The 57,671-nt window shown below is 44.9% G+C and carries 57 protein-coding genes and 1 tRNA gene (1 of these 58 cut by a window edge); 42 read left to right on the top strand and 16 right to left on the bottom strand.

What is annotated here, in order from left to right; genetic code table 11:
• The 8 genes from ICN18_RS06445 to ICN18_RS06410 all read left to right on the top strand — a co-directional run.
• On the top strand, window positions 1–2,273 hold the 3' portion of the coding sequence (locus tag ICN18_RS06445; protein WP_216189688.1) for a cyanophycin metabolism-associated ABC transporter. The gene continues 94 nt to the left of window position 1, outside the view; 2,273 of the gene's 2,367 nt are visible here — the last part of the coding sequence; the start codon falls outside the window, past its left edge; it ends in the stop codon at window positions 2,271–2,273.
• Complete coding sequence (locus ICN18_RS06440; protein WP_216189687.1) at window positions 2,270–2,749, top strand: cyanophycin metabolism-associated DUF1854 family protein; 480 nt, start codon at window positions 2,270–2,272, stop codon at window positions 2,747–2,749. Before ICN18_RS06445 ends, ICN18_RS06440 begins: the two co-directional genes overlap by 4 nt.
• Before the next feature lie 580 nt (window positions 2,750–3,329).
• A complete protein-coding gene (gene oxlT, locus ICN18_RS06435) occupies window positions 3,330–4,592 on the top strand; it encodes an oxalate/formate MFS antiporter (RefSeq protein ID WP_216189686.1) in 1,263 nt (420 codons plus the stop codon).
• Window positions 4,593–4,705: 113 nt separating this feature from the next.
• Window positions 4,706–5,077, top strand: coding sequence for a DUF2946 domain-containing protein (locus ICN18_RS06430; RefSeq protein WP_216189685.1), 372 nt, complete (start codon window positions 4,706–4,708; stop codon window positions 5,075–5,077).
• 81 nt (window positions 5,078–5,158) lie between these two features.
• Window positions 5,159–7,351: a TonB-dependent receptor gene (locus ICN18_RS06425; RefSeq protein WP_216189684.1), complete on the top strand. Its 2,193-nt coding sequence runs from the start codon at window positions 5,159–5,161 to the stop codon at window positions 7,349–7,351.
• Window positions 7,352–7,353: 2 nt separating this feature from the next.
• Complete coding sequence (locus tag ICN18_RS06420; RefSeq protein ID WP_216189683.1) at window positions 7,354–8,613, top strand: sialidase family protein; 1,260 nt, start codon at window positions 7,354–7,356, stop codon at window positions 8,611–8,613.
• Window positions 8,610–9,086 carry a TlpA family protein disulfide reductase gene (locus tag ICN18_RS06415; RefSeq protein ID WP_216189682.1) on the top strand — a complete coding sequence of 159 codons (477 nt, stop codon included), beginning with the start codon at window positions 8,610–8,612 and terminating at the stop codon, window positions 9,084–9,086. The genes ICN18_RS06420 and ICN18_RS06415 overlap by 4 nt, the downstream gene beginning before the upstream one ends.
• 39 nt (window positions 9,087–9,125) lie before the next feature.
• On the top strand, window positions 9,126–9,605 hold the full coding sequence (locus ICN18_RS06410; protein WP_216189681.1) for a copper chaperone PCu(A)C: 480 nt from the start codon (window positions 9,126–9,128) through the stop codon (window positions 9,603–9,605).
• A gap of 75 nt (window positions 9,606–9,680) precedes the next feature.
• Here the strand turns inward: ICN18_RS06410 and ilvD are convergent, their stop codons facing one another.
• Window positions 9,681–11,372 carry a dihydroxy-acid dehydratase gene (gene ilvD, locus ICN18_RS06405; RefSeq protein ID WP_216189680.1) on the bottom strand — a complete coding sequence of 564 codons (1,692 nt, stop codon included), beginning with the start codon at window positions 11,370–11,372 and terminating at the stop codon, window positions 9,681–9,683.
• Between the two features lie 231 nt (window positions 11,373–11,603).
• Here ilvD and ICN18_RS06400 point away from each other — a divergent pair, with 231 nt between their 5' ends.
• Complete coding sequence (locus tag ICN18_RS06400; RefSeq protein WP_216189679.1) at window positions 11,604–12,233, top strand: response regulator transcription factor; 630 nt, start codon at window positions 11,604–11,606, stop codon at window positions 12,231–12,233.
• Window positions 12,234–12,311: 78 nt separating this feature from the next.
• Window positions 12,312–13,331 (top strand): helix-turn-helix domain-containing protein, encoded by a 1,020-nt coding sequence (locus ICN18_RS06395; protein ID WP_216189678.1) that lies wholly within the window; start codon window positions 12,312–12,314, stop codon window positions 13,329–13,331.
• 57 nt (window positions 13,332–13,388) lie between these two features.
• On the opposite strand, the gene glnK is transcribed toward ICN18_RS06395, so the two are convergent.
• The 3 genes from glnK to ppa all read right to left on the bottom strand — a co-directional run bounded on the left by glnK (window position 13,389) and on the right by ppa (window position 15,999).
• On the bottom strand, window positions 13,389–13,727 hold the full coding sequence (glnK, locus tag ICN18_RS06390; protein ID WP_068323619.1) for a P-II family nitrogen regulator: 339 nt from the start codon (window positions 13,725–13,727) through the stop codon (window positions 13,389–13,391).
• Between the two features lie 72 nt (window positions 13,728–13,799).
• Window positions 13,800–15,419 carry an NAD+ synthase gene (locus ICN18_RS06385; protein ID WP_216189677.1) on the bottom strand — a complete coding sequence of 540 codons (1,620 nt, stop codon included), beginning with the start codon at window positions 15,417–15,419 and terminating at the stop codon, window positions 13,800–13,802.
• A 43-nt stretch (window positions 15,420–15,462) separates the two neighbouring features.
• The gene (gene ppa, locus ICN18_RS06380; RefSeq protein WP_216189676.1) at window positions 15,463–15,999 is read right to left on the bottom strand and encodes an inorganic diphosphatase; all 537 of its coding nucleotides are present in this window, start codon (window positions 15,997–15,999) and stop codon (window positions 15,463–15,465) included.
• Between the two features lie 171 nt (window positions 16,000–16,170).
• Here ppa and ICN18_RS06375 point away from each other — a divergent pair, with 171 nt between their 5' ends.
• A complete protein-coding gene (locus ICN18_RS06375; RefSeq protein WP_216189675.1) occupies window positions 16,171–18,231 on the top strand; it encodes a sodium-translocating pyrophosphatase in 2,061 nt (686 codons plus the stop codon).
• 83 nt (window positions 18,232–18,314) lie between these two features.
• Here the strand turns inward: ICN18_RS06375 and trxB are convergent, their stop codons facing one another.
• Entirely contained in the window at window positions 18,315–19,271 is a 957-nt protein-coding gene (gene trxB, locus ICN18_RS06370) for a thioredoxin-disulfide reductase (protein WP_068323588.1), read from the bottom strand.
• A gap of 39 nt (window positions 19,272–19,310) precedes the next feature.
• Here trxB and ICN18_RS06365 point away from each other — a divergent pair, with 39 nt between their 5' ends.
• The 8 genes from ICN18_RS06365 to ICN18_RS06330 all read left to right on the top strand — a co-directional run bounded on the left by ICN18_RS06365 (window position 19,311) and on the right by ICN18_RS06330 (window position 27,704).
• Window positions 19,311–21,623 carry a DNA translocase FtsK gene (locus ICN18_RS06365; protein WP_439650818.1) on the top strand — a complete coding sequence of 771 codons (2,313 nt, stop codon included), beginning with the start codon at window positions 19,311–19,313 and terminating at the stop codon, window positions 21,621–21,623.
• Window positions 21,624–21,629: 6 nt separating this feature from the next.
• Window positions 21,630–22,313, top strand: coding sequence for an outer membrane lipoprotein periplasmic chaperone LolA (gene lolA / locus ICN18_RS06360; protein ID WP_216189674.1), 684 nt, complete (start codon window positions 21,630–21,632; stop codon window positions 22,311–22,313).
• Window positions 22,314–22,366: 53 nt separating this feature from the next.
• The gene (gene serS / locus ICN18_RS06355) at window positions 22,367–23,677 is read left to right on the top strand and encodes a serine--tRNA ligase (RefSeq protein WP_216189673.1); all 1,311 of its coding nucleotides are present in this window, start codon (window positions 22,367–22,369) and stop codon (window positions 23,675–23,677) included.
• A gap of 29 nt (window positions 23,678–23,706) precedes the next feature.
• On the top strand, window positions 23,707–24,114 hold the full coding sequence (locus tag ICN18_RS06350; protein ID WP_216189672.1) for a hypothetical protein: 408 nt from the start codon (window positions 23,707–23,709) through the stop codon (window positions 24,112–24,114).
• A gap of 51 nt (window positions 24,115–24,165) precedes the next feature.
• Window positions 24,166–24,255: transfer RNA gene (locus ICN18_RS06345), tRNA-Ser, on the top strand.
• A gap of 111 nt (window positions 24,256–24,366) precedes the next feature.
• Window positions 24,367–25,662, top strand: coding sequence for an alpha/beta fold hydrolase (locus ICN18_RS06340; protein ID WP_216189671.1), 1,296 nt, complete (start codon window positions 24,367–24,369; stop codon window positions 25,660–25,662).
• 116 nt (window positions 25,663–25,778) lie between these two features.
• The gene (locus tag ICN18_RS06335) at window positions 25,779–26,234 is read left to right on the top strand and encodes a hypothetical protein (protein WP_216189670.1); all 456 of its coding nucleotides are present in this window, start codon (window positions 25,779–25,781) and stop codon (window positions 26,232–26,234) included.
• Window positions 26,235–26,405: 171 nt separating this feature from the next.
• On the top strand, window positions 26,406–27,704 hold the full coding sequence (locus ICN18_RS06330; protein WP_216189669.1) for a lipase family protein: 1,299 nt from the start codon (window positions 26,406–26,408) through the stop codon (window positions 27,702–27,704).
• Between the two features lie 276 nt (window positions 27,705–27,980).
• On the opposite strand, the gene ICN18_RS06325 is transcribed toward ICN18_RS06330, so the two are convergent.
• The 3 genes from ICN18_RS06325 to ICN18_RS06315 form a co-directional block, all read right to left on the bottom strand.
• Window positions 27,981–28,955 (bottom strand): hypothetical protein, encoded by a 975-nt coding sequence (locus ICN18_RS06325; protein WP_216189668.1) that lies wholly within the window; start codon window positions 28,953–28,955, stop codon window positions 27,981–27,983.
• A gap of 2 nt (window positions 28,956–28,957) precedes the next feature.
• Window positions 28,958–29,377: a hypothetical protein gene (locus ICN18_RS06320; protein ID WP_216189667.1), complete on the bottom strand. Its 420-nt coding sequence runs from the start codon at window positions 29,375–29,377 to the stop codon at window positions 28,958–28,960.
• Window positions 29,378–29,455: 78 nt separating this feature from the next.
• On the bottom strand, window positions 29,456–30,286 hold the full coding sequence (locus tag ICN18_RS06315) for a hypothetical protein (protein ID WP_216189666.1): 831 nt from the start codon (window positions 30,284–30,286) through the stop codon (window positions 29,456–29,458).
• Window positions 30,287–30,379: 93 nt separating this feature from the next.
• Here ICN18_RS06315 and ICN18_RS06310 point away from each other — a divergent pair, with 93 nt between their 5' ends.
• The 8 genes from ICN18_RS06310 (at window position 30,380) to phoR (ending at window position 38,181) form a co-directional block, all read left to right on the top strand.
• On the top strand, window positions 30,380–31,393 hold the full coding sequence (locus ICN18_RS06310) for a CorA family divalent cation transporter (protein ID WP_216189665.1): 1,014 nt from the start codon (window positions 30,380–30,382) through the stop codon (window positions 31,391–31,393).
• A gap of 184 nt (window positions 31,394–31,577) precedes the next feature.
• Window positions 31,578–32,600 carry a phosphate ABC transporter substrate-binding protein PstS gene (gene pstS, locus ICN18_RS06305; protein WP_216189664.1) on the top strand — a complete coding sequence of 341 codons (1,023 nt, stop codon included), beginning with the start codon at window positions 31,578–31,580 and terminating at the stop codon, window positions 32,598–32,600.
• Between the two features lie 73 nt (window positions 32,601–32,673).
• Window positions 32,674–33,660: a phosphate ABC transporter permease subunit PstC gene (gene pstC, locus ICN18_RS06300; protein WP_216189870.1), complete on the top strand. Its 987-nt coding sequence runs from the start codon at window positions 32,674–32,676 to the stop codon at window positions 33,658–33,660.
• Window positions 33,657–34,523 (top strand): phosphate ABC transporter permease PstA, encoded by an 867-nt coding sequence (pstA, locus tag ICN18_RS06295; RefSeq protein WP_215320256.1) that lies wholly within the window; start codon window positions 33,657–33,659, stop codon window positions 34,521–34,523. Before pstC ends, pstA begins: the two co-directional genes overlap by 4 nt.
• Before the next feature lie 8 nt (window positions 34,524–34,531).
• Window positions 34,532–35,368 (top strand): phosphate ABC transporter ATP-binding protein PstB, encoded by an 837-nt coding sequence (gene pstB, locus ICN18_RS06290; RefSeq protein ID WP_255532122.1) that lies wholly within the window; start codon window positions 34,532–34,534, stop codon window positions 35,366–35,368.
• Window positions 35,369–35,381: 13 nt separating this feature from the next.
• Window positions 35,382–36,089, top strand: coding sequence for a phosphate signaling complex protein PhoU (gene phoU, locus ICN18_RS06285; RefSeq protein ID WP_216189663.1), 708 nt, complete (start codon window positions 35,382–35,384; stop codon window positions 36,087–36,089).
• A 14-nt stretch (window positions 36,090–36,103) separates the two neighbouring features.
• Window positions 36,104–36,817, top strand: coding sequence for a phosphate regulon transcriptional regulator PhoB (gene phoB, locus ICN18_RS06280; protein WP_216189662.1), 714 nt, complete (start codon window positions 36,104–36,106; stop codon window positions 36,815–36,817).
• A gap of 65 nt (window positions 36,818–36,882) precedes the next feature.
• Complete coding sequence (phoR, locus tag ICN18_RS06275) at window positions 36,883–38,181, top strand: phosphate regulon sensor histidine kinase PhoR (protein WP_216189661.1); 1,299 nt, start codon at window positions 36,883–36,885, stop codon at window positions 38,179–38,181.
• 3 nt (window positions 38,182–38,184) lie between these two features.
• Here phoR and ICN18_RS06270 read toward each other — a convergent pair whose 3' ends face one another.
• Together ICN18_RS06270 and ICN18_RS06265 are read right to left on the bottom strand one after the other, a co-directional pair.
• A complete protein-coding gene (locus tag ICN18_RS06270; RefSeq protein WP_068323546.1) occupies window positions 38,185–38,385 on the bottom strand; it encodes a hypothetical protein in 201 nt (66 codons plus the stop codon).
• 83 nt (window positions 38,386–38,468) lie between these two features.
• Window positions 38,469–38,969 carry an MgtC/SapB family protein gene (locus ICN18_RS06265; protein WP_255532121.1) on the bottom strand — a complete coding sequence of 167 codons (501 nt, stop codon included), beginning with the start codon at window positions 38,967–38,969 and terminating at the stop codon, window positions 38,469–38,471.
• Window positions 38,970–39,432: 463 nt separating this feature from the next.
• Here ICN18_RS06265 and ICN18_RS06260 point away from each other — a divergent pair, with 463 nt between their 5' ends.
• The 8 genes from ICN18_RS06260 (at window position 39,433) to ppx (ending at window position 46,585) form a co-directional block, all read left to right on the top strand.
• Window positions 39,433–39,606 carry a hypothetical protein gene (locus ICN18_RS06260; RefSeq protein ID WP_216189660.1) on the top strand — a complete coding sequence of 58 codons (174 nt, stop codon included), beginning with the start codon at window positions 39,433–39,435 and terminating at the stop codon, window positions 39,604–39,606.
• Between the two features lie 24 nt (window positions 39,607–39,630).
• On the top strand, window positions 39,631–40,128 hold the full coding sequence (locus ICN18_RS06255; RefSeq protein WP_216189659.1) for an arsenate reductase ArsC: 498 nt from the start codon (window positions 39,631–39,633) through the stop codon (window positions 40,126–40,128).
• Window positions 40,129–40,146: 18 nt separating this feature from the next.
• A complete protein-coding gene (locus ICN18_RS06250) occupies window positions 40,147–40,587 on the top strand; it encodes a tautomerase family protein (protein ID WP_216189658.1) in 441 nt (146 codons plus the stop codon).
• Between the two features lie 145 nt (window positions 40,588–40,732).
• Complete coding sequence (locus tag ICN18_RS06245) at window positions 40,733–42,079, top strand: DUF2252 domain-containing protein (RefSeq protein ID WP_216189657.1); 1,347 nt, start codon at window positions 40,733–40,735, stop codon at window positions 42,077–42,079.
• A gap of 94 nt (window positions 42,080–42,173) precedes the next feature.
• Window positions 42,174–43,919 (top strand): alkaline phosphatase, encoded by a 1,746-nt coding sequence (locus ICN18_RS06240; protein WP_216189656.1) that lies wholly within the window; start codon window positions 42,174–42,176, stop codon window positions 43,917–43,919.
• Between the two features lie 11 nt (window positions 43,920–43,930).
• Window positions 43,931–44,647 carry an MgtC/SapB family protein gene (locus tag ICN18_RS06235; protein WP_216189655.1) on the top strand — a complete coding sequence of 239 codons (717 nt, stop codon included), beginning with the start codon at window positions 43,931–43,933 and terminating at the stop codon, window positions 44,645–44,647.
• Window positions 44,648–44,701: 54 nt separating this feature from the next.
• Window positions 44,702–44,911, top strand: coding sequence for a GDCCVxC domain-containing (seleno)protein (locus ICN18_RS10515; RefSeq protein ID WP_369411875.1), 210 nt, complete (start codon window positions 44,702–44,704; stop codon window positions 44,909–44,911).
• Window positions 44,912–45,022: 111 nt separating this feature from the next.
• Complete coding sequence (ppx, locus tag ICN18_RS06230) at window positions 45,023–46,585, top strand: exopolyphosphatase (protein WP_216189654.1); 1,563 nt, start codon at window positions 45,023–45,025, stop codon at window positions 46,583–46,585.
• 73 nt (window positions 46,586–46,658) lie between these two features.
• Here ppx and ICN18_RS06225 read toward each other — a convergent pair whose 3' ends face one another.
• Genes ICN18_RS06225 through ICN18_RS06210 form a run of 4 tightly spaced genes read right to left on the bottom strand, consistent with a single transcriptional unit; the run spans window position 46,659 to window position 49,868 of the window.
• A complete protein-coding gene (locus ICN18_RS06225; RefSeq protein ID WP_216189653.1) occupies window positions 46,659–47,582 on the bottom strand; it encodes a GNAT family N-acetyltransferase in 924 nt (307 codons plus the stop codon).
• A 34-nt stretch (window positions 47,583–47,616) separates the two neighbouring features.
• Entirely contained in the window at window positions 47,617–48,024 is a 408-nt protein-coding gene (locus ICN18_RS06220) for a diacylglycerol kinase (RefSeq protein ID WP_216189652.1), read from the bottom strand.
• A gap of 9 nt (window positions 48,025–48,033) precedes the next feature.
• Complete coding sequence (locus ICN18_RS06215; RefSeq protein ID WP_216189651.1) at window positions 48,034–49,062, bottom strand: glycosyltransferase family 4 protein; 1,029 nt, start codon at window positions 49,060–49,062, stop codon at window positions 48,034–48,036.
• Window positions 49,059–49,868 carry a UDP-2,3-diacylglucosamine diphosphatase gene (locus tag ICN18_RS06210; protein WP_439650817.1) on the bottom strand — a complete coding sequence of 270 codons (810 nt, stop codon included), beginning with the start codon at window positions 49,866–49,868 and terminating at the stop codon, window positions 49,059–49,061. The genes ICN18_RS06215 and ICN18_RS06210 overlap by 4 nt, the downstream gene beginning before the upstream one ends.
• Window positions 49,869–49,972: 104 nt before the next feature.
• Here ICN18_RS06210 and ICN18_RS06205 point away from each other — a divergent pair, with 104 nt between their 5' ends.
• Entirely contained in the window at window positions 49,973–50,767 is a 795-nt protein-coding gene (locus ICN18_RS06205) for a lysophospholipid acyltransferase family protein (RefSeq protein ID WP_216189650.1), read from the top strand.
• Between the two features lie 50 nt (window positions 50,768–50,817).
• Window positions 50,818–51,723, top strand: coding sequence for a polyphosphate kinase 2 (gene ppk2 / locus ICN18_RS06200; protein WP_216189649.1), 906 nt, complete (start codon window positions 50,818–50,820; stop codon window positions 51,721–51,723).
• A 4-nt stretch (window positions 51,724–51,727) separates the two neighbouring features.
• Here ppk2 (ICN18_RS06200) and ppk2 (ICN18_RS06195) read toward each other — a convergent pair whose 3' ends face one another.
• Window positions 51,728–52,501, bottom strand: coding sequence for a polyphosphate kinase 2 (gene ppk2 / locus ICN18_RS06195; RefSeq protein ID WP_216189648.1), 774 nt, complete (start codon window positions 52,499–52,501; stop codon window positions 51,728–51,730).
• On the bottom strand, window positions 52,501–52,791 hold the full coding sequence (locus tag ICN18_RS06190; RefSeq protein ID WP_216189647.1) for a serine/threonine protein kinase: 291 nt from the start codon (window positions 52,789–52,791) through the stop codon (window positions 52,501–52,503). Before ICN18_RS06190 ends, ppk2 (ICN18_RS06195) begins: the two co-directional genes overlap by 1 nt.
• Before the next feature lie 180 nt (window positions 52,792–52,971).
• Here ICN18_RS06190 and ICN18_RS06185 point away from each other — a divergent pair, with 180 nt between their 5' ends.
• From ICN18_RS06185 to ICN18_RS06165, 5 genes are all read left to right on the top strand, one after another.
• Entirely contained in the window at window positions 52,972–53,301 is a 330-nt protein-coding gene (locus ICN18_RS06185; RefSeq protein ID WP_216189646.1) for an ArsR/SmtB family transcription factor, read from the top strand.
• Complete coding sequence (locus ICN18_RS06180) at window positions 53,298–53,777, top strand: arsenate reductase ArsC (RefSeq protein ID WP_216189645.1); 480 nt, start codon at window positions 53,298–53,300, stop codon at window positions 53,775–53,777. The genes ICN18_RS06185 and ICN18_RS06180 overlap by 4 nt, the downstream gene beginning before the upstream one ends.
• Complete coding sequence (gene arsB, locus ICN18_RS06175) at window positions 53,774–54,817, top strand: ACR3 family arsenite efflux transporter (protein ID WP_216189644.1); 1,044 nt, start codon at window positions 53,774–53,776, stop codon at window positions 54,815–54,817. The genes ICN18_RS06180 and arsB overlap by 4 nt, the downstream gene beginning before the upstream one ends.
• Before the next feature lie 206 nt (window positions 54,818–55,023).
• A complete protein-coding gene (locus ICN18_RS06170) occupies window positions 55,024–57,102 on the top strand; it encodes a beta strand repeat-containing protein (RefSeq protein WP_216189643.1) in 2,079 nt (692 codons plus the stop codon).
• Window positions 57,103–57,227: 125 nt separating this feature from the next.
• On the top strand, window positions 57,228–57,626 hold the full coding sequence (locus ICN18_RS06165; RefSeq protein WP_216189642.1) for a hypothetical protein: 399 nt from the start codon (window positions 57,228–57,230) through the stop codon (window positions 57,624–57,626).
• The last annotated feature ends 45 nt before the right edge of the window (window positions 57,627–57,671 follow it).

Raw genomic sequence — 57,671 nt, 5'->3', positions numbered from 1 at the left:
CCCTGCTGGCATGGGTTGAGCTCGATTTAGATGCGGATTTGCGCTTTGAAAAAAGCCTTCTTTTGCTAAGCGAGCAGGGTCTAATTTGGACCGATGGAAAGACATTCGAGTCCTGGGAGCTGGGTAATGGAGCGCACTTAGTTCATGGAGACCATGCCGGGGTAGGGCATTTAAGGCTAGAAACTGCTGATAGCTTGCTCAGATCATGGAACTTCACTTTAGCTGTCAATCCTCAAGTTCTTCGCCTGCAATCCAGTTTTAAGCAATTAACTCGTGGCGAAGAAATTAGCAGTGGTGAGGTCAGCGAGTATGACAAGCAAGTTTGCCCGGTTTGCTTGAGCCCAAAACCTGCGAATTCGGATTCATGCCCGACTTGTGATCCCGAGGATGATGCGCCGCCATCCACTTGGACGTTATTTAAACTCTGGCGTTTTGCACGGCCTTACAAGAAACAATTGTTGTTAGGTTTTGTATTGACCCTGTTATCCACGGGCGCCACTTTAATTCCGCCATATCTCACGATGCCATTGATGGATCACGTGTTGATTCCTTACGAACGTGGTAATCCAATTGATTTCCATTTGGCCAGCATGTATCTCTTGGCTTTATTTGGAGCTGCGATTGTTGCTTGGGGTCTGGGTTGGTGGAAGACCTATTTACTCGCATTAGTAAGCGAGCGAATTGGTGCGGATTTACGAAACACAACCTTTGAGCATTTACTAAAGCTTTCATTGGAATACTTTGGTGGCAAGAGAACAGGTGACTTGATTGCTCGTATTGGTGCGGAAACTGATCGCATCTGCGTCTTCCTCTCCCTTTATGCGCTTGACTTTGCGACCGATGTCTTGATGATCACCATGACTGCAGCGATTCTGGTATCTATTGATCCTTTGCTGGCTTTAGTCACCTTGGCGCCGTTGCCATTTATTGTGTGGATGATTCATGTGGTGCGCGATCGCTTGCGTTTTGGTTTTGAAAAGATCGATCGCATCTGGTCTGAAGTAACAAACATCCTTGCTGACACGATTCCAGGTATTCGTGTAGTCAAAGCGTTTGCTCAAGAAGATCGTGAACTCAAACGTTTTGTTGATTCCAATAAACACAATTTACAAATTAATGATCGCGTAAATCGTGTTTGGGGCTTGTTCTCGCCTACAGTGACATTGCTGACTGAAACAGGTTTATTAGTCGTGTGGGGTTTTGGTATTTGGCAAGTTGCGCATCAGAAAGTCACTGTTGGTGTGTTGATTGCCTTCTTGGCATATATCGGCCGTTTTTATATTCGCCTTGATTCCATGAGTCGCATTGTTTCTCATACGCAGAAAGCAGCTGCTGGCGCTAAACGAATCTTTGATATCTTGGATCACGTCTCCAGCGTTCCTGAGTCAATCAATCCAGCACCATTGGGTGATGTCAAAGGGCGTATTTCCTTACGCGGTGTAGGTTTCCGTTACGGCAACCGCGCTGTCTCCAAGGGTATCGATTTAGATATCGCTCCTGGTGAAATGATTGGCTTAGTGGGGCATAGCGGTTCGGGCAAGAGCACTCTGGTGAACTTGATCTGCCGGTTCTATGACGTCAGTTCTGGAGCGATTTCATTGGACGGGCGCGATATTCGTGGCATCAGGATTGCCGACTATCGCAAGCGAATTGGTTTGGTGTTGCAAGAACCATTCTTATTCTTTGGCACGATTGCTGAGAATATTGCTTATGGCAAACCAGACGCAACTCGTGAAGAAATCATCGAAGCAGCGCGCGCAGCCCACGCCCATGAATTTATTCTCCGCCTTCCTTTGGGTTACGACTCCCTAGTAGGTGAGCGCGGCCAATCCCTCTCTGGTGGTGAACGCCAACGCATCTCGATTGCACGTGCGTTACTGATTAATCCAAGCATCCTCATTTTGGATGAGGCCACCTCATCAGTAGACACTACGACTGAAAAAGAAATTCAGCGCGCTTTGGATAACTTGGTTAAGGGCCGCACCACGATTGCCATTGCACACCGTCTCTCCACCTTAAGAAAAGCAGATCGCTTGGTGGTTTTAGACAAAGGTGAGATTGTCGAAATCGGCTCGCATGACGAGCTCATGGAAGCCCAAGGTGCTTATTACACCTTGTATCAAGCCCAATTACGTCATGCAGCTGAATTGGTTGAGGGCGGCGCCATTGGCGAAAGCTTGGAAGAAGATCAAGCGGAAATAAATGAAGAGCAAGCAGAAATAAATGAAGAGCAGCTTCAAGAAGTAGCCAAGAATGTTGGGGGTGGGGTATGACGCAAATCAATCGCTCCACTCATCAACTAGAGCGTGATGCACTGGGTCGACTAGTATTTATTGATAGCAAGGGTGAGCGGCATGTGGGCGTTCATCCAGTAAGAGCTTTCCCAATCACTGCACCAGGCGCCGGTATTGGCATCATGAATCAATCAGGCAAAGAGCTTTGCTGGTTTCCGATTACTGCCGCTATTTCTGAAGCGGAGTTGGGGTTAATTGAAGAAGAATTAGCCGAGCGTGAATTCATGCCGGTGATTGAGAAAATTACTAAGGTCTCCACCTTTGCTACTCCAAGTATTTGGGATATCGAAACTGATCGTGGCCCAACGCGAATTCGCTTGAAGGGCGAAGAAGATATTCGCAGAATCGCTGGCAATACATTGCTCATTGCCGACTCCAATGGCTTACAGTTCTTAATCAAGGACTCCACCGAGTTGGATAAAGTCAGTAAAAAACTGCTAGATCGCTTCCGCTAAACAAGTTTGCCATGCCAACTTTAGTTTGGCAGCCGGTACCAGGGCATTCCCCTTTGCTCAGATAGAGTAAACCCCCGATTTATGCCCAAAATGAGTAAATTACTATTAAAAACAATGGTTTATAGCTATTTCGCTCCCCATGTCTCCTCGTTGCGCCGCAATAATATTAGGGTTATAATCTAGGTACTAACCCTTAAGGAGATTCAAATGACTGTTTTATTGAATATGATCAACCAGCTTTTTTCTGAAAGCAAACCAAGCCAAGACCAGGCTGCTCGTCATTATGATTTTGACGGCGCGTATCGCGGCATGTAATTTAAAAAATTACAGCAACTCAAAAGCCACCTTCGGGTGGCTTTTTTGTTTTCTGATGCCGTTAGATTTTGGTGCAATACTGGCTTAGCTATTCCTTGAGAAAGCTTATATTTCATGGTGTTATGGCAAGGGTAATCACTAGTGAGGTTTTGAAGAAATCTTGATTAGTGTCAAGACTTCCCAGGTTTAAATGCTTAAAAATCACTTAACCCAAATTTCTGGGTGTAATGAGTATTTATAAAAAAGTAAAAATAGGAGATTCAGGATGAGCGGCGAGAAAACTGCAGGACCTTTAGGAGGTCGTTGGTTTCAGCTACTAATCGGCGTTGTTTGTATGTCGATGATTGCAAATTTGCAATACGGTTGGACTTTATTTGTAAACCCAATCGACGCAAAGTTTGGTTGGGGTCGCGCAGCGATTCAAGTTGCATTCACCATTTTTGTATTGACTGAGACTTGGTTAGTTCCAATTGAGGGATACTTGGTAGATAAGTTCGGTCCTCGTCCAGTGGTATTTGGGGGTGGTATTTTGTGTGGTCTTGGATGGATCATGAATTCTCATGCAGACACACTAACCATGCTTTATACGGCTGCTGCAGTTAGCGGTGTTGGTGCTGGCGCTGTTTACGGTACCTGCGTAGGTAATGCGCTCAAATGGTTCCCAGATCGTCGTGGTTTGGCTGCAGGTATTACAGCTGCGGGCTTTGGTGCGGGCTCTGCATTAACCGTAATTCCAATTGCAAAAATGATTGCTGAACAAGGCTATCAAGAAACTTTCTGGTTCTTTGGCATTGGTCAAGGTGCAATCGTTGTCTTGTTAAGCCTATTTCTTTCCAAGCCAATTAAGGGTGCTATTACTGCAGTTAAGGCTGCCGTTGCTCAGACTCGTAAAGATTTCCGCCCAATGGAAATGGTTAAGCAACCAGTATTCTGGATTATGTACATCATGTTCGTGATGGTTGCTGCTGGTGGCTTGATGGCTACTGCCCAATTAGCTCCAATCGCTAAAGACTTCCAAGTTGCCGGTGTCACAGTGAGCCTATTAGGCCTAGCATTGCCAGCCCTGACGTTTGCATTAACCATTGATCGTGTTTTAAACGGCTTGACCCGTCCATTCTTTGGCTGGGTATCAGACAAGATTGGTCGCGAACAAACGATGACCCTATGCTTCTCTTTTGAGTGCGTAGGTATTCTTGGTTTGTACTACCTCGGTCATGACCCGGTCATGTTCGTGCTGTTGACTGGTTTGGTGTTCTTTGCATGGGGTGAGATCTATAGCTTGTTCCCATCCACTAACGCTGATACATTCGGCTCAACCTTCGCCGCTGGTAATGCGGGCCTTCTTTACACGGCCAAGGGCACAGCTTCATTGTTGGTACCTTTATCTAGCGTATTAATGGCTGCTACAGGTGGCTGGGAAGCAGTGTTCTGGGTTGCTAGTATCTTGAACGGTACAGCTGCAATCTTGGCTTGGTTTGTATTGCGCCCAATGCGTCGCAAACTGATCGAGCGTTCTGCTTCTATGTAATTCAGGTCAAAAGCCTAAGAAAAGGGGTCTTCGGACCCCTTTTTGTTTGCCCAAAATAAAGTAAGGCTCAATGGCATCAGTCAGAGATGGAAATCAGATAAAATCCCTCCATTATGAATTGCTCCAAAAACCGCTTCATTCACTGGATTGCCGCTTTTGCAATCGCGATGAGTGCTCTTGCACCAGCTGCATCTCAAGCGGTTTCAGTGGCCAAGCATGGTGAAGGTTTTGCAATGGAGATTTGTTCTGTCGATGGCAGCAAGATGCAAATCGATGTTCAAGATGATGGGCAAGACGTTGCCAATCAAATGAAGCCTTGCCCATATTGTGTAGCGCAGAGTGCTATCACTCCAGTATTCAACACTAACCTCAGATATGAGGCTCCGCAGACTTTAGCTCTACTGCCTCAGCTTTTCTACCAATCACCCAAACCACTCGCCGTTTGGGTAACTCCACCTTCAGCAGCTCCACCAGTACAAGCCTAATCAAATATTAGGGCATAGCCTAGCTATGTAATTGGCAACGAATCAATCAATTCGTTGTCGTATTAATCAGTGGAGTAGTAAATGTTATTTCAGCAAAAGAAAATCAGCGCATGCGTGGGCGTGCTATTTGGGTCAGTACTAATCAACGCGCAAGCACAAATTGCGCAGCCACCCGACTACGGTCAAAAAATAGGTGATGTGGTTGTTAGCGCCACTCGCTCTGGTACCGAGCTAAAGGACATGACTCAAAACACTTCTATTTTGACGAATGAAGATATTCAAAATGCCCCGGAAATGACGGTTGACCAGGTCTTAAAGAATCAAGCAAGTGTATTTTTAAATGATCAACCGTATTATGAAAAGGACCCCACCGGTCAGAGTTTGAATGTCCGCGGTCTTGGTGCTGCGCGGACTCTGGCATTGATTGATGGACTGCCTGCAAATGACGCTATGTATGGAACCATTCAATGGAATCTGGTCCCGCTCTCAGCGGTGCAGGATGTAGAACTGGTTCGCGGTGGCGTCTCCAATCTTTATGGCAACTATGGCATGGGTGGTTTAATCAACATCACCACCAAACCCATTAACGATAACAAAGGCGAAGTATCTGCCAGTTATGGTTCATACAACACAAGCAATGTAGCTGCTTCAAAAGAAGTGGCAGTAAATGACGTATTAAAGCTGCGAGTATCTGCGGACTACTTTAATACGGATGGTTATATTAATCAGCCTACTATTTCCCCGGCAACAGTCTACCCGGTAAAAAATAAAGCAGGGCAGTCTGCGCCTTTATTGCCTGGGATGGGCCCTGAAAGCGCTAATAGTGCAAATTACCGACTTCAAGGAGCCTTGAAATTAAGTTCTGATACGGATGCGTTTTTTAATCTTGGTTCCCACAATATGCAAAATCTACCAACTGGTGGATATAACTTTGCCACCAAGACAACTCAAGAAACTACTTTTTCTGGAGGAGCAACTACGCGTTTGAGCGCAGCGCAAAAGGTTCAGGTAAATGCTTTTTACGAAAACACCACTCTCTGGCAGCAAAATGTCAGCAATAGCGGTGCAACACCAGCTTATATTAGTGCCAACTATAACGATCCTTATTCAACGCTGGGGGCATCTGCGCAATATACCCATGACTTAAAGGATCAAACCATTAATCAGGTAGTAGTAAGTGTTGATGGAAGACAGGTAGCTGCACAGAATTTAACGAATTCCTTTAGCTCTGCTGCTGGATATGCAAATGGAGTAGTTACCTCCTCTGATTACGCAAAAGGTCAGCAGCAGTTTTATGGTGTGATGGCGCAAATGAAGGCTAAAACAGATGCCATCCCATTGCAAGCCACTCTCTCGCTTCGAGAGGATCAATGGCAAAGCCAGACCCCAACCTATTGGATCGCAGGTGCAAATGGTGTTCAAAATTACACCAATGTCCCTAATCAAACTGCATATAAGTTCAGCCCTAATCTCGGCTTGTTATTACAGGCTACTAAGGAGTGGGACTTTAGGGGTGCGGCCTATCAGGGTTTCCATGCGCCTGGCTTGAACAACACGCTTCGTACTTATGGAAATTCAACGATCGTTAGCCTGGCCAATCCATTGCTGAGTCCCGAGAATATGACTGGCTATGAATTAGGGACTGACTATCGTTGGAATGCGGGTTTTGTGCAGATCACGGGCTTTAATGCGAATGTAAAAAACGCAGTTTATGCACCCAATGTTTCTCAGGCACAAGCTGCTGCTGCAGGTTGTCCAATCTCAGTTTGTACCGGAGCTAATGGCCAAACATTTAGTTTGTATGGCAATAATCAGAATCTTCAAAGTCGTGGACTTGAGGTACAGGCACATCATGATCTCAATGCTCAGTGGGCTGTTGATGGTACATATACCCATACGAATACCATTCTTACTTGGATTGGCTCGGGGGTTAGTGCATCCTTAAATCCAATTGGATCTCAGGTTGGCGGTGTGCCACAAAACATGGGTTATGCAGGAGTGACCTATATGCCGCTTCCAAAGACCAGTCTGACAGCCAATGTTCGTTATATTGGTAACTCTTGGTTGGATGGCGCGCATACCTTACCAGTTCCTTCCTATGCAGTTGTTGGTTTAAAGGTGAACCATCAATTAACGCCAGAAGCCTCAGTATTTGCCAGCGTGATCAATATGTTCAATCGAAGCTACATCACTTACGGTACGGGAACTAGTCAAGGAAGTTATATCGCCGGGCAACCACATAGCATTACTGTCGGTGCACGTATCATCTTCTAATTATGAATCCGATCCCATACTCTTTTAATCGATTCTTATTGCTCGGAGCGCTGCTTTCGGGAGTTCTGAGCTTTGCTGCACAAGCTCAAATGCAAATGGATCATTCATCGCATATGGCCGGTGCAAATCCAGCAAAAGTGAGCAGTGTTTGCCAGGGCGCTGGCTTGGAGTGCGCGAATGCCGCCACTCCATTTTTTACTTCTGATGGAAAGTTGCTGCTTTCATGGACCGCCAACGGAGTGGTGTCTGTTGCCCAGTCTGCTGACCTCGGAAAGTCATTCTCACCGCCGGTAAAAATTGCTGAGCATGGCAAGTCATTGGATGCTGGTGCTGATGCACGCCCACAAATCGTTGCTGATAGACAAGGAAATGTATTTTTAGCTTATAGCTTTTTTAAAGACTCAAACTGGAATGCGCAAATCAATACTGCCCGATCTGAAAATGGGGGCAATACATTTACGGCGCCAGCATCATTGGTCAATGACGGTTCGAGCCAGCGCTTTCCATCCGTTCTGATCAAGCCAAGTGGCGATATTTTTATCTCTTGGATCGATAAGCGTTTAGTTTCTGCAGCCAAGCAGAGTGGGCAAAATCGTCTTGGTGGCTCAATAGCCTATTCATTTTCACAGGACGGCGGCAAAACATTTCAGGCAGAACGCTTTGCTAATGAGAGTAGTTGCGAGTGTTGTCGCATTGCTGCCAGCCTTGATCCAAATGGCAATCCGGTAGTAGCGTATCGCGCTATATTTCCCGGGGGCATTCGGGATCAAGCTAGCCAAGTGATTTCAGCTTCAGGTGCTGGGTCAATCCGTAAGGTGGCTGATGACAACTGGAAAACTGATGCCTGCCCACATCATGGGCCATCCATAGCAGTATCAAGCGACGGAACATTCCATGTTGCTTGGTATACCCAGGGCGGAAAGCGCTCTGGAGTATTTTATGCAAACTCTAGCAACGAAGGGCTAAGCTATACCAAGCCTAGCCGCGTAGGCTCTGAAAGTGCCAATGTTTCCAGGCCATATCTATTGGCATTGGGCCAGCAAGTTTGGTTGGTATGGAAAGAATTTGATGGCACTCAATCTTTCGTTTATCTTAAAGAGTCTACGGATGATGGAAAAACTTGGGCAATCCCTAAAATACTATCCAGCACAGCGGGGTACAGTGATCATCCATTGTTGTTGGCTCAAGGTAATCATGTATTTTTGTCTTGGCTGACACGCAATGATGGATACCAATTAATCAATATTGGACAAAAGCAATGAAAAGATATTGGCTCATTTTTATTCTCACTCTATCAATGACTGGGTTTACCTTCGCCGATCCAGTTTCTCTGAAGCCGTATCATGCTGGAGATTGGAAATCGATCATCAAAGCATCCAACGGCGGACCGATAGCAATCAACTTTTGGGGCGTGACCTGCCCATCCTGTGTCAAAGAGATGCCGCAGTGGGGTCTTTTTATCAAAAACAATCCAACTGCGAAGGTGGTTTTCATTCAGGTTGATGATGTCTCAATCGAGTCGATGAAAAAAATGTTGAGCAAAGCAAATCTGGATAAGGCCAATAATTATTATGTTGCAGCGCCCTTTGATGAGCGCCTGCGCTATGAAATTGATCCTCAATGGCATGGCGAAACACCGACAACCATACTGATCGATAAAAATGGCAAAGCTACCAGAAAAACAGGCTTAGTAGACTTTCAGCAATTGCAATATGCTTTGATAGTGAAGCCGTAGTCAAATGAATTTCTTATAAATTACCTGGAGAATATAGATATGAATACAAAACAACTTGTAACAACCCTTGCTGTTGCAGCAATGGCTCTATCAGGAGTGTCATGGGCGCAAAACGTTTCCAAAACAGTCACTACAAACGCAATCAAAATTGAAGATGCTTATACCCGCGCTACAGTGCCTGGTCAGCAAGTGGCTGGCGGCTTTATGAAGATTGAAAATAAAGGTGCGGCTGATCAATTGATCTCTGCAAGTTCACCAGTTGCTGGTGAAGTACAGCTCCACGAGATGGCAATGGACGGCAATGTGATGAAAATGCGTCAGGTAAAAGATATTGCTGTGCCTGCTGGCGGCGCCGTGGAATTAAAGCCAGGTGGCTTGCATTTAATGTTTATGAATATTAAGGCTCCACTGACTGCGGGTGAATCCGTCCCTGTAAAACTGAAGTTTGCTAAAGCTGGTGAAGTAGAAGTGAAGATGCCTGTAAACGCAATGGGTAACCCAGGTGCAATGAAGCATTAAGATTCAGCATTAATACTGAGGTAATAAAAAAGCCCCTAGTTTTACTTAGGGGCTTTTTTTAACAACCAAAACTAATTAAATATTTAAATCTCGATCAGTTACCGCACCTTTGCTGGCGCTACTTGCAAGACTTGCATATTTGGCGAGCAGGCCGCGGGTGTAACGTGGCTTAGGTTGTACCCAGGCTGCCCGACGCTTGGCAATTTCTGCTTCATCTACGTTCAATTGAATGAGGAGCTGATGGGCATCGATTGTGACTGAGTCACCTTCATGAATGAGGGCGATTGTGCCGCCAACATAAGCCTCGGGAGCTACGTGACCAACCACCATGCCCCAGGTGCCACCAGAGAAGCGACCATCGGTAATGAGGCCAACAGACTCGCCTAAACCTTGGCCAACAAGGGCTGAGGTTGGGGCAAGCATCTCGCGCATGCCAGGGCCGCCTTTAGGGCCTTCGTAACGAATCACAACGATGTCACCATCTTTGATCTTCTGCGCCATGATGGCTGCCATTGCGTCATCCTCAGAATCAAACACGCGCGCTGGGCCAGTGATAGATGGATTCTTGAGGCCGGTAATCTTCGCTACACAACCTTCTGGGGAAATGTTGCCTTTTAAGATTGCTAAGTGACCTTGCTTATACAAGGGATTGTCTAAAGAGCGAATGACTTTTTGATCAGCGCGCGGCACTGATGGAACATCCTTCAATACTTCAGCAATCGTTTTGCCAGTGATCGTCATGCAATCACCATGGAGCAATCCACCATCGAGCAAAATCTTCATGACTTGTGGAATACCGCCGGCTTGATGCAAGTCTGTCGCTAGGTAAGTACCAGATGGTTTCATATCCACGATTACTGGAACGCGTTTACGAATGCGCTCGAAGTCATCAATAGTCCAATCGATTTCTGCGGCGCTAGTAATGGCCAAGAAATGCAACACAGCATTGGTAGATCCGCCAACTGCCATGATCACGCTGACTGCGTTTTCAATGGATTTCTTGGTGATGATGTCGCGTGGACGTAGGTTATTTTTAACTGCTTCAACAAGTACTCTTGCTGATTCAGCAGCACTTGCTACTTTTTCAGCATCCACGTTGGCCATTGTTGAAGAGTAGGGCAAGCTCATGCCTAAAGCCTCAAACGAAGAGCTCATGGTGTTCGCTGTGTACATACCGCCACAAGAGCCGCTACCAGGGCAGGCGTGCTGTTCTACGCCCTTTAAATCTTCTTCGCTTAATCGACCGGAGGTAAATTCACCAACCGCTTCAAATGCAGAAACAATATTGAGTTCTTTGCCCTTGTAATGTCCTGGCTTAATTGTGCCGCCATAAACATAAATACCAGGAACGTTAGTGCGGGCTAAAGCCATCATGCCACCAGGCATATTTTTATCGCAGCCACCAATTACCACTACGCCATCTTGCCAAAGACCATTGACACATACTTCAATACTGTCGGCAATGACTTCGCGTGAGACGAGTGAATACTTCATTCCCTCGGTGCCCATGCCGATACCATCGGAAACGGTTGGCGTACCGAATACCTGAGCTTTTGCGCCGGCAGCTTCGAGTGCTTCAACAGCAGCGTCAGCTAATTTTTGTAAACCACTATTACAAGGGGTGATAGTGGAGTGACCATTTGCAACGCCAACCATTGGCTTTACAAAATCCTTTTCTTCGTAACCCATTGCGTAATACATCGAACGATTAGGTGCGCGAGCGACCCCTTCGGTGACCATGCGCGAGCGTTCATTAAGGCGTTTCATGCTTATTTACTCCAGAAAAGGTTTGTGTCGAAAGGCTCTATTGTGCCGTGAGATGGAATCAAAGGCTCTCTGGGTTGAGCTAACAACTCAACCCAGGAAAAATGTTGCACCGCAATAGAGAAATATCAATGAAATCATTGATTTAGGTCTAATTATTAGCCAAATGGCTAATAGCTTCCTGAAATGCACTGCAGTACATTACTAGATCTAATACTTTTTCCTTTGAATTCAATGACTAAAGTCGGCCATATATACCTAATTGATGATGACGAATCCATGCGCATTTCTCTCTCGAGAATGCTGCGGGAATTGGGCTATCTGGTTGAGGACTACGCATCTGCCAGTGTTTTCCTGGAGAAATCTGTTCCAGTATCGCCAGCAGTAATTCTGTTGGATATGCAAATGCCAGATATGACTGGGCTAGATTTACAAGAAAAGCTCCAAAAGTGTGGCCGTAAGACGCCTATCGTATTTGTTAGTGGACAAAGCCATCCTCATCAAATCGTTCAGGGTCTGAAGAAGGGGGCGTTAGATTTCTTATTTAAGCCATTCAATCTCGAAGAGTTATTAAAGGCGGTAGCTGATGCTATTGATTTTGATAGTCGTCAGCTTAAGCGCGTTTCGTTAGATGTGGAAGCCAAAAAAGATTACGAAAGTCTCACCCCAAGAGAGCGCGAAGTGTGTGGATGGCTTGTTAAGGGCCTTTTAAACAAGGATATCGCGGTGAAGCTCGGTACAACCGATGCCACGATTAAGGTCCACAAGGCAAGGGTAATGGACAAAATGCATGCAGATTCATTGCAAGTGCTAGTCAAGAAGTACCTTGAATCCAATCTCGAGAGCCATCCTTTAAATAATTAGCTTGGCGGCTAATTACCCTCGTACCATTTTGGTATTACTATCAAAAGTATCAAATACTTATAAGATGGTTACAGTTTAGTGAACAAGCCAGTCAAACTTCCGGAGATTCGCAAAGAAGCGTTTACCAGGGCTAGAGAAAATCTTGGCTTAAGTGCGAAGGATCTATCTGGGATGGCTTGCCTTTCTGTTCGTCAAATAGAGCAGATTGAGAATGGCGAAATTAGCAGCTTCTATGGCGCTCAAGTTAAATTCACGGCAGCAAAAAAAGTGGCCGGCCTATTAAAGCTCACACCAGAAGAGGCATTTGATTTCACTGGCGTGGTACAACCTGCTAAGGCAGTTGAAGTAGAAGAGAAATTGCAGGAGGAGACAAAAACCCCTGCCGCAGAAAAAAAGACGAAGCCTGAAAAAGAAAAAGAGCTTAGTCCTGTTGCGGTAGAGAAAGTTGCAGAACCAAAATCCGAGAAGGTTAGCCTTAGCAAAATCTCACCAACGGCCATTGATTACAGCGTGAAGTCAAAAGCATCTGTAGATCCAAAAAAGAAAATCTTCTTACTCGCAGCAATTGGTGCAGCAGTGATATTTTCTGTATTGAATCTACGCCCCTTATTTTTTCCTGAGCCAACGAGGGAAGAGGTAGTCATTATTCAAGAGGTGGCACCAGAGCCCGCACCGACGAATGTCCCAGCAGAGCCTGTAGCTACGGCGGCAGCTCCAGCGGTAGTCGCAGCAACAGCGCCAGCGACTGTTTCAGCTGAATGCCCAGCTGCGGATGCTTCTGCTCTCAATTACAAACCAGACGCACCTAAAAAAGCGGGTGACATGGTGTATTTGCAATCTAAGACTGCGCAAGCAGTTTGTGTGGTCGATGCAACCGGTAAAACTCAGAACAAAATGCTTGAGCCTGGCGTTGGAGCTAGTGTGTATGGCAAGCCACCGTTCAAGGTCTTAACTGGTGGATTGAATCAGGTAGATTTGTATTACCAGGGTGCAAAAGTTCGTATCGGCAATACTAGTAGCAAGACCATTAATTTGGAGCCGGCGGAAATCATTCAGCCTGCAGCTACATCAACTTCAACAGATTCTCAATTGCGTTAATCCAAATAAAAACAGCGGCCTGTTAAGCCGCTGCTTTTTAACGCGTTAAACCTAGTGTTACACAGCTGCGTTATCAGTTTCGCCGGTGCGAATACGAATCACTTGTTCAACTGCAGTAACGAAAATCTTTCCGTCACCAATCTTGCCAGTACGCGCAGCTTTAGTAATGGCTTCGATAGCGGCTTCTACACGGTCATCGGCTACCACGGCTTCTACTTTTACCTTAGGTAAAAAGTCGACCACATATTCAGCGCCACGATAGAGCTCAGTATGGCCTTTTTGACGTCCAAAACCCTTCACTTCAGTAACGGTCAGGCCGGTAACGCCTACTTCAGCCAATGATTCACGGACTTCGTCTAGCTTGAACGGCTTAATGATGGATGTAATTAATTTCATTTATTCCCCCTAATGCAGTAATCATACCTAGAACTTGAATGACTTGCCAAAAATCCGGCGGCTTTTGGGGCTCTAGGCTCTAAATTGCGAAGTGATCGGATAGCGCCAATCCCGGCCAAAGGCGCGGGTAGTTACGCGAACCCCTGGGGGTGCTTGGCGGCGCTTGTATTCATTGAGCTTAATTAAGCGAGTTACTTTTTCTACGCTCTCAGCATCAAAGCCTGCGGCAATGATTTGGGCGATGGATTGGTTTTGCTCCATATAGCGCTCAACAATGCCGTCCAATACTTCGTAGGAGGGTAGGCTATCTTGATCTTTTTGATCAGGGCGTAATTCTGCTGAAGGAGCACGAGTCAAAATCCGCTCCGGAATGATCGGCGCAATACTGTTGCGATAAGCGCACAAGCGATACACCAAGGTCTTGGCAATATCCTTAATCACCGCAAAGCCGCCGGCCATATCTCCATAGAGAGTGCAGTAGCCAACAGCCATTTCACTTTTATTGCCAGTTGTCAAAACCAGTCGACCAGTTTTATTAGATAGGGCCATTAATAAAGTGCCGCGCACACGTGCCTGAATATTTTCTTCAGTAGCGTCTACCTTTAAACCTTTAAATTGTTCTGCTAGAGATGCTTCTAGAGCATCTACTGGACCGCTAATCGGAATCTCGTCATATTGCACACCTAAATTCTCTGCCATCTCACGCGCATCGATCCAGGAGATGTCTGCTGTGTAGCGTGAAGCCATCATGACGGTACGTACTTTGTCGGCGCCTAGGGCATCCACAGCAATAGCCAGTACCAAGGCTGAATCCACCCCGCCGGATAGGCCAATAATCACGCCAGGGAAGCGATTTTTAGTGACATAGTCACGTACGCCCAAGACAAGCGCTTGATAGGCTTGCGCTTCAACTGATTGGGGTGGGGTGATTAAACCCTTTTCCAGCTCACCAGAAGGAGAGGCCGCAACAAGACCTAAGCCAGTTTCAAACTGGGGCATTGCCATCACAACTTCACCTTTGCTATTTAAAGCAAATGAGCCACCATCAAAAACCAGCTCATCTTGACCGCCAACAGCATTGACATAAACCAATGGCATTTTTGTTTGCGCAATATGCCCGCGCAATACATCAATACGCAGCGCTTCTTTTTTCAGATGATAGGGTGATGCATTGGGAACGAGTAATACTTGAGCGCCAGCAGCATGTGCTTGTTTGGCAGGCCCTGCATGCCAGGCGTCTTCACACAAAATTAAACCGTAACGTATGCCTTCGCATTCGAATACGCAGGCTTGATTGCCGGGGACGAAGTAACGCACTTCATCAAATACTTCGTGATTTGGCAATTCTTGTTTTGCATAGCCTGCAATCACTTTGCCGCTTTGTAAAACGGATGCGAAGTTTTGCAAGCCTTGCGATGTTTGTTTGGGGTGACCAACAATGACAGTCAGATCAGGGTGCTGAGCTAGTTCTTTCATGAGTAGCTCAAGCTGCAGCTGCGCAGCTGCAATAAAAGCAGGGCGGAGCAGTAAGTCTTCTGGAGGATAGCCGGTGAGCGAAAGCTCGGGGGTTACTACGAGTTTGGCGCCTTGGGAGTAGGCATCCAGAGCGGCTTTGTGAATGAGTTGCGCGTTGCCAGCCAAATCACCCAGTAATGGGTTGATCTGGGCTAGGGCAATTGTCTGTCCGCTCACTCCGAATCACAAAGCCTGTGCTATTAAATAAATAAGTAATTAATTAAGCGTGCTCTTTGTTGTAGCGATCGATGCCTTCAAGAATTTCTTTATGAGCATCTGCTACGCCACCCCAACCACTCACTTTTACCCACTTGCCTGGTTCGAGATCTTTGTAGTGCTCGAAGAAGTGCTGGATTTGGTTTAAGCGGAGTGGGTTGATATCTTCAGGTTTCTGCCAGTGTGTGTAGATAGGCAAAATTTTGTCTTCCGGAACGGCCAACAACTTAGCGTCTTGACCGCCTTCGTCTTCCATTTGCAATACGCCAATAGCGCGGCAAGATACAACCACGCCTGGAATCAATGGGAATGGGGTAATCACGAGAACGTCAACAGGGTCACCATCACCAGCGATCGTTTTATTGATGTAACCATAGTTACATGGATAGTGCATTGCAGTACCCATAAAACGGTCAACGAAAATTGCGCCACTCTCTTTATCTACTTCATACTTGATTGGATCCGCGTTCATTGGGATTTCAATAATGACGTTGAAGCTTTCAGGGATCTTTTTACCTGGCTTGACTTTGTCGAGACTCATAAATACTCCGAATAATGATTAGTAAATACCCTGATCCTATAGAGGGGGCGCAGGGGTGATTCTGTTACATACTGGAACGGCTTAAAGACCATAGTTTAAAGCTTTCCAAAACCGGGTCTACCTAGGCGCTAGAGATACAAAACAAAAAGATCAACTATAGGGAGTTCAAGCATGAGTAATATCACTTTAGGCTTGTATTTTGCCTTGGCGTGCGGTGTCCTGGCCGTGGTTTACGGTTTTGTGATGCGCGGCTGGATTTTGAAGCAAAGTACGGGCAACGCCAAGATGCAAGAAATTGCTGAGGCGATTCAGCAGGGTGCGGCAGCTTATTTGTCGCGCCAATATAAAACGATCGCTATTGTTGGGGTGGTTTTAACCATTCTGATGGCACTCTTCCTCGATTTTGCGACTGCGATAGGCTTTGTGATTGGTGCCGTTCTCTCTGGGGCCTGCGGCTTCATTGGTATGAATGTCTCCGTCAAGGCAAACGTGCGTACTGCAGAAGCTGCAACCAAGGGTATGAACGAAGCACTCAACGTAGCATTTAAGGGTGGCGCAATAACCGGCATGTTGGTTGTTGGGCTTGGTCTTTTAGGTGTTGGCTTGTTCTTTATGTTCCTCGTATCGATTGGTGCAGGCCAAGACCTCTCTTCCGTATTGCACCCATTAATTGGTTTGGCATTTGGCTCATCTTTAATCTCTATCTTTGCGCGTTTAGGTGGCGGCATCTTTACTAAGGGTGCTGACGTTGGTGCGGACTTGGTTGGCAAAGTGGAAGCAGGTATTCCGGAAGATGATCCACGTAATCCTGCAGTGATTGCTGACAACGTTGGCGATAACGTTGGCGACTGCGCAGGTATGGCTGCTGATTTATTTGAAACGTATGCAGTAACTTTGATTGCAACCATGGTATTGGGTTCGCTCATGGTGACTGGTGCTCCAGTAGCAGCAATTATTTATCCATTAGTACTTGGTGGCGTTTCTATCATCGCTTCGATTATTGGTTGTTCATTTGTAAAAGCAACTCCTGGCATGAGAAACGTGATGCCTGCTTTATATAAAGGCCTCATCATTGCTGGTAGTTTGTCGCTGATTGCCTTCTACTTCGTCACCAACTTCATCATGCCGGACGATGCCTTGGGTATCCCAGGTAGCCAGTGGCGCTTGTTTGGTTCAACTGTAGTCGGCTTGTTGCTAACAGCTGGATTGGTATGGATTACCGAGTACTACACCGGTACCCAGTTCAAGCCAGTGCAGCATATTGCGGAAGCATCCACTAAAGGTCATGGCACCAACATCATTGCTGGTCTAGGTATCTCGATGAAGTCGACTGCTTATCCAGTGCTGTTTGTATGCGCAGCGATTTTTGCAGCGTATTGGTTAGCTGGTCTGTACGGAATTGCCATTGCAGCAACTGCGATGTTGTCGATGGCCGGTATTGTGGTTGCGCTCGATGCGTACGGTCCAATTACCGATAACGCTGGTGGTATTGCAGAGATGGCAGGCTTGCCACAATCGGTACGCGACATTACCGATCCATTGGATGCGGTTGGCAACACTACTAAAGCAGTTACTAAAGGTTATGCGATTGGTTCAGCGGGTTTGGCATCACTCGTACTCTTTGCTGACTACACCCACGCTTTAGAGAGCATTGGTCAGCAAGTATCTTTTGACTTGTCTAATCACATGGTGATCATTGGCTTGTTTATCGGCGGCATGATTCCTTACTTGTTCGGTGCGATGGCGATGGAAGCGGTTGGCCGTTGCGCTGGTGCAGTGGTCGAGGAAGTTCGTCGTCAGTTCCGCGATATCCCTGGGATCATGGAAGGCACTGCTAAGCCTGAGTACGGCAAAGCAGTGGACATGCTCACTTCAGCAGCTATTAAAGAAATGATCATTCCTTCACTCTTGCCAGTGGTTGCGCCAATCGTTGTAGGTCTCTTGTTAGGGCCTGCTGCATTGGGTGGGCTGCTCATGGGCACAATCGTGACCGGCTTGTTCGTAGCGATCTCCATGTGTACCGGTGGTGGTGCTTGGGATAACGCCAAGAAATACATCGAAGAAGGTAACTTCGGCGGTAAAGGTTCTGAAGCTCACAAAGCTGCAGTGACTGGCGATACCGTAGGTGACCCTTACAAAGATACTGCGGGTCCTGCTGTTAACCCGCTGATCAAGATCATCAACATCGTGGCATTACTCATCGTGCCACTCTTGCCAGTAGTCTCACGTTAAGCAATAAAACCGCAACATACAAAAACGCAACATAAAAAAACGCCTAGCATTGCTAGGCGTTTTTTTATTGCTTAGTTACTAACTTATTCCAAGGTTTCCAAGTAACGCTGCGCATCCAATGCAGCCATACAGCCTGTGCCAGCACTAGTAATCGCTTGACGGTAGATGTGGTCCTGCACGTCGCCAGCAGCAAACACGCCAGGGATGTTGGTAGCAGTAGCATTGCCTTCAAGTCCTGAGTGGGTCTTGAGGTAACCGTTGTTCATATCAAGCTGACCAACAAAGAGTTCGGTGTTCGGCTTATGGCCAATCGCAATAAAGGCGCCAGTCACAGCGATGTCTTCAGTGCTGCCATCTTGTTTCTTAATGCGTACGCCAGTGACACCTTTTTCATCGCCAAGCACTTCATCAAGAGTGGCGTTCAATTTGAGTTCTACTTTGCCTTCAGCAACTTTCGCCATTAAGCGATCGTTCAAGATTGGCTCAGCACGGAACTTGTCGCGACGATGAATCACGGTAACTTTTTTAGCAATGCCTGTGAGGTAGAGCGCTTCTTCAACAGCGGTGTTACCACCACCCACTACGCAAACATCTTGATTGCGGTAGAAGAAACCATCGCAAGTAGCGCAACCAGAAACACCGCGACCCATAAATGCTTCTTCACTTGGTAGGCCAATGTATTGAGCGGAAGCACCAGTACAAATAATTAAGGCATCGCAGGTGTAAGTTCCAGAATCGCCAACCAAACGAATAGGCTTCTCTTTTAGGGCTGCTGTATGGATATGGTCAAAAATGATTTCAGTATTGAAGCGCTCAGCGTGCTTCAAAAAACGATCCATGAGCTCTGGGCCTTGAACGCCATCAGCATCAGCAGGCCAGTTTTCTACGTCCGTAGTGGTCATTAATTGACCGCCCTGAGCCAGTCCAGTAATGAGGGTAGGGTTTAAATTGGCACGGGCGGCATAGACTGCTGCTGTGTAGCCAGCAGGGCCAGATCCGAGGATCAGAACTTTGGAGTGTTTTGGGGTATTTGTAGTCATATTCAAATTATAGAATTGCTTGATTACAATCGGTAGAACATGGCAAGAACCGTATACCCGAAGTCTAAGGCTCCTTTGAGCCCCCAGCCCCCTGAGAATGGCGGGCAGGGCAGAATGCCCCGCCTCTTATTGGAGGCCCGCTGGTTCATCTCCCTGGGCCTGTGCCTAGGCTTATTTGCCATTTTGCTCACTTATTCCAAGGCTGATCCAGCCTGGTCCCATGCCAGTTTTGAAGCCCCCAAGAACCTGGGCGGTCGTTTTGGGGCTTATTTAGCTGATTTAATGCTCTATATCTTTGGTATCTCTGCCTTTTGGTGGGTTGCCTTGTTTGGCCGCCGAGTCCTCAATGGCTGGCGTGAGCTCTGGAGTATTCCGCTGCCGCCGGATCCAGAGGCTAAGCCGGACTCTTTATTAATGCGTTGGTTGGGCTTTGGCCTGACTTTATTCTGCAGTATGGGCTTGGAGTCCATTCGGATGCATTCCCTGTCCTGGCAGCTTCCAAGGCCGCCTGGTGGCATTTTGGGTGAGTTGATTGGCGATCCATTGCAAATGTCCCTCGGATTTACTGGCTCGACTTTGGTTTTGCTTTTTGGTCTATGCGCAGGCCTATCTTTATTCCTCCACTTCTCATGGCTTGATATTGCTGAGAAGGTGGGTCGTTTCTTAGAAGTTTCTTATCACCGCATTCGTGAACGTCGCGATAGCGAAGAAGATCGCAAGCTGGGTGAAGTTGCTGCAGAAGAGCGTGAAGAGTTTGTCGAAGAGTTCCGTGGTCGCGTTGAAGTTGCTGCGCCAGTGCAAATTGTTCGTGCACCAGTAGAGATTCCAAAGAGTGCACGCGTAGAACGCGAGAAGCAGCAACCCTTGTTTGTGGATATCCCTGATTCAGAATTACCACCGCTCGCATTGCTTGATGCAGTGCCTGAAGCAAAAGAAACGATCTCAGCTGATGTACTCGAATTTACTTCACGCTTAATTGAGCGCAAGTTGGCCGAGTTCAATGTTCAAGTCACTGTGATTGCTGCTTACCCTGGCCCTGTTGTGACTCGCTATGAGATTGATCCAGCGGTAGGCGTGAAGGGTAGTCAGATTGTCAATCTCTCACGTGACTTGGCGCGCTCACTCGGCGTAGTCAGTATGCGTGTTGTAGAAACAATTCCAGGTAAGACCTGCATGGCTTTGGAATTACCAAATCCAACACGTCAGTCTGTATATCTGTCAGAGATCCTCACTTCACAGGTATATAACGACAACCACTCATTGTTAACCCTCGCTTTAGGTAAAGACATCTCAGGTAGCCCAATGGTGGCTGACTTGGCTAAGATGCCTCACTGCTTAGTTGCGGGTACTACTGGTGCTGGTAAGTCTGTTGGTATTAATGCCATGATCCTGTCTTTGCTGTTTAAAGCTAAGCCAGATGAAGTGCGTTTGATCATGATTGATCCGAAGATGCTAGAGATGGCAATCTACGACAAGATCCCGCATTTGTTATGCCCAGTAGTTACGGATATGAAGCAAGCTTATAACGCGCTCAATTGGGCGGTGAATGAGATGGAGCGCCGCTACAAACTGATGAGTAAGTTTGGTGTGCGTAACTTAGCCGGTTTTAATAAGAAGATTGCAGAAGCAGAAGAAAAAGGTGAGAAGCTCACTAATCCATTTAGTTTGACGCCGGATGATCCAGAGCCGATTTACAAAGCGCCAGTGATTGTCATCGTGATCGATGAGTTGGCTGACTTGATGATGGTATCTGGCAAGAAGATTGAAGAACTCATTGCACGTATCGCCCAAAAGGCTCGTGCTGCTGGTATTCATTTGGTCTTAGCAACACAGCGTCCTAGTGTGGATGTTATTACTGGTTTGATTAAAGCTAACGTGCCAACCCGTATCTCCTTCCAGGTTAGCTCTAAGATCGATAGCCGGACAATTTTGGATCAGCAGGGCGCGGAAGCGCTGCTTGGTATGGGTGACATGCTTTACATGGCACCAGGTACTGGTTTGCCTGTGCGTGTGCACGGTGCATTTGTATCTGATGATGAAGTGCACCGCGTGGTGGAGTGGCTCAAAGAGAAGGGTGAAGCCAATTACATCGATGGCGTGCTCGAAGGTGCAGATGAATCCAACGTGGATGCGTTGACTGGTGAGGGCGGTGGTGAGGCTGATCCACTCTACGATCAAGCTGTCGCTATCGTTCTCGAAAATAAACGCCCATCGATCTCATTGGTGCAGCGTCATTTGCGTATTGGTTACAACCGCGCTGCACGTTTGCTAGAAGATATGGAAAAAGCAGGTCTTGTATCCAAAATGGGTAACGGCGGCAATCGCGAGATTCTCCATCGCCCCTCCGAATAAGAATCCATGCCAAGATTTCTGACTGCAGCAATTCTGACAATTGCAAGTATCCTTTTTTCAGGTGCATCGCTTTCTCAAAGCGAGAGTGGCGCAGAGCAGTTGCGTCAATTTGTACGCAACTCCAAAACTGCTGAAGGTGACTTTGTGCAACAACAGTTACGTGCACCCAAAGCAAATGAAGCGCAAGACAAGGGTTTGAAAGTTGTGCGCCAAACCCAAGGACATTTTGTGTTTCAGCGCCCAGGTCGTTTCATATGGGACACTCAAAAGCCGTATGAGCAAAAGCTCATTGCTGATGGCAAACAATTAATTATGTGGGACAAGGATTTAAACCAAGCAACTTTTCGTCCGGCAGGACAAGCCTTAGCTTCTACACCGGCGGCAATACTGTTTGGTGAAACCTCGCTCGATCAACACTTTGATCTTGTAGAGGGTGAAGAGCGTCTAGGAATGAAGTGGGTAGCCTTGAATCCCAAAAAAGATCCCAATGCCAAGAATAAGAATGATCTTCCTTATACAAAGATCTCTATTGGTATGGCAAATGGACTGCCTAAGGCACTTGAGTTGACTGACGGTCTAGGCAGCGTAGTTTTGGTAACCCTGGATAAGATCCAGCTCAATGTAAACCTGCCAGCCAATCGCTTTACCTTCACTCCGCCAGCCGGGGCTGAGGTCTTGCGCTTAAACTAGAGCCACAATATTCACTAAGCAATAAAACAGAACAAACCAAACCAGAGCAACATATGATTGATCCGCAATTACTCCGTAAAGATATCGCTGCAGTTGCTGCGCGTTTAGCCACTCGTAAATTCCAATTGGATGTTGAGAAATTCAACGCACTGGAATCCGAACGTAAATCATTACAAACCCGTACTGAAGAATTGCAAGCTAAGCGCAACCAATTGTCTAAAGCGATTGGCATGAAAAAAGGTAAGGGCGAGGATGCTGCTGCCGAGATGGCTGAGGTTGCACAAGTCAATACCGATATGGAATCTGGTGCAGCTAGATTAAGCACGCTTCAAGCTGAGATTGCTGATTTCTTAATGGGCATTCCTAATCTTCCAGATGAGTCCGTACCCATTGGTAAGGATGAAACAGAAAACAAAGAAGTAAAGCGTTGGGGTGAGCAGCCTATTTTTGATTTTGAGATCAAAGATCACGTTGACCTTGGTGGTCCACTGGGATTGGACTTTGAAGTCGCAGCCAAGATTAGTGGTTCCCGCTTTGTAGTGCTCAAAGGACCTATCGCCAGATTACACCGCGCCTTGGCGCAGTTCATGATTGACACCCATGCCACCAAGCATGAATACCAAGAAGTCTATGCCCCTTATATAGTGAACGCTGCATCTATGCGTGGTACTGGGCAGTTACCTAAGTTTGAAGAGGACTTGTTCAAAGTTCCACGTCAAATGGGTGGCGAGGATGAAGGTGGCGAAGCGAAAACTGAAAATTTCTACCTTATCCCAACAGCAGAAGTGCCTGTAACGAATTTAGTGCGTGACGAGATCGTTAACGCCGATAACTTGCCAATGAAGTTTGTGGCTCACACGCCATGTTTCCGCTCAGAAGCAGGCAGTTATGGTCGTGATGTGCGCGGCATGATTCGTCAGCATCAGTTTGACAAAGTAGAGTTGGTGCAGATCACTAAGCCGGAAGATTCAATGCAAGCCCTTGAAGATTTAACAGGTCATGCGGAAAGAATCCTAGAGCTTTTAGAACTTCCTTATAGAAAAGTATTGCTCTGCACTGGCGATATGGGCTTTGGTAGTACTAAGACTTATGATTTAGAGGTTTGGGTACCATCACAAAATGCTTATAGAGAAATTAGCTCATGCTCCAGCATGGGTGATTTTCAAGCAAGACGCATGCAAGCCAGATTTAAAGCGGGCCAGGGCAAGCCTGAACTAGTTCATACCTTAAATGGTTCTGGTCTGGCTGTCGGTAGAGCATTAGTTGCCTTGCTTGAGAACAAACAACAAGTAGATGGCAGTATTGCGATTCCTAAAGCGCTACAGCCCTACTTGGGTGGCTTAGAAGTGCTCAAACCAATCTAACTCTGACCAGATTTAAAGAGCTCACTCAAATGAATAAGCGATCATTAATTACGCTCCTCATATGCACAGCATTTTTTTCTTCAGGTGTTTTTGCTACAGAAACAACCTATCGCTGTGAGGTTTTGAGTGATGCCTATATCAAAAGCAATGGTGAGTTAGACATCGTTAAAGATAGCCCCAGAGTTGGTCAAGAATTTGCAGTGGTCAAGAAAACGGGCGAGGTTGTTGGCGATGTAATGGATTCTTTAGGAAAGCCCAAGGTAATTGCATCTGGAAGCAAGAGCAATTCTTATAAAGTCATTTGGACACAAAAGGCTGCAGGCAAGGATGGCGCCTTTGTGGACTATCTCAGCATCGAAGGGTTTGCAAAAGACGGTAAGTATCCTTTTGGATTCTTCTCTGGTGCACTCCTAATGACAGGCGTGTGCGAGCAATAGATAGTAGGAGTTAAAGCGGGATTCCCGTTTAAGTTTTATCCTGTAAGTAACGGAGAGGTGGCAGAGTGGTCGAATGTACCTGACTCGAAATCAGGCGTAGGGTCAAACCTACCGAGGGTTCGAATCCCTCCCTCTCCGCCAAGTTATTCATTTGTTTAAGCCATCCTTCGGGTTGGCTTTTATTTTGGCTTATTGGCCGGTGTATTATTTTCTGAGATTTTCGGTGGTTTTATATATAAAAGGGGAGTTGTTATGAGGGGATTATTGCGCAACCTATTTTTGGTTGGTATCTCTGCTTTCTCAGCCACGGTTTTTGCTGATCCACCAATGCAAGCATTTTATGCCTCAGTCATGAAAATGTCCCCAGAGGGTAAATTGGGTCAAGTCATCAAGCAGGAAAAGATCGAGACTTCCGTTAAGGGTGCGCAGGCTTGGAAAATTGCATATATCTCTTCTGACATTTCAGGTCGTAAAACGATTTCAACCGGATTGGTTGTTGTGCCAGTAGGGCAGGCTCCAGCGGGAGGTCGCCCCATCATGACGTGGGCACATGGCACAACAGGTGCCGCACAAAACTGTGGCCCATCACAAGTGATTGATCCAGTAGTTCCCCTGAATGAGTATTTCTTGGTTGGTGGAAATTCCTGGACTGACTATGGCATCCCCGCTATAGAAGAATTTATTAAAGAAGGTTATGCTGTAGTGGCGACCGATTACCAAGGCTTGGGTAGTGGCGGCAGACATCAATACAGTGTTGCAGCTACTAATGCGATGGATACCATCAATGCAGCTCGTGCCGTTGGTTCTATGAAAGAAGCAAGCGCCAATAAAAAGACATTGGTATATGGCTGGTCTCAAGGCGGTGGCGCTGCGATTGCTTTGGCTGGAATGCCTGAATACGTTAAGCAAACTGGCACAGCTTCTGACAATCTTGATATCGTTGGTTTTGTTGCCTTAGCACCTCAAGATATTTCTATTCTTGCACCAGCAGGTAAACGTGATCAAGCAACTGCTGATAAATACTTCCAAGACTCCCAAAAAATGTTTTTGGATAACGTCTTTAACTTCACCCATGCAACGATGTTTTATTGGGGGACTCAGGCTGCATTCCCTAATCTGAAGTTATCAGACATTTTTACTGATGAAGGTGTAAAAGTCGTTAATGATATTTACAGCAATAAATGTATGCATGCAGCTAGCGATACATTTAACTTTAACTATGGAGTTAGCTACGCAAATTTATTAAAGCAAAAACCAGTTAACACTCTTGCTTGGGCTGAGGCGATGCTAAAGGGTGGGGTGCCTGTTGCAAAACCAATTGCCCCAATTCAGATTTACTTTGGCTCCAAGGACACGGCAGTTCCACCAATGATGCATAAGCTCTATCAAGAGCAAGCATGCAAATTGGGTGGCAATGTTGGAAGAATGCAGTTGCCAGGAGAGCAATCTCATTTCACGACCCCGGGAACATCTAAGCCATTCTATTTGGCATGGGTGAAGGATCGTATTGCTGGAAAGCCGTTGGTAAATGCATGCCCTCAAAACTAGATCCGAGTTTTGGCATAAAAAAGCCAACGTTGGTTGGCTTAGAGGAATATGCCTGTGACATTAGAAAATTACTATCATCTGATATAGTTTTTAAAATCAATCGATCCATATAAATCATGAAAAAATTTCTTAAATTAACAGCAATCTTTATTTTCGCCCTCAGTAATTTTGCGGGTAGTGCATATGCTGTAGATCCAGTCTTAACTCAATCCGGTACTTTTACCCTGGAGATTAAAGCCCTCACAATGTATTCCGGCGAAACTGATCTCCCAACTTCCAAAGGGGTGGTGACTTTCCAGGGGAAGCAATACCCATTTACCGTGCAAGCTTTGACCATGGGCAATAGTTTTGGTTCTACAACTTTGAAGGCAAATGGCGTCTTATATGGCATGAAGGACATTACGCAATTTGAGAGCCCTTTCTTTATCATCGGTGGCGGCATTAACCCAGGCGAACAAAGTGATGTTGCAACCTATAAAAATAGTAAGGGTGTTACCGCTGTAATGACTGGTACTTTGAATGGCCCACTATGGATGCCATCAACAGGTGCAGTAATCAAGCTATTGAAATAAGTGAAGAGCATTAAACTCCTCCAATCTTATTGGTGGTCTTAAGATGGACAAAACCACCTTCGGGTGGTTTTTCTTTTATGGCTAGTACTAGAGTTGGGCACTCCAGTACTAATTCGGTATAGTGATGATCATTAATTCTAATTTTGATAAAACCTATATTTGTAGAGCCTTATGAAAAATTCTTTAGTTGGTTTGGTGTTCGGTACTTTGCTTGGGGTGCTTTCTTCTGCTGTACATGCTGAACCACCGTTAGCCCCATTTTATGAATCCGCTATGAAAATGAATCCCAATGGCAAATTGGGTCAAATCATTAAAAAAGAGCAGATTAAGACATCAATAAAGGGTGCTCAAGCTTGGAAGATTGCTTACATCTCATCAGATGTTGGTGAGCGCAAGACGATTGCTACAGGGGTAATCATTTCTCCTGTTGGAACACCTCCTAAAGAAGGTAGGCCAATTTTGGCTTGGGCGCATGGCACAACTGGTTCTGCTCAAAATTGCGGCCCTTCGCAGATTATTGATCCTACCGCTCCATTAAATGAATATTTTTTAATGGGTGGAAATTCTTGGACAGATTACGGCATTCCAAATGTGGAAGAGTTTATTAAAGAGGGTTATGTCATCGTTGCGACTGACTATCAAGGTCAAGGTGGCGGTGGTAAGCATCAATACGCAGTAGCTCAAACAAACGGCAGAGACGCAATTAACTCTGCGAGAGCTGCCAGCTCGATGAAAGAAGTGGGCGCCGGCAAAAAGACCATTATTTACGGTTGGTCGCAGGGCGGTGGGGCTACTATTGCAGCTGCAAGCTTACCGGACTATCAAGCTCAAAAAGGGACTGCTGCTGATGATCTGCAATACCTTGGATTTGTTGCATTGGCGCCCGACGATGTTGCAGTAATGTTGTCAAATCCGCCCACCGATGAGGCTGGGGCGACCAAGCTTATGAACGGATTTACTCAGGCCAATGTCCCAAATGTCTTCCTGTTTGCTCACTATGTGATGGGTCTTTGGGGTACGCAGGCTGCATACCCAAACCTAAAGTTGACCGATGTGCTAACAGATGAAGGCGCAAAAGTTGTTGAGAAACTAGCGAGCAATAAATGCGTACATGTTATGTCTGACACCTTTAACTATGCCTATGGAGATAGTTATAAGTCCCTCTTGAAGCCAACAGCCACTAATTCCTTGGCATGGATTAAGGCATTTATTGATGGCAGCGTGAAGCCTGTAAAACCGGTGGCACCAGTGGTAATTTATTGGGGCACAAAAGATACTGCTGTTCCTCCTGTAATGCATGAGCTGTATCAAAAGCAAATGTGCACGATGGGTGCAAATATTGGAAGGAATCAGTTGCCAGGTGAGCAAACCCACTTTACGACTCCTGGTGTCTCAGCGCCCATGTATCTCCAATGGGTCAAGGATCGTGTTGCTGGCAAACCATTGGCTAATGCCTGCCCTCAAAACTAGAGATAGTCGGCCTCTTAAATAAAAAGCCATCCTGCGGGGTGGCTTTTTCTTAGCTCATCATATTTCAATAGAGTCACTAATTTGGTTACCTATGGGCTGTTGGTACAAACTATTCGTAACCAGAAACGAGAGAATTACACCTCATCTCCCATAAGTAGAACTCAACTTTACAATTCAAATATGACAGGTTGATGTGATTTTGATGACATTTCACAGTCTGAAAATCAAAGTACTGTCCAATTGCTTGGAAGGGTCTAAAGCGCGCTTAATCAGCTTTTAGGGTTTTGGAGTACCCATATTTTGTCTTAGTAAAATCGGCGAAAAGCTAAAAGGTTGCTCAGACTTTGGATTAACCCCAATCATTACTGCCTGGACTTGGTCTGCACCCATTAATTCCAGACGAAGAACATTCTCTAGAACGTCCTTTTGATCAACCGTTCTTAAGGGTTGATCAAGAATGAGTCGATGGCTATCCCCATGAATTAAGAGTACGGGCTTTTTAAACTCTTGCGAATTGGAGCTGAGGATGTGCAAAGTGTCTCGATAGCCGCTATCTGTATTAGTTGCTTGTGACGGCGTATAAAACATATCGGCCTGGTAGCAAAAAATAATTCCCAAATACCCCTTGTTTGAGGCAAGGTCAAAGGCGCGTTGAATCCAGTCTAAATTCGCCTGATTACGTTCCAAGTATTCCGCTTTTGCTTGCTCATTCCGCTCGAAGTTATTGTTAGATCCAGGTATATGCACATTCACAAATAAAAATTGATTTTTTACCCAATACGAGTTTTCAACAAACTTCTTGTGCTGCGGATCAACATCTGCTTGTCTTGTGAGATTAATTTGCTGTGAGCCTAGACTTTTCCGAGCGCTAAAGAAAGTGTTGCGAAGGCTGTCTAAGCGTTCAATAGGGTCATAAGATCCCGCTAGTGGGCGATGACAATCGGTCCATTCATTGTCTCCAATGCTATAGATAAGTGGAGCAGAAAATTGATTGAAGTAGCCCTTAATCTTTTGGTTATATTCATCGCTACAGGGTGTTGAGCCTGATTTGGTGTCCCCGACAAAGACGCTAAAGCTTGGTTTTGCTTTATTGATTTCTGTAATTAATCTTTCATAGCGAACATAATCGTCTGGGAGCTTATAGGGCATATCGCCCAAGGCAATAAATTGGAAAGACTCAAGCGACTGAGCGCAGGCTACAAAAGAGCAAGTCAGGAGTAGCGCAGATAAAAATACTTTAAAGGATTTCATCTTCATTTATAGGTGGCGGGAGACCGATCCAATTCCTTAATCTCGAGCTCTCCAAATATATAGGATTCTGAGCTGACTTTTTGCCAGCCTAGATCATGAAACACATCGTCATAACTCTTGGAGTATTTTCGATTGCTTTGATAAAAGATATCCGTTAATTCATCTTGCTCATCTTCCGTGACAGTATCTAAAAAATAAATAACTTTTTCTCCGCCATAAGTCTTGCTAATCTCACCGCCAGGAATATCCTCAATACAGATGCCAATATTTGGATCGTAGGATTTAATAAATGCAGGTTTGATGTTGGTTAATACGGAACCCAATTTCCAGACTATTCCGCACTTAATTTCTTTATTTGATTGCTGGAATATATTGCGCTCCACCAAAGAGCCCATTTCCAAAGGAATAATTTGATAATGCATTGTTAGCTCCAGTTCAGACTGAATGGGGAAGGCTTAGTTTCCTATGAATTTATGACAATTGGATATCTTTCATGGATTTCAAAATCTCCACGTAATTCCGACCTCGCTACGAGTGGCACTTGCAGTTTGGGAAGCAAAAGTTGCTCCATAATTCAAGCCAGTGCGCATGTATGAGACTCCAAGATCGACGCTTTCGGTGAGAGAGTAGATTCCTGCAATTAATGCGTAATGGCTAAGGTACTGCTCGGATGCGGGTGGGTTGGTGCTTGCGCCTATATCCAAGGCAATTTTGAGATCTTTGCGCACCAGCCAGACGGGTGCAAGAGAGATTAGATAGATGTTAGTTCTATTAAGCTCAGTCGTAGTGCCAACGCTGTAATTGGTGTTATACGGAGAACGCATGTAAATTGCATTGAGGTGAAGTTCTAAAGCTTCCCAATATTTGGATGCGATGAAGTTCATTCCATAGTTAAATGCAGCCAGGCCAAGACCAGCAACTTGCTGCTGTTTACCTGCGGGTAATACTACCGTGGGTTTAATGGCAAGTGCATAGCCAGCCTCTTCATCTTCATAGAAACGCCACTTGCTGGCAAAAACATAGTTTGAAAATTTGGAGTAGTTTCCGCTTGGCTCATTGTAGTAAGTCATCGAGAATGAAGCCTCTACAGTTTCGCTGAGTCCGCGTGTATAGGTAAACGGAAAGGCTTTTGCATCAGTTCTACCGGTGTACTCTTCACCCTGTGTCACAACATCTGCCTGCTGGGCTCCTCCATGTCGATTAATGGAGAAAAAGTACTGCTCGATCTGATTGCCGCCGGCCTTTACAGTGCCGGCATCATCTGTATTTAATGGTTCAAAGGCGAATGAAATGCCAGGTAAAAGCAAAAGGAGTATGCATAGGCATTTCATGGGAGCATTGCCAAGCGAGCTGAAGAATTAAAGAGTCTGTATAGAGTAACTTCATGTCATTTTGATGTCACGCACGTGCCATACAATCCGGCCATGACTACAGAGATCACTTCGAAGCCTTTTCCAGTTGCGGGTGTGGTATTTGCTTGGGCCATGCCTTCGTCAGGAGGTGGTTATGAAATTCCTCTATTCGAAATTGCGGGCGCACTTGAAAATCCTGAGTTGTCTATTTGGTTGCACTTAAATCTATCCAACTCACAAATTCAGCGTTGGCTGGAAAATACGCCGCTCATACCTGAGCGTGTGGTGGAAATGATTCAGGAAGGCGTCAATCTCAGCCGCTTGGAGCGAATTGAGAAGTTAGATGATTGCTTGCTGATGGTCATGAATGATTTTCAGCAGGAGTTTGGAGAGGAGGGTGGTGACTCCAGTTTAGGCACCCTTTGGGCGATCGTTAGACCAAGGCTAATGGTCTCTTTGCGCAACAACCCTCTTAGAACGACTGACAAATTGCGCTATGACTTGAGAGGCGGACAGCTCAATCCCACCTCCATCATTGAGTTGTTTCATGAGCTCCTGGATTTACGTGCCGAGCAATTGAGAACACTTTTAGCCCATCTTTCAGAGAATATGGATGACCTAGAGGAAAACCTTCTTAAGGGAAGAGATTTTCCAGAACACGAAAATCTGGGCAGAATTCGTATTCAATGTAGTCGACTTCGGAGGCATTTTTCCCCAGAATTAATTGCCTTGCACCGTCTGCTAAAACGGCTGCCGTATTGGTTTAGCGAGGAAGATAAGAGTCGCTTGAATGATGATTTGGATCTTCTCTCCTACTTGGTGCAGGAAATTTCAAGTCTTTATGATCGCGCAAAGGTGCTACAAGATGAACAGGCGGCCCATGTGGCTGAATTTAATGCAAAAAACTTGCAAGTCTTGTCCGTAATGACGGTGATCTTTCTTCCGATGACTTTAATAACGGGGATCATGGGTATGAATATGGAAGATCTTCCTGGGCTAAAGGGATCTTTTTATGAGGTGATGGCTCTCATGTCCGTCACTGGGGCAGCAGTTTTTGCTTCCTTAAAGCTAAAGAGGATTATTTAATCCACTATATTTGACCTCTTTTAGGCTTTCATATTGCCTGATTTTAGTCCCTCAATAAATACCATAAGTTGCTGTTTTTTATGGATATTTATTATAAATAACGCTTTGTCATTAAACCGTCATAGTGAAAACGTATCGTCCTAATATCGCAATGTTGCGTTATTTCAATACCAGGACTAATCACATGAAATCTTTTTTGAAAAAAGCACTAGTTATCGGTGCTATTGCTTTGGCCCCTGCAGCTTATGCTGTTGAAATGACTGGAGCTGGCTCTTCATTCATCTATCCAGTGCTCAGCAAATGGGCTGAGTCTTATAAAGCTAAAAGTGGTGATGGCCTTAACTATCAGTCTATCGGTTCCGGTGGTGGTATTAAACAAATTAAAGCTAAGACAGTAGATTTTGGTGCTACTGACGCCCCAATGGCATTTGATGATCTCCAAAGTCATGGCATGGTTCAGTTTCCTGCAATTATTGGTGGTGTAGTAGTTGTTGTGAACATTGAAGGTGTTGGCCCAAATCAGCTCAAGCTCTCAGGCGACTTGTTGTCAGATATTTTCCAGGGTAGCGTAACTGATTGGAGCGATAAGCGTGTTGCTCTCTTGAACCCAGGTATGAAGATTCCTTCAGGCCCAATTACCGTTGTTACTCGTGCCGATGGTTCTGGTACTACTGCAATTTTTACTAGCTTCCTTTCTAAGGCAAGCAGCAACTTTAAAGAAGCAGTTGGTTTTGGTGCTCAAGTTAAGTGGCCTGCAGCCTCTACAGTTAGCGGCAAAGGCAATGAAGGCGTTGCTGCAAACGTAGCCCGTATTAAGAATTCTATTGGTTATGTTGAGTATGCATATGCCAAAAAGAATAATTTGAGCTACACACAAGTTCGCAATGCTGATGGCGTAATGGTCTCTCCAACTGCAGAAGCATTTGCAGCTGCTTCCGCTGGTACAGATTGGTCTAAGTTTCCTGGCATGAATACATTCATCACATATGCTGCTGGTGCAAAATCCTGGCCTATTACCGGCGCTACTTTTGTGGTGCTTTACAAAAAGCCAGAAAACAAATCTCAAGCTGCTGCAGTGTTGAAATTCTTTGAGTACTCTTTCAAAGATGGCAAAAAAGCAGCTTCAGAATTGGATTACGTTCCAATGCCTGACGCAACTGTAGATTACATTCGCAAACAAGTTTGGTCACAGGTTGACACTAAGTAATACCTCTTTGTATTTTTGATCATTACGACCCTGGCTTCCAGGGTCGTTTTTTAACTTTAGCTTAAGTCTAATGATGAATACTTTGGAATCAGCGGGCGCGCCGACGCTAGTGGCCGCAAGAATTGCGCGTCTTCAGCGCATTCAAGATTTTCTATTCCACCGCGTAACTCAATTTTTCTCTCTTTCTGTGCTTTTTGCGCTCTTGGGAATTATTGGCTCTTTATTTGTGAATGCATGGCCTGCATTGAAAGAGTTTGGACCGCAATTTTTCATTACACCAGCCTGGGATATTGTTAATGGTGATTTTGGTGGATTAATTGCTATTTATGGCACCTTGGTCTCCTCAGTGATTGCGCTATTAATTGCAGTACCACTCAGTTTTGGTATTGCTTTTTTCTTGACTGAAATTTGTCCTCCACCCTTAAGGCGTCCACTTGGGACTGCAGTGGAGTTGTTGGCAGCAGTACCATCTATTATTTATGGCATGTTTGGTTTATTTATTTTTGCACCAATCTTTGGTGACTATATTGAGCCAGCACTTCAGGCCACTCTTGGTCAAATTCCTTTTATCGGAATTTTATTTTCTGGCCCACCAAATGGAATTGGAATGTTATGTGCGGGATTAATTCTTGCCTTGATGATTCTTCCTTTTATTGCATCGGTTATGCGCGATGTCTTTGAAATCGTGCCTCCCGTTCTAAAAGAGTCAGCTTATGGTATTGGCTGTACTACTTGGGAAGTAGTGAGAAACATTGTTTTGCCATATACCAAAGCGGGAGTAATTGGCGGCGTGATGTTGGGTCTTGGCAGAGCGCTTGGTGAGACGATGGCTGTTACTTTCATTATTGGTAATGCGCAGCGTATTTCAGCTTCTCTTTTTGCGCCAGGAAGCTCAATAGCATCAACATTAGCTAACCAGTTTGGCGAGGCAGAGGCTGGTTTACATTACTCATCTCTCTTCGCGCTCGGACTTGCTCTATTTTTTATTACGTTTGTTGTATTGGCTTTTGCTAAATGGATGCTAATCAGCATGGAAAAGAAGCAAGGACTTAAATCATGAGTTCAAATGTTAACTTTGATATGACCGTGTTTGCCCGTCGTAAAAGGACAAATAAAATTGGTCTTACTTTATCCATGATTGCAATGGCAATTGGAATGGCAAGTTTGATCTGGATTTTAAGCATCCTTTTTATTAAAGGGTTTTCTGCAATCAATCTAAATATGTTTACAGCAAGCACACCAGCTCCAGGTACTGAGGGTGGTGGATTGGCTAATGCAATTGTTGGTAGCCTTTTATTGGTTGGATCATGTACATTTATCAGCACGCCTGTAGGTGTGTTGGCGGGTCTCTATCTTTCTGAATATGGTGATCGCAGTCGAGTGGCCTCTTTGACTCGTTTTGTTACCGATATCATGCTGTCCGCACCATCAATCGTGATTGGCCTGTTTGTCTATGCCTTATATGTTGCTAAGGTACAGCATTTCTCAGGATGGGCGGGCACTATTGCATTGGCTCTGATTGCAATTCCAGTGGTTGTGCGTACTACGGAAAATATGCTGCGCTTAGTGCCTGGAAGTTTGCGTGAGGCGGCTTATGCTTTGGGAACGCCTAAGTGGAAAGTAGCATTTATGGTTACCCTGCGCGCTGCACAAAGCGGCATTATGACCGGTATTCTTTTGGCTCTTGCTCGAGTTAGCGGCGAAACGGCGCCTTTATTATTTACTGCGTTAAGCAATCAATTTTTCTCTACGGATATGAATAAGCCTATGGCTAATTTACCGGTGGTTATTTTCCAATTTGCGATGAGCCCATATGACAACTGGGTAAGTCTTGCTTGGGGCGGATCTCTTTTGATTACGTTTACCGTTCTCGGTTTAAATATTTTGGCACGAGTGGTATTTCGTGAGAAGGTCCAAGGATGATGAGTAATATGAAAACTATGTTTGACTTAAATAAGATTGATGGTCAAGGGGGTAAAGTGGATACAACAACACAACATTCAGATAAGGTGGTTATTAATGCGCTTGAGGTGCGAAATCTGAACTTTTATTATGGTTATTTTCAGGGCCTCAAAGATATCAACCTTGATATTGAGCAAGGCAAAGTAACTGCTTTTATTGGCCCATCAGGTTGTGGAAAGTCTACTTTATTACGCACCTTAAATCGTATGTACGATCTCTATCCTGGCCAACGTGCTGAAGGCGAGATTAATTTCTATGGTCAGAACATACTGGAACCTGGGCAAGACTTAAATTTGCTACGTTCACGTATCGGTATGGTTTTCCAAAAACCAACTCCATTTCCAATGTCAATTTATGAAAATATTGCCTTCGGTGTTCGTCTGTACGAAAAGCTCTCACGCTCCGAGATGGATGAGCGTGTTGAGTGGGCGCTTAATAAAGCCGCCTTGTGGAATGAGGCTAAAGATAAATTAAATCAAAGTGGCTTATCACTCTCCGGTGGTCAGCAACAGCGTTTGTGTATCGCGCGCGGTGTTGCGGTGAAACCTTCTGTTATTTTGTTGGATGAGCCAACCTCTGCTTTGGATCCTATTTCAACAGGAAAAATTGAAGAGTTGATTAATGAGCTTAAGCATGAGTACACCATCGCAATTGTGACTCACAACATGCAACAGGCAGCTCGCGTATCCGATTACACTGCTTATATGTACTTGGGCAGTCTGGTTGAATATGGTAAAACAGACGAAATATTTATTAAGCCAAAGCGTAAAGAAACAGAAGACTACATAACCGGCCGCTTTGGTTAATAGGAGAGATTAAATGCCAGATAAACATCTATCATCACAATTTGACGCAGACCTCAATTCTCTTTCAAGCCGTTTGCTTGAAATGGGCGGATTGGTTGAGTCACAAATTGCTACTGCGATGCGTGCTTTTACGCAAATGGATATTGATACCTGCAATATCGTAATTGACAACGAAAAGCTAGTAAACGACCTTGAGATTCAAATTGACTTAGCTTGCACGGAAGTCATTGCTCGACGTCAACCTACTGCTCGAGATCTTCGCTTAGTAATGGCTGTGTCCAAAGCAATTACTAATTTAGAGCGTGCAGGTGATGAGGCAGAGCGCGTTGCCAAGCGCACTAAGCGTTTAATTGAATCGGGTTCACCACACAATATTAACGTTGCTGAAATTCGCTTATCTGGACAAATGGCCATTAACTTATTGCGTCGTAGCTTAGATGCATTTGCCAGATTGGATACTGTTGCAGCGGCTGATGTGGTGGCTGAAGACCGTCAGATTGATGAAGAGTTCAGAGGCTTTGTTCGTAAACTCATCACTTATATGTCTGAAGATCCGCATACGATTAGTACTGGATTGGATATGCTTACTATTGCAAAAGCAATTGAGCGTATTGGTGACCATGCCAAGAACATTGCTGAATTTGTAATTTATATTGCAAAGGGCGCTGATGTTCGTCACATTCCGCACGCAGATTTAGTGCGCGAAGCCACTAAAGAATAAAACAGCTCACCTCTATGACTCACCGTATACTAATTGTTGAAGATGAGCCATCCATTGCAGAGTTAATTGCAATTAACTTGACCCATGCAGGTTATGAGGTTGAAAAGGCATTGCAAACGGACATTGCCTTGGGTCTTATGAAGGACCATTTGCCGAGTCTTATTATCTTAGACTGGATGCTCCCTGGTAAGTCTGGCGTTCAGTTTGCTAAAGAGCTCAGGGCAAATGAGCGCACAAGAGGCCTGCCTATTTTGATGCTGACTGCTAAAAGCGAGGAGGCTGACAAAGTTATGGGCTTGGATTCAGGGGCTGATGACTATGTCACCAAGCCTTTCTCACCCAAAGAGCTCATTGCCAGAGTTAAAGCTCTTCTGCGTAGACAGACTCCAATTGAGGATACCGGACCTCTTACTTTAGGTCCTCTGAGGCTTGATCCTAGCTCTCACAGAGTCTTAGCGATCTGGCCCAATTCAGATCCCAAGCCAATATCTTTAGGTCCGACAGAATATAGGCTTTTGCAGTATTTCATGGTCAACCCGGAGCGAGTGCATTCCCGTACCAGTTTGCTAGACAATGTTTGGGGTAACGAGGTTTATATTGAAGAGCGCACTGTTGATGTCCATATTAAGCGCTTGAGGGCCGCCTTGAGCCCCGTAGACTGCGATCGTTTCATAGAGACCGTACGGGGCAGTGGTTACCGAATCACTAAAATGCCAACCGAAATCTAAAGCCTATTTTTTAGGCTTTTTTAAGCCATTTCATGGTTGCTTCAGAGATGGTCTAAGATTGCACTATGATTTCTGCCTTATCGCGTTTCGCGTTCATTGTTTTCCTTGTCTTGATAGTTTCATTTATTGCGCTCTTTAATTGGGGTGCTCAATGGGCTATTTATATAAGCATTTCCTTGTTATCCATTCCTTTGGTTTATTCCTACGTCAATCTTGCTCGTTTACAAAAGCATATATTGACTGACTCACTTGAGACGATGTCTTTACCCAGTGGCTTTTGGGAAGAGGTCTTGTCTAGGTTGCAGCGGATGATCAAAGCATTAAAGCAAAGAATGCGGATTATCGAGCAACAGCACGATCGCTTTATCGAGGCCTTTCAAGCATCCCCTAATGGCATTTTGATGTTGGATGAAAACGATCAGATTGAGTGGTGCAATGCAATCTCCGAGCGTTTTTTTGGATTGAATTTTAAGCGCGATGTCATGCAGCGAATTAACTTCCTGATTCGACGTCCTGAATTTATCCAATACATTAATAAGCGCAATTTTGATGAACCCTTGCTTTTAGAGAGAATGGGGCCTAACAGCAGCCTCAGTCTAATGCTGCAATTATTTCCATTCGGAAATCAGCGCCATCTTTTGCTGGTTCAAAATGTCACCGACTTGCAAAAAGCAGACGCAATGCGACGCGATTTCGTTGCCAATGTTTCTCATGAGATGAGAACGCCCATTACAGTTCTAATGGGATTTCTAGAAACAGTCCAAACCTTAGAGCTTGAGAAGGGTCAGCGTGATCAGTATTTCGAGATGATGATGTCTCAAGCACAGCGTATGAAAAGTTTGGTTGAGGATTTGTTGACGCTCGCTAATTTAGAGGCCAACTCATTACCTGCTGCTAGTAAAAAAGTCAATCCTGAAACGTTGATGGCTTTACTAAGAAATGATGCTGAGGCATTGTCTAAAGGTAAGCATAGCTTGGGCTTTGAAGTTCAAAATCCTGCTTCACTATTAAGTGATGAAAGAGAAATACTTTCTGCATTCAGCAATTTGGTCTCAAATGCAATTCGTTACACGCCAGATCATGGCTCAATTAATGTGAAATGGGATGTGAACGCTGAAGGGTATGGTGAATTTTCTGTAGCAGATACTGGCCCTGGTATTGCTTCAGAACATCTATCACGATTAACCGAGCGTTTTTATCGTGTAGACAGGAGTCGCTCCCGGGATACGGGCGGAACAGGATTGGGTTTAGCAATCGTCAAGCACATTGCAAGCCGCCATCAGGCTCAGCTCATTATTGAAAGCACGCCGGGTAAGGGTAGTACTTTTATACTCCGCCTTCCTAAGGATCGGATAGCCACCTAGAAACTAGTCTTTCTTCTTTTTCTTCTTCTTTTTGGATTCTTTAGGAAGTTTTTCGGTTTTGCCACCTGCATAAAGGCACCAAACTTTAATTTCCTCAAATAGCTCTACAAGATCCTCATGAGGAAGGCTTTTTAGGTCCACCAGGCCAATCGCGCCACTTTCCTGTAGCTGTTTTACTGCATCCGCATATCTGTATTCACTCATGGCTTTATCTTGTTATTGACGATGAGGGCAATCCTATCAAACAAATATGACAAAACCCTATTTTTGATGGTTTTAATGGGTTTTTAGTCGGGATCCCCTGAAATTTCTGAGCTTCTTTTGACGCCTTTAATCTGGGCAACCAACCTCTCCAATGGACCACCAAGGGCTAAGGTGAGCAAAATTGCACCCAAGGAGATGCCTCCAAGGGCAAATTGACCAGCCCCAAAGGCGGCTCCAATGAGGGCGCATGCCCAGAGACTAGCGGCTGTGGTGAGGCCATGAACTCTCTGAGATCGTTGCTCATGAATTATGACGCCGGCACCCAAAAAGCCGAGCCCTGTAATGAGGCCCTGAAGAACGCGACTGACTGATTGAGCATCGTCTTTTACAAAGTTGCTAATGAGCATGACAGCTGTCGCTGCTCCAATGGCCACCAACGAATGGGTGCGGATGCCAGCGGATTTATGGTGCAGCCAGCGATTCAGTCCAAGAATGGCCCCAACCAATAAAGCTAGGGCCAATCGAAGGGCAATAGTCCCGTATAGATTCCAATCGAGCATTTCATTTCCTTCTTGGATGTACATTTATCTTCCACTCAGTGTATCCCAGCAACATCATTTGGTCATAAAAGCTTCTTCACCTTGTCACTTCGACGGTAAATAATTCAATTGTTGAATCAGTGGCATTTTTACAAAATAAAAATGTCCCAATTAATATTTCACCACAAGGATTTATATGAAGAAAACTTTATTGGCTATTTGGCAAGCTTGGTACGAAGCACGCTTAGCTTATGCAAATCGTTACGTTTCCCATCGTCTTGGTAGTTAATTTTATTTTTATTGTTTGGTCATTCATTTGTAATAAAGCGCGGCTATCATTAACTTGTCAGGAAACTCCTGACCGAGACAAATCTGTATCGTTCTTCCTTTGGGCCCAGCTTAGGCTGGGTTTTTTCTTGTCAGTATTTTTGTGCATGGCGATTAATAAAAGTGAAATATATACAGCCTAGGATGATGGTATTCTTTATTTAATAGAGGGCAAAATTTCATGAATACAAATCTCACTAAATATTTGTCTGATGTATTTAGAAATGAAGTTAAAGACAAGACTGCAATAGAGTCCAAAGAATTAAAATCTAGCATCGCCCCTCTAAAGGACTCAAAACTCAACCACTTTCTATTGGACAGAAAGTATGCATTACGTCTTGATGAAATTATTTGAATCTATAAATACAAATAATTTTCAATGGATCGTCCATACAACATACTCTTTCTTTGCACAGGAAACTCTGCACGTTCAATTCTGGGTGAAGCCCTTGCAACTACACTCAGTCATGGCCGCTTTATAGGTTATTCGGCCGGATCAAGGCCCAATTTGTACGTTCATCCTATTGCCTTGAGGCTTGCAAGGGAAATGGGTTACCCGCTTGAATTGCTGAGAAGTAAAACTTGGGATGAGTTTGGTAGAGAGGATGCTCCCCATATGGATTTCATCATCACTGTTTGTGACTCGGCTGCGGGGGAGGAGTGCCCTTATTGGCCTGGTCATCCCACTACCGCCCATTGGGGTTTTATGGATCCAGCTGCAGTGGATGGTAGTGAGCAAGAAATCTGGGATGCTTTTAGAAAAGTCGAGATGGGCTTGCGTAATCGCATTGAATTACTAATCGATCTACCAATTGATAAGTTAGGTCATTTACAAATCAAAGATGAATTGCACTCTATTCATCAGCAATTTACATAGAGACGGCCGAAGTTAAATATGGCAACTTATAGCGTTTATTACGCCGGCTTGTCTCTGACAACCCATCAAAAATTTGAGCTTGCTAAAGCGATTACTAAAATTCATGCAGATATCACTGGGGCAGAGGCCTATTTTGCACAGGTGGTATTTAAAGCGTTGGATATGCATGACTGTTTTATAGGCGGCGTTCTACTAGATGAGCCCCATATCTTTTTGAATGGGCAGATCCGCAATGGCAGAAGTGAGCAGATGAAAAAGCAGCTACTCGTTGAGTTGGAGATTGCGATGCAACGCACCACTAAATTGGGGAGCCATCAAATCTGGGCCTATATTGACGAAATTGTCCCTGGCCAAATGATCGAATACGGCCAAATTCTGCCTGCGGTAGGTGATGACAGTGTCTGGTTCTCAACTCTACCGGCAAGCATTCAAAAGAAGTTGATTTATTTGAATTCTTAAACAAGCCCCGTTTCTGGAATGGCATTAATATGGTTAGGTATCTTCATTACCTAGGTAGCCCATGTCTTCCCAGCAGAAACCACGATATGCCGTTCTGAGGTCAGTAGAGTCATTCAAAGACCCGCGTCCCAGCATAAAAAAAAGAATGGCTGATGGCAAGGCTTTACGCAAATCTGTGAGTTTTGGCGAGCAGGGGGTTTATACACCCCCTAAGCATCGTGTTGATCCAATATCAATACTAGAGATGCAGGCAAAGCAACGTATTGAATCGCTGATTCCGATCCGATATCAGCGAATGTTGCAGTCACCCTTTGCTTTTTATCGTGGTGGTGCAGCTATTATGGCGCAAGATTTAGCCAATCAACCGACAACCAACATCACCGTCCAGTTATGTGGTGATATGCATGTTTCCAATTTTGGTCTGTTTGGAACTGCAGAGCATCGATTGGTATTTGGTATCAATGACTTCGATGAAACTCTACCTGGCAGTTGGGAATGGGATATGAAGCGTCTTGTCACTAGCGCAGTCATTGCCTGTGAAAGTAATGGCGGCGATAAAGCACTAAGCAAAAAAATAGCATTCAGAATATGTACTGAGTATCAAAAAAAGATGGCTCAATATGCCAAAATGCCCTACTTAGATTTGGCGCAAGAATTCATTAGCGAGGCAGAAATTCGGAGGCATTTTTGCAATGAGCATCAGAAAAAATTAGATACTTATTTAAAGGAAACTAAGGGGCAAGGCAATATTCAGGTGCTACAAAGCCTAACAACTCTGGTGGGTAAGGACCGTAAAATTATCAATAAGCCCCCATTGATTGAGCATTTCAAAAAAAATGCGTTTGGGCATCCCCTGAGCTCTCTAATTGATAAGGCTTTATTAAATTACTCAAGCACCTTGCTGGCTGATCGCAAGATTTTATTTGAGCGCTATGCTTTGAAAGATTTTGCTCGCAAAGTAGTTGGCATTGGTAGTGTGGGTACTAATTGCATGGTTCTTTACTTTGAGGGGGATAGTGAAAACGACCCCTTGTTCTTGCAATATAAAGAAGCTCAAAAATCTGTTTTGAGTCCTTATTTAGGTGAATCAATCTACCGGGATATGGGTCAGCGCGTGGTGGCTGGCCAGAGATTACTCCAGGGCGCTCCAGATATCTTTTTGAATTACGGCTCTATGCAATTTGATATTGATAAGAGCCAAGGGTTCTATCTGCGTCAATTACGCGATATGAAAGGCGGGATAGAGATTGGTCCAGGGGGCGTTTCTTTAAAGAATTTTGCTGAGTATTCCAAATTGTATGGCTGGGCTCTTGCTCTTGGCCATGCGCGATCAGGGGATGCTGCTGTAGTAGCAGGGTATTGCGGCGAAGACGGGGATTTTGGTGAAGCAATGTATTCGTTTGCTAGATCCTATGCAAAGCAGAATGAGCGGGATTTTGAGTTATTTCGTAAGGCTGTCAAGAGCCGCAGGCTTAAGGCTGCTAAGACATAGTCATCCCAAAGTTCCGCCCTGCAGAGGGTCGTCATCAAATTGTCATTCGATTGGAAGATAGTCTAGTTTGACTCAATCCAAGCACTATTTTAATATGAATACATCACCATTTCTGAGAGTCGCATTTCTAATTTTCTTTGGTGGCTTTGCTTGCATAGTGCAAGCTGCAGCAATTTATCCAATTGATCAGGCATCGATATTGGCGGGCTCAAAATTTGACATTAAGATTGAATTTAACTCCATTATCAATCCTGCAGATGCGCTGATTGAGCTCAATGGCGCGCCAATTCACAAGTTCATTAGTGCTAAGCCAGAGTTTATTTCCAATGAAAATGGTAAGGGTAGTTCTATCCTATTTAGGGATGTACAACTATCTAAAGCGGGTAAGTATCAAATTATTGCTCGAGCCCCACAAGAGCGTTTACAGGTAGGTTGGGATGTATACGCTTCCGGCCCTCGTCGTGTAAAAAATGTCATTCTCTTTATTGGCGATGGTATGACGATCGCTAATCGCACGACTGCTAGAGTTTTATCTAAAGGAATTCAAGAGGGAAAGTATCAGGGTCGCTTAGCCTTTGATGATATGACAAATACGGCAATGATTGGTACCTCGGGATCGGATTCCCTGATTACAGACTCCGCTAACTCCATGAGTGCCTACACCACAGGACATAAAACAGCAGTCAATGCAATGGGCGTATATGTTTCTCGTGCTAGTGACAATTTGGCTCATCCCAAAGTAGAAACAATTGTAGAGCTCATTAAACGCAATACTAAGATGTCAGTTGGCATCGTTTCTGATGCTGAGTTACAAGATGCCACACCAGGTGCAATGGTCTCGCATACTAGGCGCAGGGCAGACAAGCAATATATCGCTGATCAGTTATTGGCTAGTGGAGCAGAGGTTATCCTGGGCGGTGGGGCTGCATATTTTTATCCGCAAACAGAAAAAGTATCTAAGCGAAAAGACGAGAAGAATTTAGTTGAATCATTTAAATCTGACGGTTATAAGATTGCATTTACTAAGCAAGAGTTAGCTTCTGCTGCCGAGAACAAAAATACTAGAAAATTATTTGGTGTTTTTCATCCTGATAACATGGATGGATCATTAGATCGTCTGTATTTAAAAAAGAATACGGTTGATAAATATCCTAATCAACCTGACCTCACTGAGATGACGCAGTCAGCAATAGAGGTGTTATCCAGAAATCCAAATGGCTTCTTTCTGATGGTTGAGGCGGCGTTAATTGATAAGTTCAATCATCCCCTAGACTGGGAGAGGGCTGCATTTGACACGATTATGTTAAGTAATGCTGTGCAAATTGCTAAAGACTATGCCAAGACCCATCCTGATACGCTCATTATTGTTACGCCTGACCATACTCATAGCGGCTCGATTAGTGGAGTAGTACATGACGATAAGCCGGGGCCACTGCGTGAAAAAGTGGGTACCTATGCTGCAGCTGGATATCCTAATTACCCGCAGGCGGATGCTAGGGGTTATCCAAATAATATCGACGTATCCAAGCGGATCGCTTTCTTCTACGGGAACTATCCAGATCATTACGAGACCATGCATCCAAAATTAGATGGTACATTTACCCCGGCCATTAAGGATGAGTCAGGCAAGTATGTAGCGAATCCTAAATATTTACAGCTTCAAGAAGACGCGATTCATGTCGGTGGAAATCTGCCATCACATCAGGATGTTGGAGTACATACCGCTGATGATGCCGTGCTCAATGCTATGGGGCCTGGCTCAGAAAAATTTAAGGGCTTCATGGATAACACGGAAGTATTTAAGATAATGGTTGAGTCTTTGGGCCTTGGATCAAAATAACGAATAGCGCTATGGAATTCATTAACAACGTTAACTATGCATCATTGACTGATACCGCGATCAGTCTGACCGCAGCTTTTTTCTTTGGCGGTCTCATTGGTTTAGAGCGCCAATATCGTCAAAGAACTGCTGGATTGCGGACCAACATTCTGGTTGCTATTGGAGCAGCTATTTTTGTGGACGCTGCAAATCGACTCACCGGTCATGAGGGCGCTGTGCATGTGATGGCCTATGTGGTTTCTGGTATTGGATTTCTAGGCGCTGGTGTCATCATGCGTGAAGAGGGTAATGTTCGCGGCATTAATACCGCAGCAACTCTGTGGGCTTCTGGAGCCGTGGGTGCCTGTGCCGGCGCAGATTTGATACTGGAGGCTGGGTTAGCTACGGTATTTATTTTGGCTGCCAACACACTGTTACGACCTGTAGTGACTTTTATTAACCGCCAACCCCTTGATACCGTCTCAGTTGAAGTAACAAATTCGGTTTATATCATCACCCCTAAACATGCTCAAAAGCATGCTCTTAAGCAGTTTATTAAAACCTTAGAAGAGGCGGGCTACCAAACCCAAGACGTTGAAGTGCATCAATTCGGCAGCGATGATGTTGAAATTCAAGCGGTATTAACGGCGTCTGCAGTTGATGGTGATGAGATGGATAAGCTCATAGCAAAAATTGCTGATCAGGATTTTGTAACCCAGGCCTTCTGGAGCCCGAGCACAACAGATTAAGCATGCCGACAGCTTTGACACAGCATTGACATAATTTTGATTCAATATGGCACTGTGAATAAGACTATCCAATACCCACAAGCCACTGTTACATGCCCACATTGCCAGGCTTCTGAAATTATTAGCTCCGAAGAGGGTGCGCAACATTTCTATCGCTGCCGTTCTTGTAGTGCGATTCTTAAGCCTAAATCCGGTGATTGCTGCATTTTATGTAGCTTTGGTAACCGTGATTGTTCAAGTTCGGAGCAAAACTTAGCGGCCTAAGCAAGGTTCCCAGCCCTACCTATAGGGCGATGGTGTGTATTTCATCAATATGTCATGGTTTTTACATAAAATAGACATAATTGATACAGCATTCCATTATTGGGGAACATTTTGGCCAGCAATCCGGTAGATCCTTCGTTAAACTCCGCAGACCTTGTTGCCGCGGTCGACTTGGGGTCCAATAGCTTTCGTATGCTGGTTGCCCAAGCTGTAAATACCCCATCAGGAACGCAACTCCGCCCCATAGATACCCTGCGTGAAACAGTTCGTTTGGCTGCGGGCCTCACTGAAAACAAGCTCCTTGGTAATGACGCTTATCAACGTGGACTGATAGCCGTTAGACGCTTTGGAGAACGTATTCGCGGGTTTGATCCATCCAATGTTCGGGCCGTTGCTACTAATACCTTACGTGTTGCTAAAAATGCCCAGCAGTTTGTGGAGGATGCGCAAGCGGCATTAGGATTCCCTATTGAAGTTATTGCTGGGGTTGAAGAAGCGCGCCTGATTTATATTGGTGCAGCGCATGAGGTTCAGGCCGTTCAGGGAAATAGATTGGTGGTTGATATCGGTGGAGGCTCTACCGAATTCATTATTGGCAAAGGTTATGAGCCTAGGTTGATGGAGAGCCTCTATATTGGCTGCGTCTCCCATAGTTTGCGTTTTTTCCCAAAAGGAAATATTGATGCACATGCTTTTAAGGAGGCTGAGCTGGCAGCTCGCCGTGAAATTCAAGTCATTTCAGGCGCTTATTTAAAGAGTGGTTGGAAGCAGGTTATCGGTTCTTCTGGAACCGCTAGGGCCTTGGCTGATCTGATTGCAGCTAATAATTTCAATAAGCTTGAAGACGGCTTAACCATGGGCCGTGTCAACGGTGCAAGCGGCCTCATTACTCGCGAAGGTTTGAAGAATCTTAAAAAGCATCTCCTAAAGTATGAACATGTAAACCAGGTTGAGTTGGTAGGCTTGAAAGATGATAGAAGGGCCGTTTGGCCTGGTGGTTTAGCGATTATGCTGGCTGCCTTCGATGAATTAGGCATCGAGGAAATGGAAGTCACAGACGCTGCCTTACGGAGCGGTGTCCTCTATGACTTACTTGGTCGATCACAACATCATGACATGCGTTATGTCACCGTAGAGCAATTCATGCAACGTTATGCAGTTGATCGCGAACAGGCTGATAGGGTTGGTAAATTAGCAGCAGATTTTTTGCAGCAATTGCCGAAGCCTGAGGTTGAAAGTCGGGCGGATAATGTTGCACTACTACAGTGGGCAGCCAATCTGCATGAGATCGGCTTATCGATATCGCACAACGGTTATCACAAGCATTCTGCCTATATCGCTGGCAATGCAGATATGCCTGGATTTTCCAAGAATGACCAAGCGAGACTTGCTGCACTATTGATAGGACATGCAGGTAAGCTTGGCAAGTTGGCTAATAATCATAGTTTTGAAGACTGGCGCATGCTTTTTTGTTTGCGATTGGCTCAGGTGCTCTGTCGTGGTCGAAATGACGTCAGTTTTCCTAAAGTTAAAGTTTCCGAGCATGATGGATCCTATCTGGTAAGTCTTTCTAAGGAATGGGCTGCGCAACATCCTTTGACAGAATTTAGTCTGCTTAAAGAGGCTGCAGAGTGGGAAAGAGTTGGGCGTTCTTATCAGGTGAGCTTCAAGTAGTTCTTGAAAGGGCAGTAGAAAAAAAGCCACTTCAACCTGAAGTGGCTTTTTTATTTCAATAGATGATCTTAAATTACAACCCCAAAAAGTGCTTTGCATATCGTGGATTAATTTCCGATAGACGCAACATGGTTAATAAGTCAGCAGTATTAAAGTCAGGATCCCATGCTGGAGCGCTACAAATTTTTGCTCCCAGTTTTAAGTAGCCCTTAATCAATGGTGGAGGTTGTACATCTAAGCCGCCATTTAATTTATCTAAAGGTAAAGGTAAGCGTGGGAAGGCGTGGAACTCTGTTGGAGCCATTTGATCATTGCCTAGTGAGTTGTAAAGACTCGCTGCAAAGTGACCGCCATCAGCCATGGGGATACTGGCGCAACCCAACATGATTTCATAACCGTTCTTCTGCATATATTGAGCCAAACCGCTCCATAGGGCCATGATCACGGCGCCTGAGCGATAGTCTTGGTGTACACAGGATCTACCTAGCTCAACCAATTTGGGGCGCAGGTGGTTAATGCGTGAAAGGTCAAACTCAGAATCAGAATAGAGGCGGCCAATTTCTAGCGCCTTATGCGGAGGTAATACGCGGTAAGTTCCCACTACCTTGAGGCTATCTTGATCACGAATTAATAAATGATCGCAATACGAGTCAAATTCATCAACATCTAAACCTTCAGCATTGGCGGGTAGATTGGCACCCATTTCTTCAGCAAAGACCTTAAAACGCAATCTTTGTGCTTCTTTAACTTCACCTGGAGTGCTTGCCCAAATAATTTGGAAAGCAGGTCTTTTTGGCTTATCTATCTGTGCTACAGGAATGACATCTGCTACTCGCAGTTCAGCTCTTGTCTTAGTAACAAACTTTTTCCCAAATAGTTTCTTTGCAATCTTTTTAGAAAGCTTTGTAAATGCATTTGGCTTCTTTCTTTTTAAGACCTTGACCTTTTTGGGAGCGAAAATCTCAAATGAGCCGATTGGATTAGGGATATCAGACATAGTTAGCCTTGGAGGATGAAATTCAAAAAATGGTTTAGATCTTGAGGATCACGGGGATACAAACTGCAGCCCAGAGCAGGGCTGCCACAAATAGAGCAAGCATGACGGCCGCGCTACCAAAATCTTTTGCTCGCTTGGAAAGATCATGATGTTCGAAAGAGATGCGATCGATTGCTGCTTCTACGCTTGAGTTCAGTAATTCAATAACAAGAACCATTACTAGGGAGGAAATAAGTAATGCCTTCTCTAGCAGTGATATCGGCAGCAAGAAGGCAACGGGTGTTAGCAATGCAAATAAAGTGAGCTCTTGCCTAAAAGCGCTTTCTTCCATAAATGCATAAACCAAGCCGCACCAAGAGTTTTTTGCTGCATGCCATGCTCTAGCAAGACCGCGATTGCCCTTATGAGGGTTCTGGTCGATATGATATGGAGCGTTCAACATTAACTTTCTTTAAGCAAGCGCAGTAACGTGAACTTCTGGAGTCGGCACTGGCTTGAGGTGATTGGCAAACTGCTCTGAAGCTGCTCTCCAGGAGAACTTCTCCGCATGTGCGCGTGCTACCTCACGAGGAATCTTGAGTGCCTGCATGCAGGCTTCGCGCAAATCTTCATTCATAGCGCCTGAATTGGAGTTGCCTAAGACATCAATAGGACCGGTCACTGGATAGGCTGCAACGGGTGTGCCACAAGCCATCGCCTCAAGCAGAACCAGACCAAAGGTATCAGTCTTACTAGGAAATACAAATACATCTGCCGCTGCATAGACTTTTGCTAACTCATGCTGCTGTAGTACTCCCAGATAGTTCACTTCTGGATATTTTTCTTTTATGCCAGCCATTGCTGGACCGTCTCCTACCACCCACTTCGAGCCTGGTAAATCAATTTCTAAGAATGCATTGATGTTTTTCTCAACAGCAACTCGGCCCACATATAAGAAGATCGGGTGAGCAGTGTTTAAAGCTTTTGAATCTTGCACCTTAAAAATATCGAGATCTACACCTCTTGACCACAACACCACATTCTTGAGGCCATATTTTTCAAGATCATCCTTGACAACGATGGTTGGCGCCATCACGGCCATTGATGGACCGTGGAACCAGCGAATAAATGCATAAGTGATCGCCAAAGGAATGCCTGTGCGCGCTTTGACATACTCTGGAAAGCGGGTGTGATAGGCGGTAGAGAAGGGCAGGCGATTCTTCACTGCATAGGCTCGGGCTGATAAGCCTAAAGGACCTTCGGTTGCAATATGCATTGCATCTGGTGCGAATTCTTTAATGCGACGAGCCACTTCTTTGCCTGGAAAAAGTGAGAGAGCGATATCCGGATAAGTTGGGCAAGGAATTGATTTAAAGCCAGTTGGCGTAATCATCTCTACTTCATGACCCATAGCTGTTAATTCGGCGCGAGTTTGCTTGAGGGTTCGGACAACGCCGTTAACCTGTGGATCCCACGCATCGGTAATGATCATAATTTTCATAGCACAGCCTCTTTGATAAGTGATTCGATAGCAGGTTGAAGAGTAATTTGAGGGGTTTCTACTGGCTCACCCTTGATGTGTGTCCAGTAAATCAATTTGAGTTCGCCAGTTTGTGTTTCAACTAAGGCGGAGAGGCTTTCAACCCAATCCCCATCGTTGCAATACAGTAGGCCATCGATCTCACGTATTTCTGCCTTATGAATATGGCCGCACACAACTCCATCACAGCCTCTTAAGCGGGCTTCTCTGGCCATAATGTGTTCAAAGTCAGCGATATAGCTAACTGCATTCTTTACTTGGTGCTTCAGGTATTGAGAGAGCGACCAATATTGCAGCCCCATCTTTGCGCGGACCATATTGAAGTAACGATTTATGTATAGGATGAACGAATACAAGTTGTCACCTACGTAGGCAAGCCACTTGGCATACTGCATCACGCCATCAAACTGATCACCATGTGTTACCCAGAGCTTTCTACCATCTACCGTTGTATGAATGACTTCTTCAACTACTTTGACGTCACCAAATGAAAGGCCGAAGAATTGTCTGGCGCTTTCATCATGGTTACCAGGAACATAGATCACTTCACTGCCTTTACGCGCCTTACGTAACAGTTTTTGCACTACGTCGTTATGTGATTGAGGCCAGTAGAAAGACTTCTTGAGTCTCCAGCCATCAATAATGTCGCCTACAAGGTAGAATTTCTCAGCATCGTTATGCTTTAAGAAATCGAGAAGGTAGTCTGCCTGACACCCTGATGTTCCTAGGTGTACGTCTGAAATCCAGATGGCTTTGTAATGCATCATGAAACAGTATTAAGCCTACTGAGTGTGAAACTGGCATGACAGTTCTGAGTCAGTTTTATGACGCCACGGCTATTTTCTGGATTTGTTTTATATTTCTACCTCATATGACTCAGAATCCATCCTCAAGAAGTTCTCTGTTAGCGCCTTTGACTACTGTATGGTCTTGGGTTCTAGTTTGGAGTCATGTGATTGGCGGTTTAGCAACGCTGTTCATCCGCTTCCCATTTGCCGACCAGAAGCTTAAAAGCAAATTGATTGAGGGGTGGTCTATTAGGTTGCTCGAAATTTTTGGGATTGAGTTAAAGGTGAGCGGCCAAGAAATTCTTCCTAATACACCATTTCTTCTAGCTTCAAACCATATCTCCTGGATGGATATCCATGTGATTAATGCATTCAGGCCTATTCGCTTTGTAGCTAAATCCGATGTGGAGGGTTGGCCTGTATTTGGGTGGATGGCTAAGCAATTGGGCACAGTATTTATTAAGCGTGATAGTGCTCGTCATGGAAAGTATGTTGCTAGCGAAGTTAGCGATGTGCTCAAAACTCAGTCAGTCTGTATTTTCCCAGAGGGTACCTCCACAATAGGTGAGGGCGTTCTTCCATTCAAACCCAATTTATTTGAATCTGCCGTTATTGCTCAGGTTCCAGTCTATTCCTTGGCAATAACCTATCGTTCATCCTTATCTGGAGACAGAAGCGAAGTGCCAGCTTTTGTGGGGGATATGGGGCTGCTGGAGTCTATGGCAAAGATCTTGAGGCATCGCCATCTAGTTGTTGAGTTGAGATTTATTCCGCCCTCAGGAGCTAATCCCGAGGCTTCTAAAGACCGTAAGTGGCTGGCTTTGCACAGTCAAGAGACTATTTCTAATCATTTAAAAGGCAATCATCGCCCTATGTAATAAATGTGTCATCATTTCTAGCTATAAATCTAGTCTAGGAGCGTAAACCAATGACATCGAAGCATAACGAAATGGCCGACTGGTATCGCCGTGCTCAAGAAGAGATTCTTGATAGCATGGACGAAGAGCTTGAAATGGAGCTTGATGATGATCGCCTGTCTCCTGATGGTGATAGTCATTCGCAAATTCCCCGTAATGTTTACTTCCGTGAGCTCTTTAGACTTCAAGGTGAGTTAGTCAAACTCCAAGACTGGGTAGTAGAGAACAAACTCAAGGTAGCGGTCTTATTCGAAGGAAGAGATTCCGCGGGTAAGGGTGGTGCCATTAAGCGTATTACTCAGCGACTCAATCCTCGCGTATGTAAGGTAGTTGCTTTACCCGCACCCAATGAGCGTGAGAAAACTCAGTGGTATTTCCAAAGATATATTTCTCAGTTGCCGGCTGGTGGCGAGATCGTTCTATTTGATAGAAGCTGGTACAACCGTGCAGGGGTAGAGAAGGTCATGGGTTTCTGTACTGATGACGAGTACGAAGAGTTTCTCAGAACTGTCCCGGATCTGGAGCGCATGATGATTAACTCAGGTGTTATCTTGGTTAAATATTGGTTCTCCATTTCAGATGACGAGCAATATAACCGCTTCATGATGCGTATTCATGACCCATTAAAACAGTGGAAGTTAAGCCCAATGGACTTGGAGGCCAGAAGGCTCTGGGAGGCCTACACTAAGGCTAAAGAGACTATGCTGGAGCGCACGCATATTCCTGAAGCGCCTTGGTGGGTAGTTGCTGCTAATGATAAGAAAAAAGCGCGCCTAAACTGTATTACGCATTTGTTAGATCAAATCCCTTATAAAGAAATTGATCACCCAGTCATTACTTTGCCAAAACGTGTTCATAACCCAGATTACCTGCGCGGTCCAGTGCCGCCAGATATGTATGTACCCGAAGTCTTCTAAAGGCTTATTTTTCTAGCCTAGATAATTTCCCATCCCATTTGAAGGCGATGTCTTTATTCGCTTTCAGCAGGCTTTTATCCTTACCTGGGTAAGAAACCCTAGATAGAAGATCTTGAATCATATTGATGTGGGCTACTTTTTTATCGTTAGCCTTTACAACGATCCAAGGTGCATCTTCAGTACTGGTCTTTTCCAGCATTTCATTTCGGCACTTGCTGTAGGCATTCCAATTTTTCTGCGCTTGCTGATCAATCGGGCTGATCTTCCATTGCTTAAGGGGATCTTTAGCTCTATCCGCAAGACGAAGGGCTTGTTCCTTCTTGGAAATGTCTAAATAGTATTTGAGGATAGTGATGCCCGAGCTAGCTAAGATGGACTCAAACTCATTTACTGTATTCATGAAGTTGGTGTGCTGGGGCTTGGTGCAAAAGTTCATCACCACTTCAACGCCAGCACGGTTGTACCAGCTGCGATTGAAAAGAACAAACTCACCCTTCTTAGGAAGTTCGGCTACATATCTTTGAAAATACCATTCCGCTGATTCACTATCAGATGGTTTTCCGAGGGCAACCACGCGAGTTTCGCGCGGGCTTAAATGTTGAGTAATAACTTTAATCGTGCCATCCTTGCCGGCCGTATCGCGACCCTCAAGAATGACCAATATCTGATCACCGTTGCTGATAAGACTGTTTTGTAGCTTTACAAGTTCAATCTGCAATAAGCGAAGCTGGTCATCATAGCTAGATTGCTCTAGCTTATCTTTGTCTTTATGACCCATTAACCAGCTTCGTTTGTATCAGCTGGTCTTGGGGCCGGAGCCTTCTTGGCTGGAGTCTTTTTAGTAGGAGCTTTTTTAGTAGGCGCCTTCTTTGCAGCAACCTTTTTACCGGGAGCCTTCTTGACCGGAACCTTCTTTGCTGTAGATTTTTTTGCTGGAGTCTTTTTAGCAGCCTCTTTTTTATCCAGCTTCTCTAATGCTTTAGCAAGCTTGTCGATCAGCTTCTCTCTGTCAGATTCCAATTTATCGAGCTTTTTAAATAGCTGTTTGATCAATTTCTTTTGACTCATGATTTTTTCCTGTACGTATGTGTGGCTCAAAGATTGTTAAATTTGAGATGGCCTTACCAAATCCTACGTTCTATTCGCGCTATTTTCAAGCGTATATGACACTTATATGACGGTTATATGTCAGTTATCACCGCTTGTATGTCACAGTCTTGAAATATATATTTCTATATAATTGGAAATATGAAAAATACTGATGCCATCAAAGCGTTTCTAGCGCTGGGCCAAGAGACCCGTTTAAATATCTTTCGCTTGGTGGTTCAGCGTGGCGATACTGGTTTAACCCCCAGTGAGATTATTGAAAAACTAGGGGTAGCTAACGCCACTCTTAGTTTTCATCTCAAAGAATTGGTGGGGGCGGATTTATTGTCAGTAGAGCGCCAAAGTCGCAATCTCATCTATCGACCGAATGCTGGCTTGGTACAAGATTTAAGCGGGTTCTTGCTCGAAAACTGCTGTGGTGGTAAGTCATGCGCTCCGTTATCAATTCTTAGAAAGGCCAAGACCAAATGAAGCAATACAATATTTTATTTCTATGTACGCATAATTCCGCTCGCTCAATTCTAGGTGAGGCGCTAGCATCCACACATTCTAGTGGTAAGTTTGTTGGCTTTTCAGCTGGATCAACTCCAGGCACTAGCGTTAATCCCATTGCAAGAGAAATTGCTGTGGAAATGGGTATGGATCCATCAAAATTAAGCTCTAAGAGCTGGGAGGTGTTTGGTAAACCTGATGCACCAAAGATGGATTTCATTATTACGGTTTGTGACAATGCAGCTGGTGAGCAGTGCCCATTCTGGCCTGGCAGCCCAGTAACAGCGCATTGGGGCTTTCCTGATCCATCTAAAGTAGAGGGCACCGATATGGAGAAGAAAACGGCTTTTGTTGAGGTCATGAATGGGCTTAAGAAACGCATTGATATTCTTGCCGCAATGCCATTGGAGAAATTGGATTCAATGAGTCTTCAAGAAATACATCGCAAATCATGAATACAGTTACTAGCAAACTCTCATTTTTAGACAGATATCTCACTGTGTGGATATTTGCCGCTATGGCAGTAGGTATTGGCTTGGGATATTTTGTTCCTGGGGTAGAGGGGTTCATTAATTCATTTCAAACGGGCACTACGAATATCCCGATTGCGATTGGATTGATATTGATGATGTATCCACCGTTTGCCAAGGTGAAGTACGAAGACTTACCGGATGTATTTAGAGATAAAAAAATCTTCGGCCTAGCATTTTTGCTGAACTGGATTGTGGCACCCACTTTGATGTTTTTCCTGGCAATCATTTTTGTTCCCAATCAGCCAGAATACATGGCAGGCCTGATTTTGATTGGTATAGCACCATGTATTGCTATGGTGATTGTTTGGAACGATATTGCAAAAGGCTCAACTGAGTATGCGGCTGGTTTGGTTGCCTTTAATGCCGTCTTCCAAGTGCTGTTCTTTAGCTTGTATGCCTATTTCTTCTTGACAATCTTGCCGCCGTACTTTGGCTTTGAGGGGTCTGTTGTTGATATCACCATTAGCGAAATCGCCAAGACTGTTGCGATTTATCTAGGGGTTCCTTGTGTTGCAGGATTCTTAACTAGATACATTGCCCTCAAATTCGTATCGAGAGAGTGGTATCAAAATGTCTTTGTCCCCAGAATCGGTAAGCTGACTTTAATTGCCTTGCTCTTTACGATTGTGGTGATGTTTAGCTTGAAAGGTAAGCTAATCCTTCAGCTACCAATGGATGTTGTCACTATTGCTATTCCATTGCTAGTCTTCTTTGTGGTGATGTTCCTGCTGACATTCTTTATCACCATCAAAATGGGTGTTGAGTACAAGCGCTGCTGCACCTTATCGTTTACAGCCTCCAGTAATAACTTTGAATTGGCTATTGCAGTTGCGATTGCTGTATTTGGAATTAACTCAGGAGCTGCATTTGCAGCAGTAATTGGACCGTTGGTAGAAGTGCCCATCATGGTGGGCCTAGTCTCGGTTGCGCTAATGCTTAAAGAGAAGTTCTTTAGAGCTTAAAAGCTGTAAGTGCTGAAAGTTTTACAGACCCCTTTACTCGGTCATAAATTCCTGCATTTCCTGTGCAGGAATAGCTCAATCATGCCGAAATATCACCCATTGGCGCTTCAATAGTGGGTTTTGTGCAAAATTGGGCATAAATAAGAGCATTCTCCCTTAGGTGAATATATTATGTGAGCTACCCTTTTATACGTACTGGAATCCATATGCCCACTTCTTTTATCCCAAAATTTGGGCGAACCATTTTTCTTGCCTTGTTAACAGGCATAGTGCTTGGATTGGTGGCCTGTGGCGGGGGCAGTGATAGCAGTAGTAGCAGTTCCTCGACTGTCTCAACTCCGAGCGTCTTCTACGCTGTAACTAATACTAATGATTCAGGCACCGGCTCTCTGAGGGCGGCAATTACATCCGCAAACAGTGCATCAACCTCACAGTATTCTGGAATCACTTTTTCCGTAACTGGTGTGATTACTTTAGCTAGCGATTTGCCTGCAATTACAAACAAGGTTTTGATTGACGGAACAACTGCACCGGGATATGTTTCTGGTAATACAACAACTGCACCATTGGTGGCAGTGAACTTCAATAACGTAGGATCAGGCCTCACCTTTAATAGTGGCTCTGCTGGGTCTGGTGTCTCTGGGCTTGCAGTTTATGGTTCAAATTCAAATGGCATTACCTTAAATGCTGGCAGCATTACGTTGTTGAAAAATTTTATTGGTCTTAATTTGAGCGGTGCGGCAGGTGGTAATGCAAAAGATGGTGTTTATATTGCTGCCGCTTCAACAAACAATATTATCGGCACAAACCCAAAGAGCATTTCCGGTCTCTACTCCAATGTCATCTCAGGTAACTCTTTACGTGGTGTTCAGATCTACGGAAGTACCGGCAATAAGATTCAAGCCAATGCAATTGGAACAAACCCAGCAGGTACAGCCAAAATTGCTAATGGCTCCGATGGGATTTATGTAACTTACTTTGCGGTTGATAACACTATTGGCGGCACTGCCTACGTTAACTCGGCTACGGGTCAAACTAATAATCCAACGGGTAACAAAGGTACGGTTCCAATTGTTTCTATTGCCCCTCCTCTGGGCAATCTTATCTCAGGAAACTCTGGTAATGGCGTCCTTATTGATCACGGCTCGGAGCTAACCGTCCTAAGTGGTAACTTCATTGGCACGAATAATGTTGGCACTGCAGCGATTGGTAATGCGCTGAACGGGGTTTATATCTTTAATGCTAATAACAATCAACTTATTGGGTGCACCTTTGAAGATAATCCATTCATCTATTACAACGTATTAAGTGGCAATACACTTAATGGATTACTTATAGAAAATTCAAATACGGTTTTAGTTCAGGCCAACTTCTTTGGAGCGGGTGCAAACAATGCCTCTATGGTGCCTAATGGCCTCAATGGTATTTGGGTAAAAGGTACCTCTTCTGGCGTACAGGTCGGAGGTTATATTCCTTTGGGTAACGTATCAGCAGGCAATAAGGGTGATGGAATCCTAGTTTCAGATACCGTGACCGGGTTTACCACTTTTAATACTTTTGGTGGCCTTTATGCCTTCCAAGGCGCGGCTCCAAATGATGGGAATGGTATTACCGTTACATCAACTGGCGGCAATAACTTGATACGTACCAATGTGATGTCTGGTAATAAAGGCAATGGTATCGAGCTTAGAGATGCGGTTGGGGTAACTGTTGACCCTAACGTAGTCGGTTTAAATACGGAAGGAACTGGAGTACTTTCCAATCCGCCGGTTGCTGGCTTTGGTAACGGTGGTAGCGGCGTGCTCATTACCGGCACTTCTAGCGGAAATATTATTGGCGGTTATAACGGCTCCGTAATTCCGCAAAATACCCTCTCTGGTAACGCGCGATATGGTATTGAGATTACTAGCGGCGCCACTGGCAACCGAATATTTAATACAGTAATTGGCCTTGCAACCACCAAGAAGGCAGGTACTGGCTTTGGAAATGGCCTGGGTGGAATTTTCATTGCAGGTACCGGCAACGTTGTTCAGGCATACAATGCAACCCCAAGCTCTTACAGCGGTACGATATATCCGGCATACATCAGCGCAAACGGTGGTCCTGGAGTTACATTGGCCGCAAGTGGCAATACAGTAATTGGTAATTATTTTGGTTATGCAACTGCAGTAACTGATGGCCCACTTTTACCTAGTCAAGCATGCAACAATAATGCCGGTGCTCAGATATCTGCTGTGGGTGGCAATACAGTTAATAGCAATCTCTTTGGTACCTGCACGCCTTAAAAAGTAAGGTTATCTTTATTATTGATTGAGGCAAAATAGGCTTCTAAAGCAATGCCAACCAGTCTCTGACTCGTTGGCATTTTTTATTCTTCAGTTCCTTGATCGAATTACAAAGTGAGTAAGCGATGAATAAGTATCTGAGTACTCTATTTTTAACAGTGGTCTTTTTTAGTCCTGCTTACGCACAAATGCCTCCACCCATGATGCCAACCCAAGGCATGCAGCAAGGAATGCAGAGACCACCTCAAGTTGGTCCAGTCGGCCAAGGGAGCGTGATGCGAGATGATCCACATAGGCCTGTTGATCAAATTAGTCGCGGTCTTGGTGTAACGCCAGACCAATTTCGAGCTTGCTTTAATGACGTCAATCCGGCGCCGCAAGGCTCTATGCCGGGCTCCAATCAGAAGCATGCTAATAAACAAGTGCTCTTAAGTTGTTTGCAGCGCGCAAATCCAGGCATCACTAACAACAGCCTGGATGCAGTAATGGACCAATATCGACCGGGTGGCAGGGCTACTCAGTAATTTGATTCTCCTGATATAGAATCAATCCATCTTCTCTCTATTGGG

This window comes from Polynucleobacter parvulilacunae, from assembly GCF_018881715.1.
In the GTDB taxonomy this organism is placed as follows: domain Bacteria; phylum Pseudomonadota; class Gammaproteobacteria; order Burkholderiales; family Burkholderiaceae; genus Polynucleobacter; species Polynucleobacter parvulilacunae.
This window is presented reverse-complemented; position numbering and strand designations above follow the sequence as displayed.

Coding starts and splice junctions, on each gene's coding strand:
- ICN18_RS06440 (WP_216189687.1), top strand. CDS start 2,270: ATGACGCAAATCAATCGCTCCACTCATCAACTAGAGCGTGATGCACTG.
- oxlT (WP_216189686.1), top strand. CDS start 3,330: ATGAGCGGCGAGAAAACTGCAGGACCTTTAGGAGGTCGTTGGTTTCAG.
- ICN18_RS06430 (WP_216189685.1), top strand. CDS start 4,706: ATGAATTGCTCCAAAAACCGCTTCATTCACTGGATTGCCGCTTTTGCA.
- ICN18_RS06425 (WP_216189684.1), top strand. CDS start 5,159: ATGTTATTTCAGCAAAAGAAAATCAGCGCATGCGTGGGCGTGCTATTT.
- ICN18_RS06420 (WP_216189683.1), top strand. CDS start 7,354: ATGAATCCGATCCCATACTCTTTTAATCGATTCTTATTGCTCGGAGCG.
- ICN18_RS06415 (WP_216189682.1), top strand. CDS start 8,610: ATGAAAAGATATTGGCTCATTTTTATTCTCACTCTATCAATGACTGGG.
- ICN18_RS06410 (WP_216189681.1), top strand. CDS start 9,126: ATGAATACAAAACAACTTGTAACAACCCTTGCTGTTGCAGCAATGGCT.
- ilvD (WP_216189680.1), bottom strand. CDS start 11,372: ATGAAACGCCTTAATGAACGCTCGCGCATGGTCACCGAAGGGGTCGCT.
- ICN18_RS06400 (WP_216189679.1), top strand. CDS start 11,604: ATGACTAAAGTCGGCCATATATACCTAATTGATGATGACGAATCCATG.
- glnK (WP_068323619.1), bottom strand. CDS start 13,727: ATGAAATTAATTACATCCATCATTAAGCCGTTCAAGCTAGACGAAGTC.
- ppa (WP_216189676.1), bottom strand. CDS start 15,999: ATGAGTCTCGACAAAGTCAAGCCAGGTAAAAAGATCCCTGAAAGCTTC.
- ICN18_RS06375 (WP_216189675.1), top strand. CDS start 16,171: ATGAGTAATATCACTTTAGGCTTGTATTTTGCCTTGGCGTGCGGTGTC.
- trxB (WP_068323588.1), bottom strand. CDS start 19,271: ATGACTACAAATACCCCAAAACACTCCAAAGTTCTGATCCTCGGATCT.
- ICN18_RS06365 (WP_439650818.1), top strand. CDS start 19,311: ATGGCAAGAACCGTATACCCGAAGTCTAAGGCTCCTTTGAGCCCCCAG.
- lolA (WP_216189674.1), top strand. CDS start 21,630: ATGCCAAGATTTCTGACTGCAGCAATTCTGACAATTGCAAGTATCCTT.
- serS (WP_216189673.1), top strand. CDS start 22,367: ATGATTGATCCGCAATTACTCCGTAAAGATATCGCTGCAGTTGCTGCG.
- ICN18_RS06350 (WP_216189672.1), top strand. CDS start 23,707: ATGAATAAGCGATCATTAATTACGCTCCTCATATGCACAGCATTTTTT.
- ICN18_RS06340 (WP_216189671.1), top strand. CDS start 24,367: ATGAGGGGATTATTGCGCAACCTATTTTTGGTTGGTATCTCTGCTTTC.
- ICN18_RS06335 (WP_216189670.1), top strand. CDS start 25,779: ATGAAAAAATTTCTTAAATTAACAGCAATCTTTATTTTCGCCCTCAGT.
- ICN18_RS06330 (WP_216189669.1), top strand. CDS start 26,406: ATGAAAAATTCTTTAGTTGGTTTGGTGTTCGGTACTTTGCTTGGGGTG.
- ICN18_RS06325 (WP_216189668.1), bottom strand. CDS start 28,955: ATGAAATCCTTTAAAGTATTTTTATCTGCGCTACTCCTGACTTGCTCT.
- ICN18_RS06320 (WP_216189667.1), bottom strand. CDS start 29,377: ATGCATTATCAAATTATTCCTTTGGAAATGGGCTCTTTGGTGGAGCGC.
- ICN18_RS06315 (WP_216189666.1), bottom strand. CDS start 30,286: ATGAAATGCCTATGCATACTCCTTTTGCTTTTACCTGGCATTTCATTC.
- ICN18_RS06310 (WP_216189665.1), top strand. CDS start 30,380: ATGACTACAGAGATCACTTCGAAGCCTTTTCCAGTTGCGGGTGTGGTA.
- pstS (WP_216189664.1), top strand. CDS start 31,578: ATGAAATCTTTTTTGAAAAAAGCACTAGTTATCGGTGCTATTGCTTTG.
- pstC (WP_216189870.1), top strand. CDS start 32,674: ATGAATACTTTGGAATCAGCGGGCGCGCCGACGCTAGTGGCCGCAAGA.
- pstA (WP_215320256.1), top strand. CDS start 33,657: ATGAGTTCAAATGTTAACTTTGATATGACCGTGTTTGCCCGTCGTAAA.
- pstB (WP_255532122.1), top strand. CDS start 34,532: ATGAAAACTATGTTTGACTTAAATAAGATTGATGGTCAAGGGGGTAAA.
- phoU (WP_216189663.1), top strand. CDS start 35,382: ATGCCAGATAAACATCTATCATCACAATTTGACGCAGACCTCAATTCT.
- phoB (WP_216189662.1), top strand. CDS start 36,104: ATGACTCACCGTATACTAATTGTTGAAGATGAGCCATCCATTGCAGAG.
- phoR (WP_216189661.1), top strand. CDS start 36,883: ATGATTTCTGCCTTATCGCGTTTCGCGTTCATTGTTTTCCTTGTCTTG.
- ICN18_RS06270 (WP_068323546.1), bottom strand. CDS start 38,385: ATGAGTGAATACAGATATGCGGATGCAGTAAAACAGCTACAGGAAAGT.
- ICN18_RS06265 (WP_255532121.1), bottom strand. CDS start 38,969: ATGTACATCCAAGAAGGAAATGAAATGCTCGATTGGAATCTATACGGG.
- ICN18_RS06260 (WP_216189660.1), top strand. CDS start 39,433: ATGAATACAAATCTCACTAAATATTTGTCTGATGTATTTAGAAATGAA.
- ICN18_RS06255 (WP_216189659.1), top strand. CDS start 39,631: ATGGATCGTCCATACAACATACTCTTTCTTTGCACAGGAAACTCTGCA.
- ICN18_RS06250 (WP_216189658.1), top strand. CDS start 40,147: ATGGCAACTTATAGCGTTTATTACGCCGGCTTGTCTCTGACAACCCAT.
- ICN18_RS06245 (WP_216189657.1), top strand. CDS start 40,733: ATGGCTGATGGCAAGGCTTTACGCAAATCTGTGAGTTTTGGCGAGCAG.
- ICN18_RS06240 (WP_216189656.1), top strand. CDS start 42,174: ATGAATACATCACCATTTCTGAGAGTCGCATTTCTAATTTTCTTTGGT.
- ICN18_RS06235 (WP_216189655.1), top strand. CDS start 43,931: ATGGAATTCATTAACAACGTTAACTATGCATCATTGACTGATACCGCG.
- ICN18_RS06225 (WP_216189653.1), bottom strand. CDS start 47,582: ATGTCTGATATCCCTAATCCAATCGGCTCATTTGAGATTTTCGCTCCC.
- ICN18_RS06220 (WP_216189652.1), bottom strand. CDS start 48,024: ATGTTGAACGCTCCATATCATATCGACCAGAACCCTCATAAGGGCAAT.
- ICN18_RS06215 (WP_216189651.1), bottom strand. CDS start 49,062: ATGAAAATTATGATCATTACCGATGCGTGGGATCCACAGGTTAACGGC.
- ICN18_RS06210 (WP_439650817.1), bottom strand. CDS start 49,868: ATGATGCATTACAAAGCCATCTGGATTTCAGACGTACACCTAGGAACA.
- ICN18_RS06205 (WP_216189650.1), top strand. CDS start 49,973: ATGACTCAGAATCCATCCTCAAGAAGTTCTCTGTTAGCGCCTTTGACT.
- ppk2 (WP_216189649.1), top strand. CDS start 50,818: ATGACATCGAAGCATAACGAAATGGCCGACTGGTATCGCCGTGCTCAA.
- ppk2 (WP_216189648.1), bottom strand. CDS start 52,501: ATGGGTCATAAAGACAAAGATAAGCTAGAGCAATCTAGCTATGATGAC.
- ICN18_RS06190 (WP_216189647.1), bottom strand. CDS start 52,791: ATGAGTCAAAAGAAATTGATCAAACAGCTATTTAAAAAGCTCGATAAA.
- ICN18_RS06185 (WP_216189646.1), top strand. CDS start 52,972: ATGAAAAATACTGATGCCATCAAAGCGTTTCTAGCGCTGGGCCAAGAG.
- ICN18_RS06180 (WP_216189645.1), top strand. CDS start 53,298: ATGAAGCAATACAATATTTTATTTCTATGTACGCATAATTCCGCTCGC.
- arsB (WP_216189644.1), top strand. CDS start 53,774: ATGAATACAGTTACTAGCAAACTCTCATTTTTAGACAGATATCTCACT.
- ICN18_RS06170 (WP_216189643.1), top strand. CDS start 55,024: ATGCCCACTTCTTTTATCCCAAAATTTGGGCGAACCATTTTTCTTGCC.
- ICN18_RS06165 (WP_216189642.1), top strand. CDS start 57,228: ATGAATAAGTATCTGAGTACTCTATTTTTAACAGTGGTCTTTTTTAGT.